This window comes from Klebsiella sp. KPN54798 (assembly GCF_021184225.1).
Lineage (GTDB): Bacteria > Pseudomonadota > Gammaproteobacteria > Enterobacterales > Enterobacteriaceae > Klebsiella > Klebsiella pneumoniae.
Genome location: NZ_CP089234.1, coordinates 1,655,211 through 1,712,881, shown reverse-complemented (window position 1 = coordinate 1,712,881; position 57,671 = coordinate 1,655,211). Strand labels below are relative to the sequence as shown.

38 protein-coding genes, 6 pseudogenes and 1 riboswitch (1 of these 45 only partly in view) are annotated in these 57,671 nt (G+C 58.1%); of the genes and pseudogenes, 19 read left to right on the top strand and 25 right to left on the bottom strand.

Annotated elements, in window-relative coordinates; all coding sequences use genetic code 11:
* The 4 genes and pseudogenes from LPQ25_RS08320 to LPQ25_RS08305 form a co-directional block, all read right to left on the bottom strand.
* Positions 1–1,972: the 5' portion of a polysaccharide biosynthesis tyrosine autokinase gene (locus LPQ25_RS08320; protein ID WP_015875028.1), read on the bottom strand. Its footprint begins 182 nt before the window's first position; 1,972 of the gene's 2,154 nt are visible here — the first part of the coding sequence; it begins with the start codon at positions 1,970–1,972; its stop codon lies off the left edge, out of view.
* Positions 1,973–1,985: 13 nt separating this feature from the next.
* Positions 1,986–2,420, bottom strand: a complete 435-nt coding sequence (locus tag LPQ25_RS08315) for an arsenate reductase/protein-tyrosine-phosphatase family protein (RefSeq protein WP_015875029.1) — start codon at positions 2,418–2,420, stop codon at positions 1,986–1,988.
* Positions 2,421–2,424: 4 nt separating this feature from the next.
* A complete protein-coding gene (locus tag LPQ25_RS08310; RefSeq protein ID WP_014907221.1) occupies positions 2,425–3,558 on the bottom strand; it encodes a polysaccharide export protein in 1,134 nt (377 codons plus the stop codon).
* 142 nt (positions 3,559–3,700) lie between these two features.
* Positions 3,701–5,133: pseudogene (locus LPQ25_RS08305) on the bottom strand (capsule assembly Wzi family protein).
* Between the two features lie 287 nt (positions 5,134–5,420).
* Here LPQ25_RS08305 and LPQ25_RS27370 point away from each other — a divergent pair.
* A pseudogene (locus LPQ25_RS27370) lies at positions 5,421–5,548 on the top strand (hypothetical protein).
* Positions 5,549–6,092: 544 nt separating this feature from the next.
* On the opposite strand, the gene LPQ25_RS08300 reads toward LPQ25_RS27370, so the two are convergent.
* The gene (locus LPQ25_RS08300) at positions 6,093–6,722 is read right to left on the bottom strand and encodes a phosphatase PAP2 family protein (RefSeq protein ID WP_014907219.1); all 630 of its coding nucleotides are present in this window, start codon (positions 6,720–6,722) and stop codon (positions 6,093–6,095) included.
* Positions 6,723–7,037: 315 nt separating this feature from the next.
* Positions 7,038–8,011 (bottom strand): annotated as a pseudogene (gene galF, locus LPQ25_RS08295) (GalU regulator GalF).
* Between the two features lie 759 nt (positions 8,012–8,770).
* Between galF and LPQ25_RS08290 the strand changes: the two are divergent.
* Entirely contained in the window at positions 8,771–10,354 is a 1,584-nt protein-coding gene (locus tag LPQ25_RS08290) for a TerC family protein (protein WP_004151147.1), read from the top strand.
* A gap of 637 nt (positions 10,355–10,991) precedes the next feature.
* Here the strand turns inward: LPQ25_RS08290 and asmA are convergent.
* The 4 genes from asmA to alkA form a co-directional block, all read right to left on the bottom strand.
* Complete coding sequence (gene asmA, locus LPQ25_RS08285) at positions 10,992–12,839, bottom strand: outer membrane assembly protein AsmA (RefSeq protein ID WP_014907218.1); 1,848 nt, start codon at positions 12,837–12,839, stop codon at positions 10,992–10,994.
* A gap of 30 nt (positions 12,840–12,869) precedes the next feature.
* Positions 12,870–13,451, bottom strand: a complete 582-nt coding sequence (dcd, locus tag LPQ25_RS08280) for a dCTP deaminase (protein WP_004151145.1) — start codon at positions 13,449–13,451, stop codon at positions 12,870–12,872.
* 90 nt (positions 13,452–13,541) lie between these two features.
* Complete coding sequence (udk, locus tag LPQ25_RS08275) at positions 13,542–14,183, bottom strand: uridine kinase (protein WP_002912442.1); 642 nt, start codon at positions 14,181–14,183, stop codon at positions 13,542–13,544.
* Positions 14,184–14,297: 114 nt separating this feature from the next.
* Positions 14,298–15,146: a DNA-3-methyladenine glycosylase 2 gene (gene alkA, locus LPQ25_RS08270; RefSeq protein ID WP_004213673.1), complete on the bottom strand. Its 849-nt coding sequence runs from the start codon at positions 15,144–15,146 to the stop codon at positions 14,298–14,300.
* Between the two features lie 137 nt (positions 15,147–15,283).
* On the opposite strand from alkA, the gene yegD reads away from it, so the two are divergent.
* From yegD to LPQ25_RS08245, 5 genes are all read left to right on the top strand, one after another.
* The gene (gene yegD / locus LPQ25_RS08265) at positions 15,284–16,636 is read left to right on the top strand and encodes a molecular chaperone (protein ID WP_048336775.1); all 1,353 of its coding nucleotides are present in this window, start codon (positions 15,284–15,286) and stop codon (positions 16,634–16,636) included.
* Positions 16,637–16,925: 289 nt separating this feature from the next.
* Complete coding sequence (locus LPQ25_RS08260) at positions 16,926–18,782, top strand: sensor histidine kinase (RefSeq protein WP_014907216.1); 1,857 nt, start codon at positions 16,926–16,928, stop codon at positions 18,780–18,782.
* A gap of 14 nt (positions 18,783–18,796) precedes the next feature.
* The gene (locus LPQ25_RS08255) at positions 18,797–19,498 is read left to right on the top strand and encodes a response regulator transcription factor (protein WP_004198790.1); all 702 of its coding nucleotides are present in this window, start codon (positions 18,797–18,799) and stop codon (positions 19,496–19,498) included.
* A 237-nt stretch (positions 19,499–19,735) separates the two neighbouring features.
* Positions 19,736–19,876 carry a small membrane protein gene (locus tag LPQ25_RS08250; RefSeq protein ID WP_004146563.1) on the top strand — a complete coding sequence of 47 codons (141 nt, stop codon included), beginning with the start codon at positions 19,736–19,738 and terminating at the stop codon, positions 19,874–19,876.
* A gap of 115 nt (positions 19,877–19,991) precedes the next feature.
* Positions 19,992–20,603, top strand: coding sequence for a helix-turn-helix transcriptional regulator (locus LPQ25_RS08245; protein ID WP_014907215.1), 612 nt, complete (start codon positions 19,992–19,994; stop codon positions 20,601–20,603).
* A gap of 273 nt (positions 20,604–20,876) precedes the next feature.
* Here LPQ25_RS08245 and LPQ25_RS08240 read toward each other — a convergent pair whose 3' ends face one another.
* Positions 20,877–22,109 (bottom strand): dicarboxylate/amino acid:cation symporter, encoded by a 1,233-nt coding sequence (locus LPQ25_RS08240; RefSeq protein ID WP_004233249.1) that lies wholly within the window; start codon positions 22,107–22,109, stop codon positions 20,877–20,879.
* A gap of 342 nt (positions 22,110–22,451) precedes the next feature.
* On the opposite strand from LPQ25_RS08240, the gene LPQ25_RS08235 reads away from it, so the two are divergent.
* The 8 genes and pseudogenes from LPQ25_RS08235 to yegS all read left to right on the top strand — a co-directional run bounded on the left by LPQ25_RS08235 (position 22,452) and on the right by yegS (position 36,319).
* On the top strand, positions 22,452–23,690 hold the full coding sequence (locus LPQ25_RS08235; RefSeq protein WP_004890806.1) for an MdtA/MuxA family multidrug efflux RND transporter periplasmic adaptor subunit: 1,239 nt from the start codon (positions 22,452–22,454) through the stop codon (positions 23,688–23,690).
* Entirely contained in the window at positions 23,690–26,812 is a 3,123-nt protein-coding gene (locus LPQ25_RS08230) for an MdtB/MuxB family multidrug efflux RND transporter permease subunit (protein WP_014907214.1), read from the top strand. Before LPQ25_RS08235 ends, LPQ25_RS08230 begins: the two co-directional genes overlap by 1 nt.
* The gene (gene mdtC / locus LPQ25_RS08225) at positions 26,813–29,890 is read left to right on the top strand and encodes a multidrug efflux RND transporter permease subunit MdtC (protein ID WP_002912617.1); all 3,078 of its coding nucleotides are present in this window, start codon (positions 26,813–26,815) and stop codon (positions 29,888–29,890) included. It abuts the gene before it with no gap.
* A 1-nt stretch (position 29,891) separates the two neighbouring features.
* Positions 29,892–31,307 (top strand): MFS transporter, encoded by a 1,416-nt coding sequence (locus LPQ25_RS08220; protein ID WP_014907213.1) that lies wholly within the window; start codon positions 29,892–29,894, stop codon positions 31,305–31,307.
* The gene (baeS, locus tag LPQ25_RS08215) at positions 31,304–32,782 is read left to right on the top strand and encodes an envelope stress sensor histidine kinase BaeS (protein WP_004149058.1); all 1,479 of its coding nucleotides are present in this window, start codon (positions 31,304–31,306) and stop codon (positions 32,780–32,782) included. The genes LPQ25_RS08220 and baeS overlap by 4 nt, the downstream gene beginning before the upstream one ends.
* Positions 32,779–33,500: pseudogene (gene baeR / locus LPQ25_RS08210) on the top strand (two-component system response regulator BaeR). The gene baeS and the pseudogene baeR overlap by 4 nt, the downstream one beginning before the upstream one ends.
* A 318-nt stretch (positions 33,501–33,818) precedes the next feature.
* A complete protein-coding gene (gene trhP, locus LPQ25_RS08205) occupies positions 33,819–35,180 on the top strand; it encodes a prephenate-dependent tRNA uridine(34) hydroxylase TrhP (RefSeq protein ID WP_004144192.1) in 1,362 nt (453 codons plus the stop codon).
* 242 nt (positions 35,181–35,422) lie between these two features.
* Positions 35,423–36,319 (top strand): lipid kinase YegS, encoded by an 897-nt coding sequence (gene yegS / locus LPQ25_RS08200; RefSeq protein ID WP_004151134.1) that lies wholly within the window; start codon positions 35,423–35,425, stop codon positions 36,317–36,319.
* A gap of 240 nt (positions 36,320–36,559) precedes the next feature.
* Here yegS and LPQ25_RS08195 read toward each other — a convergent pair.
* The 10 genes and pseudogenes from LPQ25_RS08195 to dalD all read right to left on the bottom strand — a co-directional run bounded on the left by LPQ25_RS08195 (position 36,560) and on the right by dalD (position 48,205).
* Positions 36,560–37,332 (bottom strand): annotated as a pseudogene (locus LPQ25_RS08195) (ABC transporter ATP-binding protein).
* Positions 37,333–37,342: 10 nt separating this feature from the next.
* On the bottom strand, positions 37,343–38,206 hold the full coding sequence (locus LPQ25_RS08190) for an ABC transporter ATP-binding protein (protein ID WP_004180551.1): 864 nt from the start codon (positions 38,204–38,206) through the stop codon (positions 37,343–37,345).
* Positions 38,178–39,083, bottom strand: a complete 906-nt coding sequence (locus LPQ25_RS08185; RefSeq protein ID WP_004200464.1) for an ABC transporter permease — start codon at positions 39,081–39,083, stop codon at positions 38,178–38,180. The genes LPQ25_RS08190 and LPQ25_RS08185 overlap by 29 nt, the downstream gene beginning before the upstream one ends.
* Positions 39,080–40,117 (bottom strand): ABC transporter permease, encoded by a 1,038-nt coding sequence (locus tag LPQ25_RS08180; RefSeq protein WP_004149062.1) that lies wholly within the window; start codon positions 40,115–40,117, stop codon positions 39,080–39,082. The genes LPQ25_RS08185 and LPQ25_RS08180 overlap by 4 nt, the downstream gene beginning before the upstream one ends.
* Positions 40,114–41,736 (bottom strand): ABC transporter substrate-binding protein, encoded by a 1,623-nt coding sequence (locus LPQ25_RS08175; protein WP_014907212.1) that lies wholly within the window; start codon positions 41,734–41,736, stop codon positions 40,114–40,116. Before LPQ25_RS08175 ends, LPQ25_RS08180 begins: the two co-directional genes overlap by 4 nt.
* A 119-nt stretch (positions 41,737–41,855) precedes the next feature.
* Positions 41,856–43,008, bottom strand: a pseudogene (locus LPQ25_RS08170) (mandelate racemase family protein).
* A 297-nt stretch (positions 43,009–43,305) separates the two neighbouring features.
* A complete protein-coding gene (locus LPQ25_RS08165; protein ID WP_014907211.1) occupies positions 43,306–43,968 on the bottom strand; it encodes an HAD family hydrolase in 663 nt (220 codons plus the stop codon).
* A gap of 48 nt (positions 43,969–44,016) precedes the next feature.
* Positions 44,017–45,294, bottom strand: coding sequence for a D-arabinitol transporter (dalT, locus tag LPQ25_RS08160; RefSeq protein WP_002912654.1), 1,278 nt, complete (start codon positions 45,292–45,294; stop codon positions 44,017–44,019).
* Between the two features lie 70 nt (positions 45,295–45,364).
* The gene (gene xylB, locus LPQ25_RS08155; protein WP_015875039.1) at positions 45,365–46,828 is read right to left on the bottom strand and encodes a xylulokinase; all 1,464 of its coding nucleotides are present in this window, start codon (positions 46,826–46,828) and stop codon (positions 45,365–45,367) included.
* A gap of 9 nt (positions 46,829–46,837) precedes the next feature.
* Complete coding sequence (gene dalD, locus LPQ25_RS08150; RefSeq protein ID WP_009307433.1) at positions 46,838–48,205, bottom strand: D-arabinitol 4-dehydrogenase; 1,368 nt, start codon at positions 48,203–48,205, stop codon at positions 46,838–46,840.
* A gap of 206 nt (positions 48,206–48,411) precedes the next feature.
* Between dalD and LPQ25_RS08145 the strand changes: the two genes are divergently transcribed.
* Complete coding sequence (locus tag LPQ25_RS08145) at positions 48,412–49,353, top strand: sugar-binding transcriptional regulator (protein ID WP_004180588.1); 942 nt, start codon at positions 48,412–48,414, stop codon at positions 49,351–49,353.
* A gap of 22 nt (positions 49,354–49,375) precedes the next feature.
* Here the strand turns inward: LPQ25_RS08145 and LPQ25_RS08140 are convergent, their stop codons facing one another.
* Entirely contained in the window at positions 49,376–50,377 is a 1,002-nt protein-coding gene (locus LPQ25_RS08140) for a LacI family DNA-binding transcriptional regulator (RefSeq protein WP_004180590.1), read from the bottom strand.
* Between the two features lie 254 nt (positions 50,378–50,631).
* On the opposite strand from LPQ25_RS08140, the gene LPQ25_RS08135 reads away from it, so the two are divergent.
* The 3 genes from LPQ25_RS08135 (at position 50,632) to LPQ25_RS08125 (ending at position 54,380) form a co-directional block, all read left to right on the top strand.
* Positions 50,632–51,381 carry an SDR family oxidoreductase gene (locus LPQ25_RS08135; protein ID WP_004180592.1) on the top strand — a complete coding sequence of 250 codons (750 nt, stop codon included), beginning with the start codon at positions 50,632–50,634 and terminating at the stop codon, positions 51,379–51,381.
* Between the two features lie 26 nt (positions 51,382–51,407).
* Positions 51,408–53,015, top strand: a complete 1,608-nt coding sequence (locus tag LPQ25_RS08130; protein WP_014907209.1) for an FGGY-family carbohydrate kinase — start codon at positions 51,408–51,410, stop codon at positions 53,013–53,015.
* Between the two features lie 81 nt (positions 53,016–53,096).
* Positions 53,097–54,380: an RbtT/DalT/CsbX family MFS transporter gene (locus tag LPQ25_RS08125; protein ID WP_014907208.1), complete on the top strand. Its 1,284-nt coding sequence runs from the start codon at positions 53,097–53,099 to the stop codon at positions 54,378–54,380.
* Between the two features lie 58 nt (positions 54,381–54,438).
* On the opposite strand, the gene fbaB is transcribed toward LPQ25_RS08125, so the two are convergent.
* The 3 genes from fbaB to thiM all read right to left on the bottom strand — a co-directional run bounded on the left by fbaB (position 54,439) and on the right by thiM (position 57,209).
* On the bottom strand, positions 54,439–55,491 hold the full coding sequence (fbaB, locus tag LPQ25_RS08120) for a class I fructose-bisphosphate aldolase (protein ID WP_002912704.1): 1,053 nt from the start codon (positions 55,489–55,491) through the stop codon (positions 54,439–54,441).
* A gap of 147 nt (positions 55,492–55,638) precedes the next feature.
* Positions 55,639–56,439: a bifunctional hydroxymethylpyrimidine kinase/phosphomethylpyrimidine kinase gene (gene thiD, locus LPQ25_RS08115; RefSeq protein WP_002912707.1), complete on the bottom strand. Its 801-nt coding sequence runs from the start codon at positions 56,437–56,439 to the stop codon at positions 55,639–55,641.
* Positions 56,436–57,209 carry a hydroxyethylthiazole kinase gene (thiM, locus tag LPQ25_RS08110; protein ID WP_014907207.1) on the bottom strand — a complete coding sequence of 258 codons (774 nt, stop codon included), beginning with the start codon at positions 57,207–57,209 and terminating at the stop codon, positions 56,436–56,438. Before thiM ends, thiD begins: the two co-directional genes overlap by 4 nt.
* 34 nt (positions 57,210–57,243) lie before the next feature.
* A riboswitch (TPP riboswitch) is annotated at positions 57,244–57,341 on the bottom strand.
* Positions 57,342–57,671: the final 330 nt, after the last annotated feature.

Sequence of the window (57,671 nt, the reverse complement as noted above, 5' to 3'; positions counted from 1 at the left end):
TTCCTACATGGCGACCAATTATTGCAGCATCGGTCACTGCTAAAATTGGCGGAGTGTCTACTAATACAAGATCATACTTTCCACTTGCCCACTCAAGGAACTTTTCAATGCGACTCCCCATTAATAGCTCCGCTGGATTTGGTGGTATTTCACCACGACCAATGTAATCTAAGCCAGCTATATCAGTATGAACAACAGCCTTCTCGTAATCTACCCTACCTGTGAGTATCTCTGACAAGCCATTGTTGGGCAAACCGCCAAAGTAGTGATGCATATATCCTCGTCGCATATCTGCATCAATTAATAAAACTTTTTGTCCTGCCTGAGCAACTACCCCTGCAAGGTTAGTACTGACGAAGGTTTTGCCTATTTCAGGACTTGGACCTGATATCATTAAAATATTATTTTTCGCTTCTAACATTGCGAAATATAAACGCGTCCGTAACCCTCTAATAGCTTCAATAGCTAAATCTGCACCATTCTCCTTAATTAATACATCAAATTTTTTCTTATCCTTTTTCCTGCTGTTGTTTACATTTTTCAACTGCCAGTCAGATAAAGGGATACTCGCGTACACATTCAAACCATTTTCTTCAAGTTGTTCGGCACTTTGAACACCTTTATGGAACGCAACCTTAACTATGACATACATCAAGGACAGCATTGTTCCAAACACCGTTAGAACGACTATTACAAGCAGCTTTTTAGGTTTGATTGGATCGGGCTGTGTTACGGCATTATCAATTATTCGAACATTACCCACTGTACTTGCTTTAGTAATGCTCAATTCTTGTTCTTTGTTTAATAGTTGTAAATAGACATCTTGCCCAACCTGGACATCACGAGTTAAACGTAATACTTCTTGTTGTGTTTCTGGAAGATTATTAATCTTTTTCTTAAGATTATTTTTTTCTTCTTCCAGAGTTTTTCTTTTTTCTAAAAGAGCTCTATATGTTGGATGCTCTTTTGTATATAGTTTGGATACTTCGGCCTCAGAAAATGTTAGTTGATTAATCTGCGCATCTAATTGAACCATTGTATCCAGAAGAGATTTTGCCTCCATAGTTAAATCAACAGAACTATTTTGCTGTCTGTAATAATTTAGCTTATTTTCTGCAGCATTAAGCTCATTTTTTACATCAGGGATTTTTCGATCCAAAAAGTTTAAACTTTTTGCTGCCTCTTCCGATTTTCTCTCAATATTCTGTAACAAATAATTATCAGTAATACTTTGAAGTATCGTCTTTATTTTTTCAGGATCATTTCCTGTTAATGATAGCGACAATACACCTGTATCTTTTCCAGTATCTGCGACAGTGAATGCGTCATTAAGATCACTGAGTACTTGAAGAGTATCTTTGCGTTTTATACTAAATTCAGTACCTGGCGGAGACTCAATTTGCGTCAGCAATATTTCGAATCCATTTTTCGATACGGGCTCATTAACTTGACCTTTCAATTCGCCGGCATCATCAAGATTAATGGTATAGCTGTCTTTACCAGTTATTTTGATTGTAAACTTCGTGTCTAACGCATCATGAGGGACATTAAAATATTTTACATTTATTTTACTGCCGTCATCACCACGTATTTTCTTTAAAAACTGACCTATAATAGGCGTAGTTTTCTCTTCAATTACTACGCTCAGATTTAAATCATTGATAGTTTTACCAAGCACCATCCTAGATTTAATTAGTTCAATTTCAGCTGCTGATTGAGGCGGTGTTGTTGGAAGAACGTCAGAAAGGCTCGATAAAAAATTATTTCCTGCATTTTGTTCAACCTGCACTAATGAATCTGCTTCATATACGGGTGGAGCTAAAAATGCATATAAAAAACCTAGCCCCATAAAAAAGAAAGTTACAGAAATTATCAATCCTTTATGATCAATAACTTCACCAATTAAACGACCTAGATCGATCCCGTCACTTTCTTGGCTTCCTGTAGACATTGAATTAAGTTTATCAGTCATCTGATACCCTGCACTATTTAATTAAGACGTCTGCCCATTTTTGAGCTGATTCGTCGAGAAGTTTATATACAGATTCGAACGCTTCTTTACTTTTCATATATGGATCGGCTATTTCTCGTTGCCCTATCCAATGTCCGAATAACATAGTTTTGCCACGTAATTCCGGAGCTAGTTTACATATTAGGTCTATATGTTTTTTTTCCATAACAAGTATTAAATCATATTCTTTACAAATATCTTTAGTTACTTGTCTTGCAATGTGTTGATCAAGATCTAAATTGTTCTCAAAGGCGACCTTTTTTGCTGTAGCGTCCGCTGGATGGTTAACTAAAGCACCGAGTCCTGCAGAACCGATCTTGAAATCTTTCAGTCTTTTTTTCAGCAACATTTCGCCAGTTGGTGATCTGCAAACATTTCCAATACAAACAACTAAAACTGATTTAAACATATGGTTACCAGTTCCTTACATATCTCGCGGCTTCTGTCATATCATGTACCCCGGTAATAGTTGGAACCAATTGAGAGACTACACGGTTCCAACGTACTACTGGAGCAGCTGTAACGTAAACAATGTCGTAAGGTTGTAAAGCAAATTCGGTGCTTAGTACCATGGCAGATGCATCTTTCGCATTCAATTGGTAAACATTAGCGATTTTACCTTGCTTATCACCTTTGAGCTGTCTTATTACAAATACACCTGTCGCATCACTCAATGCTTGTGACATTCCTTCAGCATTACCTATAGCTTCAGCTAACGTCATCCCACTGCGATCCATTTTCATGGTGCTTTGTTTACCTACCTCGCCCATGACAAACACTTTCAGATCATCATTTCGTGGTACAAATAAAATATCACCCGGATAAAGCAAGTGATTTTGTGTGAGATCACCTTTTTGCATTAAGGCATATAAGGAGATCTTAGTATCTTTACCGTTATGCGTGAGAACGACATTTCTCCAATCAGCGTCAGGAGCCAAGCCACCCGCGGCATTAATAGCATCCATTACAGTCAACGGGATATTAGTGATTGGTTGTTGACCAGATTTAACAACTTCACCTGTAACATAGGTTTTTTGCGATCTAAAAGATGCTATGCTTACATCAACCTGAGGGCTTTCAATATAAGTCGTTAATCTGCTGGCGATATCCTGGCGTACCTGACTGAGGGTTTTTCCAGCTACTTGCACCTTACCGACATAGGGGTAGAAAATAGTTCCGTCAGAATTAACCCAGTTACCAGTATCGCTCGCGCTACGGTACTGGCCTGCCGGAGTAGTCAATTCCGGGTGATCCCATACGGTTACCATAAGTACATCGCCAACCCCAATACGATATTCATAGCTACGCAATAAATTATCCAATTGCGGGTTTGGTCGTGCTAACACAGATTCAGGACGAAGCTGATCAATTAACCCAGGTGTCATAGGATAGACATTGACCAATTTATCCAGATCGTAATCGCTATCCGGTAGCTCAACCACGTTCTTACGTAAACTATTCAATCCCTGACCCGGGATAATGGTACAGCCCGATAAAAAGCCGATTACCAACGCTAATGCCGAAATTTTAACAATTTTTTTCTTCATAATGTCACATCATTAGTAAACCAAGATTGCCAATTCCTGAGCAGCTGTCATCGCCGTTGCTTCCATGCCGGCTTATGGAGAGAAAAACTGACTGCGTCCTGCAGCGCTATCACACTCTCTCCCCTGTTTTCAGCATTCAGCCTTATAAACTAAACGGTATTTCTATCCCTGCGCTGGCGCCAACGTCATCGCTGTCGCTGTTGTTAGCGTTGGTGTACCACAAAGAAGTGTTTAGTCGAACCGATTGATAAACATCCCCACTCCAGCCTAGCTGTACTCCCTTTAGGGTATCAGATTGAGGGAATGCTTTATTAATCAATTGATTTTCTGGGTTAACTTTGGCGTATACCAGACGCGTGCTCCAGCGCTGGTTATCCTCCGTTATGATCTCAATTTTTCCGGCAAATAATTGGCCATCCCCACCCATGGCATCACCTAGTGAATAGCCCTGCTGATAATAACCATCCGTATAGATATGATGCCAATAACTATACCCTGTTCTGTTCATATTCGTACGAGTATCATGCGCTTCAATATACCAGTTCACCGCATCTTTACCCCAACCGTGGTGTCCTTCCACCCCTCCCAGGAACATATTCGCCGATGGTAAGTAGCCAGATTCATCCTCGCCAACCATCTGCCCATAGAAGCTAACTGGCCAACCCAAGGTCGGCTCCAGCTTGAATTTAAAATCAAAGCCTGCCAACTGGTTTCCCGGCTCATTCTCTGTCCCGGTATTATCTTTGCCAGTCAAACCATCCCAAAAGCTACTAAAAGATTCTGGTCGACCTTCCCCCCCCACTGCATAATGCGAGACGCACCTAATTCTAACGACTGGAATGGCGTGAAGGTGAAACGGCCGCCGATAATTTTAGTATGTGGCACAGCGGTGTACTGATTCATTTGGCTGGCGGAGATCTGGTACTGCCATGGCCCCACCCAGCGCAGCCACCAAGTCTCTGGTGCCGCCTGCTCGGCCCGCTGCATCAGGAAGCCAGTCATTGGCCGCATGGCATCCCCGCGGATCAGGCTCCCTTCATAGCCCGGTCCCCACCATTGGGGTACCTGACCGAAGGAGAGCCACTGGTTCCAGAACTTCACCGCACCGTAGGCGCCGTTAGCGTTGAAGCGTGATCCGTTGCTGATCCGCTCCCCCCCTTCGACGTTGCCCTGCAGGTGAACATCCCACCACTCGCCGCTGTTGTTGAACGCCAGGCCTAACGAGTTATCCGCTGGCTGTGTCTGACCAAACCCCTGCGGAGTGCCCGGTTGATCGGTTGAAGTGTAGCCGGTGACCCGGAAATCCGCTTTTAAGGCAGACAGTCGCTGGTTAATTCGGGCCAGTACCACTTGCTCAGATGAATAGGACGGCTTGGCCTTTTTAAGCGCCCGGGCGATCTCTTCCTGGCTTAGCGGCCATGTCGACAGGCTCAGATGGATGACCCCGCGATCGGAAAGCCAGGCCAGGTCGTTACGCAAGTCGTTGTCATTTACCACTAACCCGGCCGCGTAAGCCTGGGCTCCCAGTGAGGAAAGCAAACCCAACGTAACGGCAATGCGCGCAATTTTTATCATTGTACAAGATCCATTTTCAGCCCCGCTGTTGTTTCTCAATGAGAATGAGGGGAATACCAAGATAGAAAGCGCTCGCGGCACCAGCTGACTTCGCTGTGCAACACCGGCGAGGCAAGTACATTTACCCTAAGCTGCTTGTTAACCTTTATAACACCCACCCAGCTCACAATGTAGGCGAATTTTACCGTACAGGCTATCGATGAGACGGGAATGTTGGTGAACAGGCGATATCAGCAGCCGCTCCTGACCTCTTTATAGGGATACCTGATGAGCATGATAGATATCTTATGGCGTTAATCACCCAGATTGCATCGATTTTTATAGCCGTTCAGAGTTGGAATTTTGTACAGCAGAAGGTGATTTCAGCGACGCTACCGCCCCTGGCTTAACAGCTACCAGCGCACTGACTACCTGAACGGCGTATTTAATCGGCCTTTGGGTCATAAATTGGTCAGGCCTTTATTTTTTGCGGCGTTAAGTCTACGGGATTTCGGTCACAATTGGGAGTCTTACTGCCGAATATTTGCCAATTAATCCCACCCGCTGTTTATTAGCGAAAAATAAGCGTCTCGCCAATAAAGATTATTTATTGCTCTTATCCACCGAACCTCTGCCTGGCGAAGCTATGCCGGCTCAGACACGGATAACTCTCTGTAAAAAAAGACCTTTTTCATCACGCTTACGTCATTTCAAAATCAGATGATGACGCTACAGTCAACTACAAATTCTAATAGTTTCTCGATGCAGGATTATTCATCCAACGTGGAACAGGTGCTCTCTAAACGCATTTAAGAAACGTCTGATCACAGCTATATCCACGTAAACTGACACTAACAATGTAGTAGCACTTCATTATTTCATAAATATGAATTATCAATTACCGGATATATAGTAGATTATTTTCTTATTTGTCTAATTAACCGGCGAAAACTTAATTTCCCCTGTAAAACAAATGGCGACTACCAGACCTGCTTGTGCAGATCGGTACGCGTAAAGGGTTTATCCAGCGGCCCCACCGCGGTGGCAATTTGTCCCAGCAGGGACTGAGTCGGCGCTTTGCTGCCGCTATGTAACAGGATAAGAGGGACCATCACCAGGCATGCAACACCGCCCCATGAGATATTCACGCTTTCCGGAGCAGAGGTACGTTTTTGCAACACCAGGAACAAAGCGCTGCCAGCAGCGCCCAGCAGCAGGCCGGCAATCACTTCCGAGACGGAATGCGCATGGATGACCAGCCGTGAATACCCCACCACAGCGGCCAGAATATAGCCGGTGGCGACAGCTGCTTTTTGCAAACCCGCGGAAAAACGGGCGCTGAGCAGCCACAGGAAGATAGGCCAGAAGGCCGCGGAGAGCGCGGAGTGGCCACTGAAGCCGGTATAATCCAGCTCGCGAATGCCCAGCCCCCAGCCCATAAAGGCCAGTTTAGAGGCGCAGACGATAGCGCCGGTGATGCCGAACAGCAAACTCCACTGCCACGCCAGCAACCGCGACGTTTTACGCAGCATCAAGACAATAAACAGCGCCGCTGCGCTGGGCAGCAAGACGGTGCTATCGCCAAAAAATGAGATGAGTTGCCAGTTCATATACCTGTGATCCTTCGATGATGTCCACTGCCGTGCTCAGGGATTATCCGTAATGTCTGTACCAGCTCGCATGCCAATTCATTTCACATTTTTATGCATGCAAGTGAGATGTTTAAAGCGGAAACATGATCGCAGTCAAGTTTTATTTTTGGCTGTCGTTGACCGCTTTCCCTTCGCTTTAGGAATTGTCGCACTAAGTGACTATTCATAAAGCATTATTGCCGCTACTCCGACCATTGCACCACAGAGGCCAGAGACAAACTACCAGAAGTCTCCGAAGCCATACGTTTCTTTACAATCGTTATAACATTCGCGTTATGAATAATTTCTGCATAACGTTATGAGCGGCAGGACGAATGCTTCAGACTTGCCGCTCGGTTTCAGGCTGGCGCTCAGGCCAGCAGTTTTTTAATACTTTCGCGGAATTTGGCGCCTTCTTTCAGGTTACGCATCCCGTAGGTGACGAAGGCCTGCATGTAGCCCATTTTCTTCCCGCAGTCGTAGCTTTCGCCGGTCATCAGCATCGCGTCGACGGACTGCTTCTTCGCCAGTTCGGCAATGGCGTCGGTCAGCTGGATACGGCCCCATGCGCCCGGCTCGGTACGTTCCAGTTCGGCCCAGATATCCGCCGACAGCACGTAGCGCCCCACCGCCATCAGATCGGAGTCCAGGGTCTGCGGTTCGTCCGGTTTTTCAATAAACTCGACGATACGCGCCACCTGGCCTTCAGCCACCATCGGCTCTTTGGTCTGGATGACGGAGTATTCGGAGAGATCGCCCGGCATGCGTTTCGCCAGCACCTGGCTGCGGCCGGTCTCGTTAAAGCGGGCGATCATAGCGGCGAGGTTATAGCGCAGCGGGTCAGCGGTGCCGCCGTCAAGGATGATATCCGGCAGGACCACCACAAACGGGTTGTCGCCGACTACCGGGCGGGCGCAGAGGATAGAGTGGCCCAGGCCCAGCGGCTGCGCCTGACGCACGTTCATGATGGTCACGCCCGGCGGGCAAATGGCCTGCACTTCCGCCAGTAGCTGGCGCTTCACGCGCTGTTCCAGCAGGGCTTCCAGCTCGTAGGAGGTGTCGAAGTGGTTTTCCACCGCGTTCTTCGAGGAGTGCGTCACCAGAACAATCTCTTTGATCCCGGCGGCGACGATTTCGTCAACGATGTACTGAATCATTGGCTTATCAACGATCGGCAGCATCTCCTTTGGAATTGCCTTTGTGGCCGGCAGCATATGCATGCCTAGTCCTGCGACCGGAATAACCGCTTTCAAATTCGCCATATTCATCTTCACCTGTTTGGTTGCAAAACACGCGGTTTTGCAAAATTGTACATGTCACAAATCCATTGGAACTGATAATACACGGATACTGCCCGGGCATCTGCCCGCCAAATTCTTAAATTCACTGTCACGTAAAAGAATACACACAACTCCCTTTTACCAACAGTTAGAAGTGAGAATAATCTTATTTTCGTTCAGGTTATTCAGCGGCTCGTTCCTTTGCGCCGCGCGATGTGGCTGAGAGGCCCGTCTATCGGGGTCTGTTGGCCGCCGGCCCCGCCGCACCGCGCGTATGCCCGGAAAGAATAGATAGAGATAATAAATTTCGCCAGGCAATATATTTCAGCATAAACAGCCGGATATGACGACATATTAGCCTGAATCCGCGGCGGTGAACTGCGATTCGCCCTATTCTGCACTCACTTCATAATATGAATTATGCTGGTTTTGTGAGCGGGCTTCGCGCTTCGCTTCTGCTCTGCGCATCCGCGCTCGCCGTGACGAACCGCGGGAGGAAGCCCTTTTGCCGCCCTCGCTGAAACGCAGCGGAAAAAGTTCTGATATCGGCAAGCTTATTCCATGGTCGCCGCCATGGTGTTATTTTTTCACTGTTCTTTTCCGGAACAAAATTCTTATCGGTTCGCTTAATCCGCTGGAAATATATCCATCCACGGCAGGGCGATATCCGCGTCGTTATTGCATTTTAGACTCATCTTATCCATGATCGTGGTAACACATACCGCAGTCGTACAGGTTTTAATACATATGGAATGGATTGCCGATCCGTCAATCTGGGCAGGTCTCGTCACGCTGGTGGTTATCGAACTGGTGTTGGGTATCGATAACCTGGTCTTTATCGCTATCCTCGCCGAGAAGCTCCCTCCCGCCCAGCGCGACCGCGCGCGGATCACTGGCCTGATGCTGGCGATGGTCATGCGTCTTCTGCTGCTGGCCTCTATCTCCTGGCTGGTCACCCTGACCAAACCGCTGATTGTTTTTCACGACTTCAGCTTTAGCGCCCGCGATTTAATTATGCTGTTTGGCGGCCTGTTTCTGCTGTTTAAAGCGACCGTCGAGCTTAATGAGCGGCTGGAGGGGAAAGACAGCGATAACCCCACCCAGCGCAAAGGGGCGAAATTCTGGGCCGTCGTGGCGCAGATCGTGGTGCTCGACGCCATCTTCTCGCTCGACTCGGTGATCACCGCCGTCGGCATGGTTGATCACCTGGCGGTGATGATGGCCGCGGTGGTTATCGCCATCAGCCTGATGCTGATGGCCAGCAAGGCGCTGACGCGCTTCGTTAACAGCCACCCGACCATCGTGATCCTCTGTCTGAGCTTCCTGCTGATGATCGGCTTCAGTCTGATTGCTGAAGGCTTCAGCTTTATTATTCCGAAAGGCTATCTATATGCGGCCATTGGCTTCTCGGTCATGATTGAAGCCCTTAACCAGCTGGCGCAGTTTAACCGCCGTCGCTTCCTCTCCGCCAATATGACGCTGCGTCAGCGCACTACCGAAGCGGTGATGAATCTGCTGAGCGGGCAGAAAGAAAAAGCTGAACTGGATGCTGACACGGCGTCGCTGGTCGCCGATCAGGATCAACATCCTCTGTTTAATCCGCAGGAACGACTGATGATTGAGCGGGTGCTGAACCTTAATCAGCGCAGCGTCAGCAGTATTATGACGTCGCGCCATGATATCGAGCGCATCAACCTCAGCGCGCCGGAGGAAGAGATCCGCAGCCTGGTGGAGAAAAATCAGCATACCCGTCTGGTGGTCACCGGCGGGAAAGATAATGAAGATCTGCTGGGGGTGGTGCATGTTATTGACCTGCTCCAGCAGTCCCTGCGTCAGGAGCCGCTGGATCTGCAGGCGCTGGTGCGTCAACCGCTGGTCTTTCCGGAGGGGCTGCCGCTCCTCTCGGCGCTCGAGCAGTTCCGCCAGGCCCGCACCCATTTTGCCTTTGTGGTCGATGAGTTTGGTTCCGTCGAGGGGATTGTGACCCTCAGCGACGTGATGGAGACCATCGCCGGTAATCTGCCCAATGAGGTGGAGGAGATCGATGCCCGGCACGATATTCAGCATCATCAGGACGGCTCATGGACGGTTAACGGCCATATGCCGCTGGAGGATCTGGTGCAGTACGTTCCGCTGCCGCTGGATGATAAACGGGAGTACCACACCGTCGCCGGTCTGCTGATGGAGTATCTGCAGCATGTGCCGCAGGTGGGGGAAACCATTGAGATTGACGGCTATACCCTGCGCACGCTGCAGGTTGACAGCCATCGGGTGCAGAAGGTGCAGATCGTCCCGCCGGTAAAGCAGGATGAGCTGGATTATGAGGTGTAATCGTCAGGCATAAAACGGCCCGGGGTATCCCGGGCCGTAAAATTGATAGCCAGATATCCTGTTTAATGCCTGATGGCGCTTCGCTTATCAGGCCTACGGGATGGCGAACTAATCGGGGGATGACACCCACCGTATAATCCAGGCCGGGTCAGGCGTAGCCGCCACACTGCCGATGGCGCTTCGCTTATCAGGCCTACGGGATGGCGAACTAATCGGGGTATGACACCCACCGTATAATCCAGACCGGGTCAGGCGTAGCTGCCACACTGCCTGATGGCGCTTCGCTTATCAGGCCTACGGGATGGCGAACTAATCGGGGATGACACCCACCGTATAATCCAGGCCGGGTCAGACGCAGCCGCCACACTGCCTGATGGCGCTTCGCTTATCAGGCCTACGGGATGGCGAACTAATCGGGTATGTCACCCTCCGTATAATCCAGGCCGGGTCAGGCGTAGCTGCCACACTGCCTGATGGCGCTGCGCTTATCAGGCCTACGGGATGGCGAACTAATCGGGGTATGACACCCACCGTATAATCCAGACCGGGTCAGGCGCAGCCGCCACCCGGCATCATTGTGACATTACGCTTTGACGATAAACACAGCCCGGAAACTTCCGGGCCGCGGTGGTAGGAATTACAGCTTATCGAGCAGCTTTTTGGCATCGTTGCCGTCTTTGCTGCCTTTATTACGCTCAACCCAGTCGTTGAGGCGCTGCTTCGCTTCATCCTGCAGCTGTTTGCGCAGGATCTGATCGACCTGCAGACTGTAGCTCAGCGACTGCCACTCGCCGTAGATGCGCAGCGGGATAGCGGTCTGTTTCAGACGGTCGATAAGCTTGCCCTCCCCTTTCCAGCCGCCGAGCACACGCACGTTGAAGCGCATATCGCAGTTCTCTTTCTGCAGATCGAGCTGTCCTTCGCCGGTCATCGCCATCACGTCGGACTGCCCCTGCAGGCGGTTCAGCGTCACCAGCCCGTTATCCAGCGTCAGCCGGCTGCTCACGGAATCCAGGCGGGTGGCATTGTCGTAATTTTCCTGCGCCCGCACGTTGGTGCTGCGCTCCACGGCCTGCTGCACCAGCTGCTGGAAGTTCAGCCCTTCGGTGCGGGTATCGGCCATCTGGAGCTGAGCCTGTCCCTGCCAGTGGCGACGGAAATCATCGGCGTCAATGCGCGTTCCGGAAAATTCGCCGCTCAGCGACAGCTTGCCGGTCAGGTTTAAGGAATAGTTAAAGGCTTTGATCAGCGAACCGATCTCCACATTCTGCAGCGCCGGCTGGAACGTCGCCAGCGGCGTGTCGCCGCGGGCATCCAGGGTGCCAGGGAGAGAGAGCTGCCCGCCGTCAAGATTGCCCTGCATTTTGCTGACCGTCAGCAGCCCCTGCTGGTTGCTGATTTCGCTCTGCACCTGGGTGAAGTTCAGACCGCGCCACTGCAGCTGGTCGGCGCTCAGGGCCATTCGGCCGTTGAAGCCGCGCAGGCTCTGGTAATCTTCGCGCTCATCGCTGTCGGCGATCACCGGGCGCATCGGTCGCGTCTGACTCTGGCCCTGCTGACTGGCGCTACTGTCCGTCGCCGGCGACCTTTGCGCCAGCAGACTATCGAGATCGAGAGTGGTGGCGTGCAAATCCAGCGACCAGTCCGGGCGATCCCCCAGCACCACGCTGCCGCTGCCGGTAACGGTGCTGCGGTTAGCCATCAGATTCAGGTTGTCAAAACGCAGGGTCTTGTCATCTTCCTGCCAGCTGGCCTGCAGACTCCCCTGACCATTAATGCCGTCCGGTGGGAGCTCGGCGCCGCGCAGCTGCCAGCTAAGCTGGGTAAAGTCGGCTTTTAAGGAGTGCGGATAATCGCCGCCCTGCACGGTGGCGGAGAAGTTCAGCGCCAGGTCGCGCTGGTCGCGGTTCACCCGGCCGGAGAAATCCACGGTGGCCCGGTGATTCTCATCCTGCTCCATCTGCAGACGGATATCGCGCACGGTCACCTGCTCGCCGTTCTCGTGCTGGAAGAAGAGCACGCTGTCGGCCACCTGCAGCTGACGCACATCGTAGGACCATCCGCGATCCTCCGGGGCCAGCGGCAGGGTGTTGTCATGCGGCACCACCGGCGCTGAGCTGTCGCGAACCGCCTCGGTTTTCGGGGTCAGCTGGATCACCGCGCCCTTGAGCATCACCTCCTTCACCTGCAGCTGATGCGAGAGCAGCGGCAGCAGCGCCACGTCGAGGCGCATATTGTCGGCGCGGATCACCGGCTCTTCGGCGCCTCGGGCGGTCAGCGTCATCCGTCCGCTGAGAATGCTGAGCTGCGGCCAGACGTGCCAGCGCAGCGGGCCATCAAGGTCAAGCTGATAACCGCTGCGCTCTGCCACCTCATGCACCATATAGGCGCGAAAATCGTTGGGATTGACCAGCAATACCAACGAGGTAAGCCCGGCGACAATGACCGCCAGCAGGATCATCAGCGTTGTCAGTATTCGTCTCATGGCACCCTCAGCAACACCCCGTTGACGTTATCAATCCTTGTCGATTCGGCTCGCCACCGCGCCCTGCTGGTCGCGATATTTGGCGTCTTCACGGCGGTTATACGGCCGGGCCGCCGGGCCCGATAACGGTTCAAAGCTCAGCGCGCCGATGGGCATCCCCGGGCGCAGCGCCAGCGGCAGCTTACCGGAGTTGTAAAACTCAAGCACGATGCAGCCGGACCAGCCTGGATCGATACGGTGCGCGGTAACGTGCACCATCAGCCCCAGGCGCGCCAGCGAGGAGCGTCCGTCCAGCCAGCCTACCAGGTCGGCAGGCAGGGTGACAGACTCGTAGGTCACCGCCAGCGCCAGTTCGCCCGGATGCAGGAAAAAGGCTTCCCCTTCCGGCAGGACGATCTCTTCGCTCATCACCCGGTCCAGCGCGGCGCTGACCTCGGCCTTCGGGCCGCTTAAATCGATAAACGGCGCCGTGTGGCCACGGAAGGTGCGAAATTTATTACCCAGCCGTACATCAACCGTCGCGCCATTAATACGCTCAACGGGCGGACGCGGATTGATGGCGAGTCGCCCTTCATCCAACCAGGCTTCGATATCTCGGTCACACAGACGCATGGGCTTTCTCCTTATAAGGCTGCTTCCCGCACGCTTCGCGGCGGAGAGGGCAACAGGGCTACTCTTTGCACGTTACACAATTCGGCCAGGTTATTCAAAGAACTGACTGATTTTGGCCTTCAGAATATCAATAGCGATGCGGTTTTTGCCGCCGCGCGGCACGATGATGTCGGCATACTGCTTCGACGGTTCAATAAACTGCAGGAACATCGGGCGCACGGTTTTCTGATACTGGGCCATCACCGAGTCCATGGAGCGGCCGCGCTCGTTAACGTCGCGCTTAATACGGCGCATCAGGCAAATATCGAGAGGGGTGTCGACGAAAATAGAGAAGTTGAGCTCGTTACGCAGGCGCGCATCGGTCAGCAGCAGGATCCCTTCAAGGATAATCACCTTCTTCGGCTCGACGTGAATGGTGTTCGGCGTGCGGGTATGCTCGACGTAGCTATAGACCGGCAGTTCAATCGGCTGGCCGCTTTTCAGCATCTGCAAATGCTGGAACAACAGACTGTGGTCCATTGAGCTCGGGTGGTCATAGTTGGTTTTGACGCGCTCTTCCATCGACAGATGGCTTTGATCTTTGTAATAGCTGTCTTCCGGAATGACGCCAATATGTTCGTCGCCAACTTGTTCACGCAATTCGCGATAGAGAGTACTGGCGATAAGACTTTTGCCAGAAGCCGATGCGCCGGCGATGCCTACAATGACGCACTGATGGGACATATCAGTCATAAATTTTTGCGACCTGATTAACCTGGATAGAGATGGAGGGTGGCGGCGGACCGCCAAACGCGGCAATTATAGGGATTTCAGCGTCCCGATACCAGTGGTATGCGCCCCGGGCGGCTATTCCGCCGCCGGCGCCCAGTCATCGGTATACCAGATATGCAACAGCGCGTAGGATCGCATCGGCTGCCAGCGGCGGGCATAGCGGGCGATGGCGGCCGGGGTCATTCCCGGAAAGCGCTGTTTAATCAGGTAATCATCTGGCAAAAAGATATCTTTCGCCTGCCAGCCGCGCAGGGCAAAGTAGTTTGCCGTCCAGCGGCCAATCCCAGGCAGGGTCTGCAGTTGACGCAGCCCGGCGTCAATATCCGCCGGCGCCGTCAGGGGCAGCTCGCCGCTGAGCGCCGCCCGGGCGAGGTGGATCAGCGCCTCCGCGCGTCGCAGCGGCATCCCCAGCGCCTTCAGCGCCTGCGGATCGGCCCGGGACAGCGCCTCTGGCGTCGGGAACAAGACATATCCAGGCGCCTCCGCCAGCGGTTCGCCCCAGCCAGCCGCCACTTTGGCGGTGAGCCGGGCGGCCATCGCCACGCTCACCAGCTGGCCCAGCACCGCGCGCACCGCCTGCTCGAAGGCATCCAGCGCCCCCGGCAGGCGCAGCCCCGGCCGCGCCTGCGCCAGGTCGCCCAGCGTGCGAGCGACCTGCCGCGGGTCGCAGGCTAAATCAAACAGCTGGCCAATTCGCGCATAGCAGATCTCCGCCACCGGCTGCAGTCCCGGGGAAAGGGTCACCCGCAGGCCCTGCGCCTCTTCGTCCGGCGCCAGATGAATCAGCCCGCGGTGGCCTTCCACGCCAAAGCTGCGGCTGTAGCCCCCATCGTGAAAACGCTCGACGCCGGCAACCGCGCGCGCCTGCAGAAAACCAACCATCCACGCCCAGTCATAGGGCGGGGTCCAGGGTAACAGCACCATAAGCTCTCCTTTATATAGCGTTTCAATGATAGTCGCCCTTGACCATCAGCGCCTTGCTTTTAAATTCCGGTTGTCGGCATGGCGACGATCCGCTAAAGTCGCCCCCCTTCTTCACCGGCATGGGGATTTTGCAGACGATGTTTATTGGTTTTGACTACGGCACCGCCAACTGTTCGGTGGCCGTGATGCGGGAAAATACCCCCCAGCTGTTAACGCTGGAAAACGGCAGCGCCCTGTTGCCCTCCATGCTCTGCGCGCCGACGCGCGAAGCGGTCAGCGAGTGGCTCTATCGCCATCATGATGTCCCCACCCACAGCGACGAAAACCAGGCGCTGCTGCGTCGGGCCATTGCAGCCAACCGCGACGAAGACATCGAGGTGCTGCGCAACAGCGTGCAGTTCGGTCTCGCCTCGCTGCAGCAGTATGTTGAAGATCCGGAAGAGGTCTACTTCGTTAAATCGCCCAAATCCTTCCTCGGCGCCAGCGGGCTGAAGCCGCAGCAGGTGGCCCTGTTTGAAGACCTGGTCTGCGCCATGATGCTGCATATCAAGCTGCAGGCCGAAAGCCAGCTGCCCGAGCAGATCGACCAGGCGGTGATTGGCCGACCGATTAACTTCCAGGGCCTCGGCGGCGATGAGGCGAACGCCCAGGCGCAGGGGATCCTTGAGCGGGCCGCCCACCGCGCCGGTTTCCGCGATGTGGTCTTTCAGTTTGAACCGGTGGCCGCCGGGCTCGATTTCGAAGCGACCCTCAGTGAAGAAAAGCGGGTGCTGGTCGTCGATATCGGCGGCGGGACCACCGACTGCTCCCTGCTGCTGATGGGCCCGCAGTGGCGGGAGCGCGCCGACCGACAGCAGAGCCTGCTCGGCCACAGCGGCTGCCGCATCGGCGGTAACGATCTCGACATTGCCCTGGCCTTCAAATGCCTGATGCCCCTCCTCGGCATGGGCGGCGAAACGGAAAAAGGCACCGCGCTGCCGATCCTCCCGTGGTGGAACGCGGTGGCGATCAACGACGTGCCGGCGCAGAGCGATTTCTACAGCACCGCCAACGGCCGCCTGCTGAACGATCTGCTGCGCAGCGCCCGGGATGCCGACAAGGTGGCTCTGCTGCTGAAGGTCTGGCGCCAGCGTCTCAGCTATCGTCTGGTGCGCAGCGCCGAAGAGAGCAAAATCGCCCTCTCCAGAGCCGCCAGCGTCGAAACCGCGCTGCCGTTTATTCAGGACGATCTGGCCACCGCCATCGCCCAGCAGGGTCTGGAAGCCGCGCTGGATCAGCCCCTGACCCGCATTATGGAACAGGTGCAGCTCGCGCTCGACAGCAGCCAGACCACCCCGGATGTGATCTATCTTACCGGCGGCAGCGCCCGTTCGCCGCTGATCAAAAAGGCGCTGGCCGCTCAGCTGCCGGGTATTCCGCTGGCCGGCGGCGATGATTTTGGCTCGGTGACCGCCGGGCTGGCCCGCTGGGCGCAGGTGGTTTTCCGCTAGCCCTCGCCCGGCGCTGCCGCGCAGCAGGTCTGTCCTGATCCTGGCGCTGCAGATTACGCTGGAATATTCCTGGTCTCCCACGCAAAATGGCCTGTTCGTCCGGACAGGCCTGTCCACTCTCCCCCGCTTCCGGGGGCGTATTATCCATACCGTAGCCAGACGTCTGCGGTCAGTAATCTTTGCATGCCGCAAGGGGGCGTGATTGAAAAGGGTGTCTGCGATCTTCGCGGCGGTCCGGCGTTGCCGGCCGCGGCTCCTGGCAGGCTGGCTGCTCAGCTGTGGATTACTCTTGCTGCTGGTCGCCCCGCAGGCGCAGGCGGCGACGCGCCAGGTGGGGATTGATATTCCGGTCCAGTGGTACGCCGACGACAGCGGCCAGATGACCCTCGATCGCTTTGCCGCCCTGCCCGCAGACCAGCTCGCCACCACCCGGCAGATCCCCTCCTTTGGTTATTCGCGAAAAACCTGGTGGCTGCGCAGCGAGCTGCCGGGCACGTGGTTTGCCGGGGAGCCGCGTTGGCTGCAGCTGGGCCCCACTTTCGTCGACCATCTGACCATTTACTACCGGCCACTGGGCAGCGATGGCCCGTGGACGCAGCGCATCTTTGGCGATCGCGACGGCGCCCGCGGAAGCGATCTGCATTATCGGGAAAGGGTGCTGATACTGCCCCCTCCGCCAACCGACGCCGGCTATGAGCTGGTCTTTCGCCTGCAGAGCACCAGCACCCTGATCCTGCTGGCCTCGCTCTCCTCTGCGCAGGCGTTTGTGCAGCGGGCCACCGCTGACACCGCTTTCTGGAGCTTCTACTTCGGCCTGGCCGCTGTGGCCAGCGGTGTGGCGCTTTGGCTGGCGCTGGCCCTGCGCCGGCGTCTGCTATGGGGGATCTGTCTTTTCTCGCTCAATTATCCGCTGGTGGCCGCTCTGCACGGCTTCCCGGAGTGGTTCTTCGGCCACGCCGCGCTGCCCTTCCAGGATTTTATGATCAGTAGCCTCTCGCTGTTCAGCTATGCCACCGCCCTCTGGCTGCACAGCGAGATTTTTGATCTGAAGAAGAATATGCCGCGACTTCATCAGCTGCTGATTGCCGCCGTGATACTCAACCTGGTGCTGCAGGTCAGTATTCCGCTCGGGTTTTACGGCTTCGCGATGCAGATTGAAGGGGTAGTATTCATCATTATCACCCCGGTGCTGCTGTTCACCTCCTGGTGGCTGTGGCGCAAAAAAGCTATCGACCGTACCACCCTGCTGCTGGGTCTGCTGCCGCCGTTCTATGTCGCCGCCGCGGTGCTGGTGCAGTTGTCGATCCATGGGATTATCCCGTTCCATATGGCGATCTATTCCCTCTGGCAGTACGCGCTGATCGTCCACATCATTACGGTGCTGATCATTGCCATTCTGCGGGTGCGTGCTGAAAACCGCCAGCTGGAGCAGAAGCAGCGCCTGGCGCGCGAACTGCAGATTGAGCGTGAAGCCAGCTTCCACCAGCGGCAGTTTATGGGCATGGTGGCGCACGAATTCCGCACCCCGCTGGCGGTGATCCAGGCGGCGCTGGAGAATCTTCGCCTCTCGGCGGCCTCGACCAGCCAGGAGGCGCGCTTCGATCGCATTGGCCGCGCCGCCACCCGCCTGGTGCAGCTCACCGATAACTGCCTTGCCGACGCCCGGCTCGCCTCCCACGATCTGCACGTCGAGCGCCAGCAGACCGCCCTGCTGACGGTGATCAACATGGCCGCCTCGGTGGTGGCCATCTCCCATGATCACTACCTAAACATCCGCCAGCACGGCGCGGTGGAAAGCCCGCAGCTGCAGGCCGATGCCGGCCTGCTGTGCATCGCCATCGCTAATCTGCTGGATAACGCCGTCAAGTATTCGCCCCCCGGTGAAATCGCCATCGATATTCATTCCGATGCCGGGCAAACGGAGCTACGCATTCGCGACCACGGCCCGGGACTCCCTGCCGGACAGGCGGAACTGATCTTTGAGCGCTACCGCCGCGGCGAGCACACATCGCCGGTGCCAGGCGGCACTGGTCTCGGACTGTATGTTGCGCGTCAGATAGTGCAGGCTCATGATGGCAAACTGTGGCTGGCCGAGCATGGCCCGGACGGCTGCACCTTTATTCTCACCCTCCCCACTGTTACTTAAGAGGAGAACGACGTATGGCTTTACGGCTGGCGATAATTGAAGATAACGCCGATCTGCTGGATGAACTGCTGGCCTGGCTGGGCTATCGCGGCTTCGAGGTGTGGGGGACGCGTAGCGCCGAAGCCTTCTGGCGGCAACTGCACAGCCATCCGGTGGATATCGTGCTGGTTGATATCGGCCTGCCCGGCGAGGATGGCTTCAGCGTACTGAACTATCTGCATGAGCTGGGGCACTACGGTCTGGTGGTGGTCAGCGCCCGCGGTCAGCAACAGGATAAACTGCAGGCGCTGAGCCTTGGGGCCGATGCCTATCTGATCAAACCGGTAAACTTCGCCCATCTTGCCGAGACCCTCACCGCCCTCGGCGCGCGCCTGCGCCAGGACCGTCCGGCGGCTCCGCCTGCGGAGGCGATCGGCACGCCGCCGGCCGTCTCCCCCGGCAGCTGGCGTCTGCACGAGGATAAACTGATTTCACCCGACGCCCGGACGCTGGAGTTAACCCAGCAGGAATATCGCCTGGTGGAGCTCCTGATGCGCAATCGCAACGAAGTGTGCAGCAAACTGGATCTCCATGCCTGCCTGTTTTCCCATGAAAGCGAGCCTGACCTGCACCGGATCGACGTGGTGGTTAGCCGCCTGCGTCACAAGGCACGCCAGCAGGGGATCCACCTGCCCGTTCGCGCAATCTTTGGTAAGGGACTGGCCTTTATTTCCTGAACGACGGGGCGCGTCGGCGGCCGCGCGGGATATAAAAAACTCGTAAGTGTTAATTTTTCTCATTTTCTGAGAGAAATGAGAGGAATGAGACTGACGATGACCTTAAGAACTTTCTTATAGTGCTAGCACATCAGGATGATGGCGTAAGATTTTCACGGGACAGAAAAGCATATAACAAAACGTATTAGCCGTTCGCGGCAAATTCTGACACCATGCAACACAATCAGGGTAAAAACGATGGCCATGCAAACGTGGTTAGTTTTATTGCTATGCATTTTTTTCTTCAGCATCTCTGTATACAGTTTTATTTCCTATCTGAAAGACAGGAGGCGGCAGAAATTTACTTTTAACGATAAGCGTTCGATGCGTCGTAAATAATTCACTTTAAAATAATAAAAAATTATTGTAGGTACTTTTATATCTTCAACACACCGCATACGCCCGGAGGATTTGTCACAGCATGGCGTTATGTTTTGCGTAAGGAAATAACGCCATGAGAAACATTAATGTCACCATCAACACCCGCAACGCCTTTGTCCGTGAATCGCTGGTGGCCATGGTCAATGACCTCACGCAGGGCGAAATACGGGCGCGTTTTTCCTGGCGTAACACCGATCTGTCAGCTGAAGATATCATTATCTGCGAAGTGATCCCCGGGGAAATATACCTGTGTAATACCCTGATTAAGAACAGAAAAAGAGGAAGCTCGCTGATTATCCTCCATAGCTATGACCAGCTGCCGGAAGATGAGTTCATGATTAACTGCCTGAAAGGGGTCATTTTTGTTTCGCTAAAAACGGCCAGTATTCCGCAATTGCTGACGATCATTAAAAGCGAGCTCCAGCATTGTATGACCCCCACGGCTACCGACGCCGCAGGCCGGGAACTCAGCTGCGCCAGCTGTCCGCATCGCGTGTTATCGCGATCGCAGACCGCCGTAGCGCACGGTATTCTCGAAGGGCTGGATATGAGTAAAATCGCCGCGCTGCAGCGTGTGAGTCCCCGCACCGCCGCCTATCATAAGAATAAGATCATGGAAAAATACAGCCTGAATAATAATCATGAATTTTTCCAGTTTATGAATCTTTTACGTGAGCGCTGGTAGGCAAACAGCAGCACAAAAAAAATAAGATATTGACCTGGCTATATTGTCGTAAATCCGAAAATAGTCGCAGGATGCTAAAAAATATCCAGCGCTGGCGGACATAACGTTAAACTCTGCGCTTCCTCGGTATAAAGACGTTACCGCCCGTCTTTATATAATAAAAAACACGCTACACGAGGAAAACTGATACTTCGTCACATTGCCCCTGACGTGCCTGTCAGGGGTCTTTTTTTCCGTGTGGAATAGCGCCCTCAGTGAAAGGGCGCGGCAGGATCAGGCTTCCGCTTTCTCCACTTCCCAGTCCGGCTGCGCTTCCTCGTCGGTCAGCAACCCTTCATTTTTCGACAGCATCGCGGTGGCGATGCCATTACCCAGCACGTTGATGGCAGAGCGCCCCATGTCGAGGAAATGGTCGATACCCATCAGCAGAAGGATCCCGGCGACCGGTATATTGAAGCTGGGGATCGTCGCCGCCAGCACCACCAGCGCAGAACGCGGCACCCCGGCGATACCTTTCGAGGCCAGCATCAGGGTCAGCATCATGACCGTAATCTCGCTAAAGCTCAGCGGCACGTTATAGGCCTGGGCGATAAACATCGCGGCGAAGGAGCAGTAGACCATCGAGCCAACGAGGTTGAACGAGTAGCCAATCGGCAGGACGAACGAGACGATATTGCGCGAGCAGCCAAACTTCACCAGTCGCTCAAGGGTCTTCGGATAGGCCGCTTCCGAGCTGCTGGTGGTAAAGGCCACCAGCACCGGATCTTTCAGCATGTTCAGCAGGCGGAAAACCTCTTTTTTCAGCACCATATAGCCGACGGCAATCAGCACCGCGCTGGTCAACAGCACCGCCAGGTAGTAGCCGCCGATGAACGAAGCATAGTTGAGCAGGATCCCCAGCCCCTGGGAGGCAATCACCGACGAGATGGCGGCGAAGATGGCCAGCGGCGCAACGTACATCACATAGCCCGTCACCTTCAGCATAATGTGCGACACCACGTTAAGGGCCGCCACCAGCGGAGCATTAAACTTCTCCCCCAGCGACGCGCCGGCGATGCCGAAGAACATCGAGAACACCACGATCTGCAGGATCTCGTTGTTGGCCATCGCCTCGGTGATGCTGGTGGGGATGGTGTGCGACAGGAACCCTTTCAGGCTCATGCCGCTGACCGCCAGGCCGGTATCCACCGCCTCTTTCGGCACCGCCAGGTTTAACCCGGCGCCCGGGTGCTGGAAGGTGACGATCACCAGCCCGACGAGAATGGATAATACCGAGGAGGTGATGAACCAGACCATCGCCTTGCCGCCTACCCGGCCGATGGTCGCCGTCTCGCCGAGGCGCATAATGCCGACCGTCAGGGTGCTGAACACCAACGGCGCGATGACCATTTTGATCAACCGCAGAAACAGATCGGTGAGCAGCGTAATATTGTCCGCCCAGGCGGAAACGGTGGTTGGCGTCGCGTAGGCATGGATAGCCGCGCCGGAGAGGATCCCCATCAGCATAAAAACGACGATGAAGAGCGTGAGTTTGTTTGCGTTTGCCACAGCAATGACCCCTGATTATTTAACATGTTGATTTTTAAGTGCATATTTTATTATTATGGGAATGCACTGATTTATTCACCGCATAAATCTAATTAAAGCCCCCGCGGATACAACTATTTTTTGCTTTTTTAAACTAAAAGTTGATATCACCCCGGATATCGGCCGCGGGAGCGCCCGGCGTCGCGGCGGTTATCCAGACATTTCTCAACCTTCTTTTCATAATTCCTCCATTTTTACGGCCCCTTCCCTCACTAAACTAGTATCATTCAGCGAAACGCTTCAGGATGAGACCGTAAACTAATGAAAGGCAGTAACATACGTCGTTGGGGCGCCGCGCTGGCGGTAGTGATTATCGCCGGGGCCGCCTACTGGTTCTGGCACGATCGCGGGACGAGCGGCAGCGGGGCTCCCGCCGCCGGGCAGGGCCCGCAGGGGCCGGGCGGCGCACGCCATGGCCGCTTTGGCGCCGCGCTGGCGCCGGTGCAGGCGGCCACCGCCACCGAAGAAGCGGTCCCGCGCTATCTCACCGGGCTGGGTACGGTGACGGCGGCCAATACCGTCACCGTCCGCAGCCGGGTCGACGGCCAACTGCTGAGCCTTCACTTCCAGGAGGGTCAGCAGGTCAAAGCCGGCGACCTGCTGGCGCAGATCGACCCCAGCCAGTTTAAAGTCGCCCTCGCCCAGGCGCAGGGTCAGCTGGCGAAAGATCAGGCCACCCTCGCCAACGCCCGCCGCGATCTCGCTCGTTACCAGCAGCTGGTGAAGACCAACCTCGTCTCCCGCCAGGAGCTCGACACTCAGCAGTCGCTGGTGGTGGAATCCGCCGGCACGGTGAAAGCTGATGAAGCGGCCGTCGCCAGCGCCCAGCTGCAGCTCGACTGGACCCGCATTACCGCGCCAATTGACGGCCGCGTCGGCTTAAAGCAGGTCGATATCGGCAACCAGATCTCCAGCGGGGATACCACCGGGATCGTGGTCCTTACCCAGACGCACCCGATCGACGTGGTCTTTACCCTGCCGGAAAGCAGCATCGCCACGGTGGTGCAGGCGCAGAAAGCGGGCAAAACGCTCAGCGTCGAAGCCTGGGATCGCACCAATAAGCAGAAAGTCAGCGTCGGCGAGCTGCTGAGCCTCGATAACCAGATCGATGCGACCACCGGGACCATCAAGCTGAAGGCGCGCTTTAGCAATCTGGACGACGCGCTGTTCCCCAATCAGTTCGTTAACGCCCGCCTGCTGGTGGACACCCAGCAGAACGCGGTGGTGATCCCTGCCGCCGCGCTGCAGATGGGCAACGAAGGACATTTCGTATGGGTGCTGAACGATGAGAATAAGGTCAGCAAACACAGCGTGACGCCCGGCATCCAGGACAGCCAGAAAGTAGTCATCAGCGCCGGGCTTTCCGCCGGAGATCGCGTGGTCACCGACGGGATTGACCGCCTGACCGAGGGAGCGAAGGTAGAAGTTGTCACCGCCAGCAGCGGCGAGCAGGCGCAGCCCGCCCCGCGCCAGAGCGGTAAACACGGAGCGCGTTCCTGATGCAGGTGTTACCTCCAGGCCGCACCGGCGGCCCGTCCCGGCTGTTTATTATGCGTCCGGTGGCCACCACTCTGCTGATGGTGGCTATCCTGCTGGCCGGGATCATCGGCTACCGCTTTCTGCCGGTCTCCGCCCTGCCGGAGGTCGATTACCCGACCATTCAGGTAGTCACCCTCTATCCGGGCGCCAGCCCGGACGTGGTGACCTCCGCCATCACCGCCCCGCTGGAGCGCCAGTTCGGCCAGATGTCCGGCCTTAAGCAGATGTCGTCGCAAAGCTCCGGCGGCGCCTCGGTAGTCACGCTGCAGTTCCAGCTGACCCTGCCGCTGGACGTCGCCGAGCAGGAAGTGCAGGCGGCCATTAACGCCGCCACCAATCTGCTGCCGAGCGATCTGCCCAACCCGCCGGTCTACAGCAAGGTGAACCCGGCGGATCCGCCGATCATGACCCTCGCCGTCACCTCCTCCGCCATCCCGATGACCCAGGTTGAGGATATGGTGGAGACCCGGGTGGCGCAGAAGATCTCCCAGGTTTCCGGCGTCGGTCTGGTGACCCTCGCCGGCGGCCAGCGCCCGGCGGTGCGGGTGAAGCTTAACGCCCAGGCCATCGCCGCCCTCGGCCTGACCAGCGAAACCGTGCGCACCGCTATCACCAGCGCCAACGTTAACTCCGCGAAAGGCAGCCTCGACGGCCCGGCCCGCGCGGTGACGCTTTCCGCTAACGATCAGATGCAGTCCGCTGAGGATTATCGCCGGCTGATTATCGCTTATCAGAACGGGGCGCCGATCCGGCTCGGCGATGTCGCCAGCGTCGAACAAGGGGCCGAAAACAGCTGGCTCGGGGCATGGGCCAACCAGCAGCGGGCCATCGTGATGAACGTCCAGCGCCAGCCGGGGGCCAACATCATCGACACCGCCGACAGCATTCGCCAGATGCTGCCGCAGCTCACCGAGAGCCTGCCGAAATCGGTGAAGGTGCAGGTCCTCTCCGACCGGACCACCAACATCCGCGCCTCGGTGCGCGACACCCAGTTTGAGCTGATGCTGGCCATCGCCCTGGTGGTGATGATCATCTATCTGTTCCTGCGCAACGTGCCGGCGACCATTATTCCCGGCGTCGCGGTGCCGCTGTCGCTGGTGGGCACTTTCGCGGTGATGGTGTTCCTCGACTTTTCGATCAATAACCTGACGCTGATGGCCCTGACCATCGCCACCGGCTTCGTGGTGGATGATGCCATCGTGGTGATCGAGAACATCTCGCGCTATATCGAAAAAGGCGAGAAGCCGCTGGCCGCCGCGCTGAAGGGCGCGGGGGAGATCGGCTTCACCATCATCTCCCTCACCTTCTCGCTGATCGCGGTGCTGATCCCGCTGCTGTTTATGGGCGATATCGTCGGCCGCCTGTTCCGCGAATTCGCCGTCACCCTTGCCGTCGCTATTCTTATCTCGGCGGTGGTCTCCCTGACCCTGACGCCGATGATGTGCGCTCGTATGCTAAGCCACGAATCGCTGCGCAAGCAGAACCGATTCTCGCGGGCCAGCGAGCGTTTCTTCGAACGGGTGATCGCCGTCTATGGCCGCTGGCTGAGCCGGGTGCTGAACCATCCGTGGCTGACGCTCGGCGTCGCCCTGAGCACCCTGGCGCTGTCGATTATCCTGTGGGTCTTTATCCCGAAAGGCTTTTTCCCGATCCAGGATAACGGCATTATCCAGGGTACCCTCCAGGCGCCGCAGTCGGTCTCCTTCGCCAGCATGGCCGAGCGCCAGCGGCAGGTGGCCAGCATTATCCTTAAGGATCCGGCGGTGGAGAGTCTGACCTCCTTCGTCGGCGTCGACGGCACCAACCCGGCGCTGAACAGCGCCCGTCTGCAGATCAACCTCAAGCCGCTGGATGAACGCGATGACCGCGTCCAGACGGTGATTAGCCGTCTGCAGCAGGCGGTGGACGGCGTCCCCGGCGTGGCGCTCTACCTGCAGCCGACCCAGGACCTGACCATCGACACCACGGTGAGCCGCACCCAGTATCAATTCACCCTGCAGGCAAACTCCCTCGAGGCGCTGAGCACCTGGGTGCCGCCGCTGCTCAGCCGCCTGCAGGCCCAGCCGCAGCTGGCCGACGTCAGCAGCGACTGGCAGGACAAAGGCCTGGCCGCCTATATCAAGGTGGATCGCGACAGCGCCAGCCGCCTCGGCATCTCAATGGCCGATGTCGATAACGCGCTGTACAACGCCTTCGGCCAGCGGCTGATCTCCACTATTTACACTCAGGCGAATCAGTATCGCGTGGTGCTCGAGCAGGATACCGAGGCGACGCCGGGCCTGGCGGCGCTGGAGAATATCCGCCTCACCAGCAGCGACGGCGGCATCGTGCCGTTGACCGCCATCGCCACGGTGGAGCAGCGCTTTACCCCGCTGTCAGTGAACCACCTCGATCAGTTCCCGGTGACCACCATCTCGTTTAACGTCCCGAACAACTACTCGCTGGGCGAAGCGGTGGAGGCGATCCTCGCCGCCGAACAGTCGCTGGATTTCCCGACCGATATTCGCACCCAGTTCCAGGGCAGCTCGCTGGCCTTCCAGTCGGCGCTCGGCAGCACCGTCTGGCTGGTGGTCGCCGCGGTGGTGGCGATGTATATCGTGCTGGGGGTGCTGTACGAGAGCTTTATCCATCCGATTACGATTCTCTCCACCCTGCCCACCGCCGGGGTCGGGGCGCTGCTGGCGCTGTGGCTGGCGGGCAGCGAGCTGGACGTGATCGCCATCATCGGCATCATTCTGCTGATCGGCATCGTGAAGAAGAACGCCATCATGATGATCGACTTCGCGCTGGCCGCTGAGCGCGAGCAGGGCATGCCGCCGCGGGAAGCGATCTACCAGGCCTGTCTGCTGCGTTTTCGGCCGATCCTGATGACCACCCTCGCCGCCCTGCTCGGCGCCCTGCCGCTGATGCTGAGCACCGGCGTTGGCGCCGAGCTGCGGCGTCCGCTGGGGATCGGCATGGTCGGCGGTCTGATGCTCAGCCAGGTGCTGACCCTGTTCACCACCCCGGTGATCTATCTGCTGTTCGACCGCCTGTCGCTGCACCTGAAGCGCCGCTTCCCGCGTCAGGAAGAGGAGGCGTAAGTGAAGTTTTTCGCCCTCTTCATTTACCGCCCGGTGGCGACGATCCTCATCTCGCTGGCCATCACCCTGTGCGGCATTCTCGGCTTCCGGCTGCTGCCGGTAGCCCCGCTGCCGCAGGTGGACTTCCCGGTGATCATGGTTAGCGCCTCGCTGCCGGGAGCCTCGCCGGAGACCATGGCCTCGTCGGTGGCCACCCCGCTGGAGCGCTCCCTGGGGCGGATTGCCGGGGTCAATGAGATGACCTCCTCCAGCTCGCTGGGCAGTACGCGCATCATTCTTGAGTTTAACTTCGACCGCGATATCAACGGCGCGGCGCGCGACGTTCAGGCGGCGATCAACGCCGCGCAAAGCCTGCTGCCGAGCGGAATGCCCAGCCGGCCGACCTATCGCAAAGCCAATCCGTCGGATGCGCCGATCATGATCCTGACGCTGACCTCGGACACCTACTCCCAGGGTGAGCTGTATGATTTCGCCTCCACCCAGCTGGCGCAGACCATCGCGCAGATCGACGGCGTGGGCGATGTCGACGTCGGCGGCAGTTCCCTGCCGGCGGTGCGCGTCGACCTCAACCCGCAGGCGCTGTTCAACCAGGGCGTGTCGCTGGACGCGGTGCGCACCGCCATCAGCGACGCCAACGTGCGCAAACCGCAGGGGGCGCTGGAGGACAGCGCGCACCGCTGGCAGGTGCAGACCAACGATGAGCTGAAGACCGCCGCCGACTATCAGCCGCTGATCGTCCACTACCAGAATGGCGCCGCGGTGCGGCTGGGAGATGTCGCCACCGTCTCGGATTCGGTGCAGGACGTACGCAACGCCGGGATGACCAACGCCAAACCGGCGATCCTGCTGATGATCCGCAAACTGCCGGAAGCCAATATTATCCAGACGGTGGACAGCATCCGCGCCCGCCTGCCGGAGCTGCAGCAGACCATTCCGGCGGCTATCGACCTGCAGATCGCCCAGGACCGCTCGCCGACCATCCGCGCCTCGCTGGAGGAGGTGGAGCAGACGCTGGTGATTTCGGTGGCGCTGGTGATCCTCGTGGTGTTCCTGTTCCTGCGCTCGGGGCGCGCCACGCTGATCCCGGCCGTCGCCGTCCCGGTATCCTTAATCGGCACCTTCGCCGCGATGTATTTGTGCGGCTTCAGCCTCAATAACCTGTCGCTGATGGCCCTGACCATCGCCACCGGCTTCGTGGTGGATGACGCTATCGTGGTGCTGGAGAATATCTCCCGCCATCTGGAGGCGGGGATGAAACCGCTGCAGGCGGCGCTGCAGGGGAGCCGCGAGGTGGGCTTTACCGTGCTGTCGATGAGCCTGTCGCTGGTGGCGGTGTTCCTGCCGCTGCTGCTGATGGGCGGCCTGCCCGGCCGCCTGCTGCGCGAGTTCGCCGTCACCCTGTCGGTGGCGATCGGCATCTCGCTGGCGGTCTCCCTCACCCTGACGCCGATGATGTGCGGCTGGCTGCTGAAAAGCGGCAAGCCCCACCAGCCGACGCGCAACCGCGGCTTTGGCCGCCTGCTGGTGGCCGTGCAGGGCGGCTATGGTAAATCGTTAAAATGGGTGCTGAAGCATAGCCGGCTGACCGGCCTGGTGGTGCTCGGCACCATCGCCCTCAGCGTCTGGCTCTACATTTCGATCCCGAAAACCTTCTTCCCGGAGCAGGACACCGGGGTGCTGATGGGCGGCATTCAGGCCGACCAGAGCATCTCCTTCCAGGCGATGCGCGGCAAGCTGCAGGACTTTATGAAGATCATTCGCGAAGATCCGGCGGTGGATAACGTCACCGGCTTTACCGGCGGCTCGCGGGTCAACAGCGGGATGATGTTTATCACCCTCAAGCCGCGCGACCAGCGCCACGAGACGGCGCAGCAGGTGATCGACCGGCTGCGCAAAAAGCTGGCCAACGAGCCCGGGGCCAACCTGTTCCTGATGGCGGTGCAGGATATCCGCGTCGGCGGCCGGCAGTCGAACGCCAGCTATCAGTACACCCTGCTGTCCGACGACCTGTCGGCGCTGCGCGAGTGGGAGCCGAAGATCCGCAAAGCGCTGGCGGCGCTGCCGGAGCTGGCGGACGTCAACTCGGATCAGCAGGACAATGGCGCCGAAATGGACCTGGTCTATGACCGGGATACCATGTCGCGCCTCGGCATCAGCGTCCAGGACGCCAACAACCTGCTGAACAACGCCTTTGGCCAGCGGCAGATCTCTACCATCTACCAGCCGCTCAACCAGTATAAGGTGGTGATGGAGGTGGATCCGGCCTACACCCAGGACGTCAGCGCCCTGGATAAGATGTTCGTCATTAACAGCGACGGCAAGCCGATCCCGCTGGCCTACTTCGCCAAATGGCAGCCGGCCAATGCCCCGCTGTCGGTGAACCACCAGGGGCTGTCGGCGGCATCCACTATCTCCTTTAACCTGCCCACCGGCCGCTCGCTGTCGGAAGCCAGCGAGGCCATTGACCGCGCGATGACCCAGCTCGGGGTGCCGTCGAGCGTGCGCGGCTCCTTTGCCGGTACCGCTCAGGTGTTCCAGCAGACCATGAACGCGCAGGTAATCCTGATCCTCGCGGCTATCGCCACGGTCTATATCGTGCTGGGGGTGCTATATGAGAGCTATGTGCATCCGTTGACCATCCTCTCGACGCTGCCCTCCGCCGGGGTGGGCGCTCTGCTGGCGCTGGAGATCTTCGATGCCCCGTTCAGCCTAATCGCCCTGATTGGGATTATGTTATTAATTGGCATCGTTAAGAAAAACGCCATCATGATGGTTGATTTTGCCCTGGAGGCGCAGCGTAACGGCAACCTGACGCCGGAAGAGGCGATTTTCCAGGCCTGCCTGCTGCGTTTCCGGCCGATTATGATGACCACCCTCGCCGCGCTGTTCGGCGCCCTGCCGCTGGTGCTCTCCGGGGGCGATGGCTCTGAGCTGCGCCAGCCGCTGGGGATCACCATCGTCGGCGGTCTGGTGATGAGCCAGCTGTTAACGCTCTACACCACGCCGGTGGTCTATCTTTTCTTTGACCGTCTGCGGCTGCGTTTTTCGCGTCACTCCTCTCAACCGGTAAGCGAATAACATGACAGACCTCCCGGCCAGCGTGCGCTGGCAGCTATGGATAGTGGCGTTCGGCTTCTTTATGCAGTCGCTGGACACCACCATCGTTAACACCGCCCTCCCCTCGATGGCCAAAAGCCTCGGGGAGAGTCCGCTGCATATGCATATGATTATCGTCTCCTATGTGTTAACGGTGGCGGTGATGCTGCCGGCCAGCGGCTGGCTGGCCGACCGGGTCGGGGTGCGCAATATCTTCTTCACCGCCATCGTGCTGTTTACCGCCGGATCGCTGTTTTGCGCCCAGGCCAGCACCCTCGACCAGCTGGTGATGGCGCGGGTGCTGCAGGGGGTCGGCGGCGCGATGATGGTGCCGGTCGGCCGCCTGACGGTGATGAAGATCGTCCCGCGCGATCAGTATATGGCGGCGATGACCTTCGTTACCCTGCCGGGCCAGGTCGGCCCGCTGCTCGGCCCGGCGCTGGGCGGGGTGCTGGTGGAGTACGCCTCATGGCACTGGATCTTCCTCATCAACATCCCGGTGGGGATCGTCGGCGCGATCGCCACCCTCTGTCTGATGCCCAACTACACCATGCAGACCCGGCGCTTCGATCTCTCCGGCTTTCTGCTGCTGGCCGCCGGAATGGCGACCCTGACCCTGGCGCTCGACGGCCAGAAAGGGCTCGGCATTTCCCCTGCCTGGCTGGCGGGGCTGGTGGCCGTCGGCCTCTGCGCCCTGCTGCTCTACCTGTGGCACGCCCGCGGCAACGCCCGGGCGCTGTTTAGCCTTAACCTGTTTCGCAACCGCACCTTCTCTCTCGGCCTCGGCGGCAGCTTCGCGGGACGCATCGGCAGCGGCATGCTGCCGTTTATGACCCCGGTGTTTCTGCAGATCGGCCTCGGCTTCTCCCCCTTTCACGCCGGGCTGATGATGATCCCGATGGTGCTCGGCAGCATGGGCATGAAGCGGATCGTGGTCCAGGTGGTCAACCGCTTTGGCTACCGTCGGGTGCTGGTCGCCAGCACCCTGGGCCTGGCGGCGGTCAGCCTGCTGTTTATGTTTAGCGCCCTGGCCGGGTGGTATTACGTGCTGCCGCTGGTCCTGTTTCTGCAGGGGATGATCAACGCCAGCCGCTTCTCCTCAATGAATACCCTGACGCTGAAAGATCTCCCGGACGATCTGGCCAGCAGCGGCAACAGCCTGCTGTCGATGGTGATGCAGCTGTCGATGAGTATCGGCGTGACCATCGCCGGGCTGCTGCTGGGGCTGTATGGCCAGCAGCATATGAGTCTCGACGCCGCCAGCACCCATCAGGTCTTTCTCTACACCTATCTGAGCATGGCGGCGATCATCGCCCTGCCGGCGCTCATCTTTTCCAGGGTACCGGATGACGTCGGCAGCAATATCGTCCTCCGTCGACGCAACAGGAGTGGATCGTGAAATTTTGGCGCCCGGGTATTACCGGCAAGCTGTTCCTCGCTATATTCGCCACCTGCATCGTGCTGCTGATCAGCATGCACTGGGCGGTGCGCATTAGTTTTGAACGCGGGTTTATCGACTATATCAAGCGCGGCAATGAGCAACGCTTAACCATGCTCAGCGACGCGCTGAGCGAGCAGTATGCCCAGCATGGCAGCTGGGCGTTTCTGCGCAATAATGACCGCTTTATCTTTCAGCTGCTGCGCACCTTCGAACGGGATAACGACGACCGCTCGCCGCCGGGGCACGCCATGAAGCCGGACGCCGCCCCGGACGGGCCGCCGCCGGATGGCCCCCCTGACGGCCCGCGCCCGAGGCCGGAAATGCCGCCCCACGGCTGGCGCACCATGTTCTGGGTGGTGGATCAGTCGGGGCGCGTGCTGGTGGGGCCGCGAGAGCGCGTCCCGGAGGATGGTACCCAGCGCAGCATCGTGGTCAACGGCGCGGAGGTGGGCAAAGTGATCGCCTCGCCGGTAGAGCGGCTGACGCGCAATACCGACATTAACTTCGACCGGCAGCAAAAGCGCACCAGCTGGCTGATTGTCGCCCTTGCCACCCTGCTTGCCGCGCTGGCCACTTTCCCGTTGGCCCGCGGTCTGCTGGCGCCGGTGAAGCGGCTGGTGGAAGGCACCCATAAGCTGGCGGCGGGCGACTTTTCCACCCGCGTGACGGTGACCGGCGGCGATGAGCTCGGCCGCCTGGCGCAGGATTTTAACCAGCTCGCCAGCACCCTGGAGCGCAACCAGCAGATGCGTCGCGATCTGATGGCCGATATCTCCCATGAGCTGCGTACCCCGCTGGCGGTGCTGCGCGGCGAGCTGGAGGCGATTCAGGACGGGGTCCGGCGCTTTACCCCCGAGTCGATTCCTTCTCTGCAGGCCGAGGTGGCTACCCTCACCAAGCTGGTGGACGACCTCCATCAGCTGTCGATGTCCGACGAGGGGGCGCTGGCCTACCAGAAAACCTCACTGGATATCATCACCCTGCTGGAAGTGGCGGCGGGCGCTTTTCGCGAGCGCTTCGCCAGCCGGCAGCTAAGCATTCAGGTGTCGCTCCCGGAGCAGGCGATGATCTTCGGCGACCGCGACCGCCTGATGCAGCTCTTCAACAATCTGCTGGAGAACAGCCTGCGCTATACCGACAGCGGCGGCAGCCTGCACATCACCGCCCGCCGCAGCGGTCGCATGCTGGTGATTGACTTCGCCGACAGCGCCCCCGGCGTCAGCGATGAGCAGCTGGCCCGCCTGTGCGAACGCTTTTACCGGGCGGAAGGATCGCGCAACCGCGCCAGCGGCGGCTCCGGCCTCGGACTGGCGATTTGCCTCAATATCGTAGCGGCCCACGGCGGCACCCTGCGTGCCGACCATTCGCCTTTTGGCGGGGTTAGCATTAAAGTTGAGTTACCTCTGGAACATGATTTACCGAGAGACGTATGACTGAATTGCCTGTAGATGAAAACACCCCACGCATCCTTATCGTGGAAGATGAACCGAAGCTCGGCCAACTGCTGATTGATTATCTGCAGGCCGCCGGCTATGCGCCTGCGTTGATTAACCACGGCGACAAGGTCCTGCCCTACGTCCGCCAGACGCCGCCGCACCTGATCCTGCTGGATCTGATGCTGCCCGGTACCGACGGTCTGACGCTGTGCCGGGAAATTCGCCGCTTCTCCGATGTTCCGGTGGTGATGGTGACGGCGAAAATCGAAGAGATCGACCGTTTGCTGGGCTGGAAATAGGCGCCGACGACTATATCTGCAAGCCCTACAGCCCCCGGGAAGTGGTCGCCCGGGTAAAAACCATCCTCCGCCGCTGCAAGCCGCAGCGCGATCTGCAGGCGCTGGACGCCCAGAGCCCGCTGATTGTCGACGAAGGTCGTTTTCAGGCCTCCTGGCGCGACAAGCTGCTGGACCTCACTCCCGCCGAGTTCCGGCTGCTGAAAACCCTCTCCCAGGAGCCGGGCAAAGTGTTCTCCCGCGAACAGCTACTCAACCATCTGTATGACGATTATCGGGTAGTCACCGATCGCACCATCGACAGCCACATCAAGAACCTGCGGCGCAAGCTGGAGGCGCTGGACGCCGAGCAGTCGTTTATCCGCGCGGTGTATGGCGTTGGCTACCGCTGGGAAGCGGACGCCTGCCGGCTGGCGTAGTTAGCCTTTTCCCGGCTCGCGCTGCGCTTCGCCGGGCTACACGTTCACCGCCATCTGCAATCCGTAGCCCGGGTAAGGCGTTTACGCCGCAACCCGGGGAACTCCCTAGAGCCTATCCCACCAGGCGTTATTAACGCTGTCAGTGTGAGCACTGCCCAGGTTCAAAATGGCAAACAAATTAGCCATACTGAAAGATACCTATCTGATATTTACTCCCCTTCGCCGCGGCGCTACAATGCCCGCCCTTAATGTGGGGACACTCCCCAACTCGCCGCACCAGGTGCGGCGAATCTGACCTGTCATCAGAACGAGAACACCATGTTTAAACCAGAACTCCTCTCCCCGGCGGGAACGCTGAAGAATATGCGTTACGCTTTCGCCTATGGCGCCGATGCCGTTTATGCCGGCCAGCCGCGCTACTCGCTGCGCGTGCGTAACAACGAATTCAATCACGAAAATCTGCAGCTCGGCATCAATGAAGCCCACGCGCTGGGTAAAAAATTCTATGTGGTGGTCAACATCGCCCCGCATAACGCCAAGCTGAAAACGTTTATTCGCGATCTGAAGCCGGTGGTGGAGATGGGTCCGGACGCGCTGATCATGTCCGATCCGGGTTTAATCATGCTGGTGCGGGAACACTTCCCGGAGATGCCGATCCATCTTTCAGTGCAGGCCAACGCCGTCAACTGGGCGACGGTCAAATTCTGGCAGCAGATGGGGCTGACCCGCGTGATCCTGTCGCGTGAACTGTCGCTGGATGAAATCGAAGAGATTCGCCGCCAGGTGCCGGAGATGGAGATTGAGATTTTCGTCCACGGCGCGCTATGCATGGCCTACTCCGGCCGCTGCCTGCTCTCCGGGTATATCAACAAGCGCGACCCGAACCAGGGGACCTGCACCAACGCCTGCCGCTGGGAATACAACGTGGCGGAAGGCAAAGAGGACGACGTCGGCAACATCGTCCACAAATATGAGCCGATCCCGGTGCAGACCGTGGAGCCTACCCTCGGCATCGGCGCGCCGACCGATAAAGTCTTTATGATTGAGGAAGCCAAACGTCCGGGCGAATACATGACCGCCTTTGAGGACGAACACGGCACCTACATCATGAACTCGAAAGATCTGCGGGCTATCGCCCACGTTGAGCGTCTGACCCAGATGGGCGTTCACTCGCTGAAGATCGAAGGCCGCACCAAATCCTTCTACTACTGCGCGCGCACCGCTCAGGTTTACCGCAAGGCGATCGACGATGCCGCCGCCGGCAAACCGTTCGATACCAGCCTGCTGGAGACCCTGGAAGGGCTGGCCCACCGCGGGTACACCGAAGGCTTCCTGCGCCGCCATACCCATGACGATTATCAGAACTACGAGTACGGCTACTCCGTCTCCGAGCGCCAGCAGTTTGTCGGCGAATTCACCGGAGAGCGTAACGGCCCGCTGGCGGCCGTGGCGGTCAAAAATAAGTTCAGCGTCGGCGACAGCCTTGAGCTGATGACCCCGCAGGGGAACGTCAACTTCACCCTTGAGCATATGGAGAATGGCAAAGGCGAAACCATGCCGGTGGCCCCGGGCGATGGCTATACCGTCTGGTTACCTGTGCCGGACGACCTGCCCCTGCAGTATGCCCTGCTGATGCGCAACTTTACTGGTCAAACAACCAGAAATCCGCACGGTAACTAGTTAATTTGCGTTATTTTTTCACGATGTAAGGATATTAGAATCGGATCACATACCGTTTCGATCGAAACAGGTATCATCCATTTCGCTGAAAAACATAACCCATAAATGCTAGTTGTACCAGGAACCACCTCCTTAGCCTGCGTAATCTCCCTTACGCGGGCTTATTTTTTTGCCTCTCCTCCGGTCTTCGCTTTCGTCATGCGGTACACTTTATGCAACATTGAGCAATAAAGGTTCCCTTGATGATGTCTACGTTTCCTGCCAGCTTACTGATCCTTAACGGCAAAGGTGCCAATGAACCGCAGCTACGCGAAGCGGTTAACCTGTTACGCGATGAAGGGATTGATATTCACGTCCGCGTGACCTGGGAAAAGGGCGATGCCGCTCGGTTTATCGATGAAGCCCTGCAGCTGAACGTTGAAACGGTGATCGCCGGCGGTGGCGATGGCACCATTAATGAAGTGGCGACCGCGCTGGTGGAGCGCGGCGGCAAGATGGCGCTGGGGATTTTACCGCTGGGCACGGCTAACGACTTTGCCACCAGCGTCGGTATTCCGCAGGACCTGGCCAGCGCCCTCAAGCTGGCGATCGTCGGCCGCGATGTGCCGATAGATATCGCCCGGGTGAATGATAAAACCGGCTTTATTAATATGGCGACCGGCGGGTTCGGCACCCGGATCACCACCGAAACGCCGGAAAAACTCAAGGCCGCGCTCGGCGGTGTCTCTTATTTAATCCACGGTCTGATGCGCATGGATACCCTGAAGCCGGACCGCTGCGAGATCCGCGGGGAGAACTTTCACTGGCAGGGCGATGCGCTGGTCATCGGCATCGGCAACGGCCGCCAGGCCGGCGGCGGCCAGCAGCTGTGCCCGGAGGCGTTGATTAACGATGGTCTGCTGCATCTGCGCATTTTCACCGGCGAAGAGCTGATCCCTGCCCTGTTCAGCACCCTGGCGAATCCGGAAAACTCGCCGAATATTGTTGACGGTGTCTCCTCGTGGTTTGAAATAACCGCGCCCCATGAGATGACCTTTAACCTCGACGGCGAGCCGCTCAGCGGAAAAACCTTCCGTATGGAGCTGTTACCGGCGGCCCTGCGCTGCCGGCTGCCGCCCGACTGCCCGCTGCTACGCTGATCAGGCTTCGCAAAGCAAAGACGGCGCCCGGCTGGTATACAGCAGCCGGGTTCGTTGATTGAGCCTCTGAATGTTAAGGTAAAACGGCACCTGCGGCTGCAGGAAAAACCTGGGCAGGATATCGTTCCAAACAACGCGCTTACATTAATAGACGATACCCACAACCACAAAAAACCTATAACATCAAATAGTTACCTATTAAAATGGGCGCATCTGCCGTGAGACAATGCGCCATAAAGCTTAGTATTCCGCCACCTCGCGCGCCATTTCGCGCGTATATTGCCGACTGGCGTTAACCAGCATCTGCGTATAGGCCGTCTGCGCCTGGCCGCTGACCAGCGCATCGACCGTCAGGGTTTCGAGGATCTTCCCGTACTGCATCACCGCCACTTTCTGGCATAAGTGGGCAATAACCCCAAGATCGTGGGTGACCATCAGGTAAGTGAGCTTAGCCTCCCGCTGCAGTTCCGCCAGCAGGTTAAGGATCTCAGCCTGCACCGACACATCCAGCGCCGACGTCGGCTCATCCAGCAGCAGCACCTGAGGCTCAAGAATCAGCGCTCTGGCTATCGCCACGCGCTGCCGCTGCCCGCCGGAGAGCTGATGCGGATAGCGCTCGCGAAAGGCGCGGTTGAGGCCAACTTTATCCAGTAGCACATTGATCCGCCGGTCGCGGTCGTTGATACGATGGATCTGCAGCGGCTCTTCGAGGATATCGCCAATGGTGTGACGGGGATGCAGCGATCCGTAGGGGTCCTGAAATACCATCTGCACCTGACGGCAGCGCTCGCGGCTAATTTCATGCCCTAAGGGCTGAGCATCGATGGTCAGTTCCCCCTGCCAGTGGGTAAACAGCCCCGCCAGGCACTTGAGCACCGTCGTTTTACCGGAACCGGACTCTCCTACCAGACCGTAGATCTCGCCGGGCTTAACGTGGAAACTGACGTCATACAGCACCTGGTTACGCTTCTCCCCTCGCCAAACGCGAGGTTGAGATGTTGAACTTCAATCATTATCCGCTCCTTAATCCGTTAACCAGCTGGCCTGACGCTGCAGCACCGGCAGTATCGGGCGACGATGCTGCATATCCGGCAGCGAGTTAATCAATCCCTGAGTGTAGGGGTGACGGGCGTTATCGAGATCTTTAGCGGCGATGGACTCCACTACCCGTCCGGCGTACATCACCAGCACCCGGTCGCAGAAGCTGCGCACCAGGTTGATATCGTGGCTGATAAAAATCAGCCCCAGCCCGCGCGACTGAACCAGGTCATCCAGCAGGCCCAGCACCTGCAGTCGCACCGACACGTCCAGCGCGGAGGTGGGCTCATCGGCAATGATCAGCTCCGGGTCGGTAATCAGCATCATGGCGATCATGATGCGCTGCCCCTGTCCGCCGGATATTTCATGCGGATAAAGCTGATAAACGCGCTCCGGTTGGCGAATACGCACCACCTCCAGCATCTCCAGCGCCCTGGCTTTCGCCTCATCTTTGCGCCCGGGATGATGAGTAAGCCAGGCCTCGGCGATTTGCTTACCCACGCAGACCACCGGATTCAGCGAATATTTCGGATCCTGCATAATCATCGAGATACGTTTGCCGCGTACGCCGCGCATCTGCGCTTCGCTAAGATGCTGCAGATCGAGGTCGGCAAACTGCATCCGGCTGGCGCTGACGCGGGCCTTTTTCGGATGCAGCTGCAGCAGCGCGCGCCCAACGGTGGACTTACCCGAACCGGATTCGCCGACAATGGCCAGCTTCTCATGCCCCAGCTGGAAGGAGACGCCGCGCACGGCGTGGGTCACCGCGCTACCGTTAACAAAGTCGACGCACAAATCGCGCACGTCGAGCAGCGGTGCATTATTCACTACGGGGATCGAGGATGTCACGTAGGCCATCTCCTAAGAAGTTGAACGCTAAGCTATTGATCAAAATCGCCAGCCCCGGAATGGTTACGACCCACCAGCACTCCATCATATAAGTGCGCCCGCTGGAGATCATCGCTCCCCACTCCGGCTCTGGCGGCTGCGCGCCGAGGCCGAGAAAGCCTAGGCCGGCCGCGGTCAGAATGATCCCGGCCATATTCATGGTGATACGGATAATGACCGAGGGCAGACACAGCGGCACGATATGGCGCCAGAGGACGCGGGCCGATGAAGCGCCCTGCAGACGCACGGCGGAGATAAAATCAGCCTGGCGCAGAGAGAGCGTTTCGGCGCGCGCCAGACGGGCAATCGGCGGCCAGGCGGTCAGCGTGATGGCGATAACCACGTGCTCCAGCCCCGGTCCTAAAGCGGCGACAAACGCTAGCGCCAGGACCAGACTCGGGAAGGAGATGAAAATATCGGTGACGCGCATCAGCACCATATCGACTTTACCGCCGAAATAGCCGGCGCTGACGCCCAGCAGCAGTCCGAGCGGACCGACGGTCACTGAGACCAGCAGCACGATATAGAGCGTGATGCGGGAGCCGTACACCAGGCGACTAAAGATATCCCGGCCAAACTCATCGGTGCCGAACCAGTGCTGCGCATTCGGCGCGACCAGCGCACTATTCAGGTCCTGTACCAGCGGGTTATAAGGCGCAATCAGCGGCGCGAAAATCGCCACCACCAGCAGCATAAAGATAATTCCTCCGCCGATGGCCGTGAGCGGATTGCGCGCCATTTTGCCGATAAACCCGACGGCCCGCGCCGCCGCGCGTTGCAGCCGCTGACGGCCTTCGCCCGCACCACCCGAAAGCGGCGAATCCAGAGAAACGGTCATGATTTTGTCCTCGGGTCAAAGAATTGATACAGCATGTCGGAGAGCAGGTTGAGCATCACGAAGATCACCCCCACCAGCAGCACGCAGCCCATCACCGCATTCATATCGCCCAGCAGCAAGCTTCCGGTAAGGTAGGAGCCAAACCCCGGCCATGAGAAGACGGTTTCAATCAGCACCGCGCCTTCCAGCAGCGCGCCGTAGGCCAGCGCCACCACCGTCAGCAGTTGCACGAGGATGTTACGAAACGCATGGTTCCAGATAACCTGGCGCTCGGTCAGCCCTTTCACCCGGGCGGTAATAATGAACTCCTGCGACAGCTGGGCCAGCATAAAGCTGCGGGTCATACGGCTGATATAAGCCAGCGAGTGAAAACCCAGCAGCGAGGCGGGAAGAATCAGATGATTAATGGCGTTCCAGAACACCTGGCCGTTGCCGGCCAGCAGCGCATCAACGGTCATCAGCCCGGTGCGGCGCGGCACCACACCATCCAGCCCGAGATCTACCCTCCCGGCGCCGCCTACCCAGCCAAGCCAGGCATAGAACACCAGCAGCCCCATCATCCCGACCCAAAAGATCGGCGTCGAGTAGCCCGCCAGGCTGATAATGCGTACCACATAATCGGAGACGCTATTGCGCCGCGCCGCCGCCAACACGCCCAGCGGAATACCAAGACCCGCGCCGACAATAATTGCCATCGTTGCCAGCTCCATGGTGGCCGGGAAGACGCGGATAATATCGTCCACCACCGGTTTCCCGGTCAGCAGCGCGTTGCCCAGATCGCCGTGCAAAAGGTTGACGAAATAGATGCCAAACTGGGTGGTCAGCGATTTATCAAACCCCAGCTGCTGGTAAACCTGCTGATAGGTACTCTGGTCAGCATCCGGGCCGACAATCGCCAGCACCGGGTCGATGGGCATGACGCGGCCAATGGTAAAGGTCAGCAGCAGCAGGCCGAACAGTGTAATCACCACCTGCAGTAGCCGTTTTGATAAGCGCCGGCCGCGTGAGCCGGGCGCAAGGATTGCGGTACTCATCCTTTCTCTCCTTCGCGGACTTTATAGACGTCACGCAGAAAAGTGGTGGCGGAGGGGTGCGGCTGATACTCCCGTACCTCGTTGCGCACGACGACCGAATCAACCATCTGTGAAAGCGGAATTAAAGCCGGAACCAGCTGGTCGTAGCGTGTCTGGATGGCCTGGTAGTCAGCCACCTGTTTTTGCGGATCGCGTTCCAGCAGGGCCTGGTCAATCATCGTATTCAGTTGCGGGTCGTAAAAACCGGTACGCCAGCCCTGGAAGTTGGTCAGGCGCGCCTTATCGCTGTTATCCGGGTTATAGACCAGCGCGCGCAGGCTGGAGTGCGGATGCGGCTCCATCCCGCTGCCGCCGCGACCTACCAGCAGGTCAAATTTACGCTCGCGCATTGCGCCGTAGATCTGGTTACCAGTGCCGGTGATGATTTTGGCGTTAATCCCCGCCTGCATCAGCGTCGACTGCACGGCGATAGCGATGTTAAGAAATGGCTGATCGGAGAGTACCCGCAGCGTGGTATCAAAGCCGTTGGGATATCCCGCTTCCGCCAGCAGCTTTTTCGCCCGCGCCACATCCAGCCTGTAGCCGGGATCGGGTAGCGTGGACGGCATTCCCGCTTTGATAGGCCGCTGGTGCAGCACGCCATAGCCCGGCATCAGCGCTTTATTGATACCCTGGTAATCAATCAGAAAGCGCACCGCCTCGCGCACTTTCGGATTGGCGAAGTGCGCCTCTTTCATGCTCATCGCCACGTAGTACATGGTGCCGCGCTGCACCGCATCGACGGTCAGCTGCGGATCGCTGCGCAGGGCGTTGATATCGGAAACCGCCATATTGTTGGCAATATCAAGGTCGCCTTTTTCGATCATCAGGCGCAGAGTTTGCGACTCCTGGAAATGACGCAGTACCACGCGGCTCATTTTCGCCTCGCCGCGCCAGTAGTCAGGGTTACGCTTCATGCGCAGCACATCTTTCGCCTGCCAGGTTTCGAGGATAAACGGCCCGGAACCGGCTTCATGGGTGGTTAGCCAGCGGTTACCCCAGTCGTTATCCTGCTGGTGGCTTTGCACCGTTTTACTGTCCAGCACTCCGAGGTTGCCCAGCGCCGCCAGCGAGTAAATCACCAGCTGCGGATCGTTATCTTTGGGTAATACGATTTGCACCGTGAAGCGGCCCGGCGCACTGACCTGGCTGTCGATATTTTTCTTACTGAAGCCATAGGATTTCCATACTGAGGCCTGGGCCAGGTTGAGGTGCAGGATGCGCCGCATTGACCACACGACGTCGGCGGAGGTCAGCGGGTTGCCGGAGTGAAACTTAACGTCATCGCGCAGATGAAAGGTCAGGGTTTTGCCGTCGGGGCTGATATCCCAGGATTTCGCCAGCGCGGGCCTGACGGTGGTGAGCTGCTCAGGGTCAAGCTCCACCAGCGAGTCGTAGAGGTTGACCACGATCCCCACCACTTCGTTACCGGTCATCGCCGCCGGGTCAAGGGTGAGCAGGTTATTCATATTCATGCCGATGATCAGCTGGTCGGGCGGCGTTTTCGCCACCGCCTCCCCGCTCCCCATCGACATGGCGAGCGCGAGAATACACGCTCCCAGTAAGGAGGTTTTTTTCATATCTCTGTTTGCCTGTACTGTAGGGTACATGTTGCCGGATGGCGGCATTTTCGGCTTATCCGGTCTACCGGGCCGCAGGCTCGATAAGCGCAGCGCCATCGGGTATTTATTTTTTTAAATCAGTCGTGGCTAACGGTATTGGCTTCGATATACGCAAAATTAATGTCTTCACCGAGACCCGGACGTTGTGACAAATGCACAAATCCCTGGTCATCCATCGGGTCGACAATGCTGTTGAGATAGGCCGCCGGTTCATCGTAGTCGAGGAACGGATGCAGCAGGCCGCGCTCGTACCAGCGGCAGTTGCGGATCGCGCCCACCACCGCCAGGCTTGCCGCTCCGTTGCCGTGGACTTCGCAATCCATGCCGAAAGATTCCGCCAGCGCCGCCACCTTCATGGTCGGGGTAATCCCCCCCACGCCGTTAGCGCCGGCGCGCAGAATGTCGCAGGCCCCGGCTTTCACCCATTCGGCGCGCATGTGGTGCTTGCCGCCGAAGCTCTCCGGCCCGACGATGGGAATCGACAGGTTCTCCGCCAGCCACGCATAGGAGGACATCGAATCCTCCTCCATCGGCTCTTCAAACCAGGCGAAATTGAGTTTTTCCAGCTCTTTGCCGATCCACAGCGCCTCGGCGCGGCTGTACCAGTGATAGCCATCAATCATCAGGTCAATATCCGGCCCTACCGCTTCGCGCACCGCCGCGCAGGCTTTAATATCCATTTTGGGATTGGGCGCAAAAGAGATTGGCGGCATCCAGGTGTGCAGTTTGATGGCCTTGTAGCCGCGGGCGACCAGCTTTTCGGCAAAGGCGGCATACTCTTCCGGGGTCGACAGGCCGCCCGGTAGATCGTCGCCGCACATGGTGCTACCGTAAGCCGGGACGGTGTCGCGATAGCCGCCAAGCAGCTTGTAGACCGGCATCCTGAGGCTGCGGCCAATCAGGTCCCACAGCGCTTGTTCAACAAACGACAGCGCGCGCTCCGTTAGCTGATGTGCGCTGCCGCGCTGCCAGTGGTTAAGATCCTGCCAGATACGCTCACGGTTAAACGGGTCCTGCCCACCAGCACTTTGCGAAAAAAAGTATTCACCACGAACGGGCGCACGACTTCCGGAGGCGCAAACGAAAAACCCTGCGCCCCATCATCAGCGGTGATGGTCAGCATCGCCATTTTGGCCATGCTTTCAGCCCCGGATGGGAGTGCCCGGCGCTGTCGGAAACCCGACGAGTGGGATACTGGAAAACGGTGACATTCACAGATTCAATTTTCATGCTCAATCCTTATCACGGCCAAATCCGATCGACAGAGGCAAATCGGCAAAGCGGTTTCACATTATTGAAAATACGTTTCAATATATAATCTAAGCACAATTACGTAGCAGTGCCTCGGACAAATACCGCTAAGCAAGGCCATAAATTTGGGCATTGGCACAACAAGACGTGACTGTTTTCACAAAAGATGAGCGAAATGTGAGGCAGATCGACCAGGAGAAAAAAGGGCGTGAGCGCAGAAAAGAGATTAACCGACCAGCTACATCCCGGGAATGTCTGCGCCCACAAATGGCTGACTTAAACCGCCGCCGCTGGCTCCGCGCTAAGCGCTTCCAGCAGTTCAGGTAAGGTTTGATAGCGGCCAGCGGCGGCCTGAAAACGCGCCTGCTGGCTATCTTCTGCAATCACTATCGTGGCAATCCCCGCCGACTGGGCCGCGCAAAAGCCGGTAAAGCTATCCTCAATCACCAGACACTGGCTGGCGTTGAGATTGAGCTTCCGCAGCGTCGTGAGGTACACCGCCGGGTGCGGTTTGCCGCGTGGTTCATCATCCGCGCTGGAGATCGCGTCAAAAAAGTGCCAGAGCGAAAGCTTGTTCAGCACAGCGGCAATAACCTGACGAGATGATGACGTGGCGAGCGCAATCTTATAACCCGCTTCGCGAAAATAGCGTAACGCCTCCTGCACCCCGCGCATCGGTTCGCCTTTCGCGGCAATCAGGCGGGTGATGCGCTGCAGGATGGCGTCTTCAAGCCGCTGCGGAGCGAGATCAAGCTGAAAATAGCGGCACCAGGTGCCGGCAATGTCGTCGAGGCGCTTGCCCTTGGTCAGGGTTTCACATTCAGCAACGCTCGCCGTTGCCCCCCACTGCGCGAGGGCGTCAATCTGCGCCTGACGCCACAGCGCCTCGGAATCAATAATCACGCCATCCATGTCAAAAATAACCGCCTGCATACCCATTCGTTCACCTCATTAAGGCTGGCATGAGGCGCATGCCAGCCGCAGTACCTATGAGAATTCAACCTGCTCGCGGGCGGTTGCTTCCTTGTGGGAGAACCCCGGCTGCTCCACGCGGATAAAGGCGCAGAGGAAAAAGGCCACCACGTACAATGCGGTATAGGCGATCACCACCCCGATGGTGCTGAAGAACGGCAGCAGCACCACGGCAATCGCCGGCGCGAGAAAGTTCGACATCCCCGCCGACAGGTTATAGACCGAAATGGCCGCGCCTTTATGCTTCGGCTCCAGCGCCGGGAACACGGCCGCCAGCGGCACGAAGGCGGCGACAAAGATCCCGAGGGCGATGGCGGGGATCAGCGCCATCGCAAAGCTATGGCCAAAGTGCTGAGGGATGTAGTAAAACGCCAGGCTGGAGAGCGCCATCCCGATGCAGCCGAACCAGCGCACCACCTTCATCCAGCCCAGTTTTTCCCCGAGGATCCCCCACAGCACGTTAGAGAAAATGGTGGTGAAGAAGAAGACTGCCCATACCTGGAGCCATTCTGAAGTGCTGAAGCCCAGCTCATCGACAAACATCATCGGCATAATCACCGCAAAGCCGAACAGCGAGAGGGTATTGATAATCCTCACCATGCTCGACAGCAGAATATTGCGGTTGGTATAGAGCAGCGTCGCGGCGCGTCCCAGCTCGGAAAACTTCTCACGGGTGGTGAGATTCTGCATATGCTGCGGCGTTTGAATATGGCGCAGGGAAACCAGGGCAATCACGCCCCCGGTAAGGCAGAAGGCCAGCGCCAGCCACAGGGTGCCCATTTCGCCAATGTGCGGAATGGTAAAGCTCGGAATATAGCTGCCGAAGACCCCGATGCCGATGGAATACACCGCCCAGAACCAGCCGATGGCCGAGCTGGCGTTGTCGCTTTTGACGTTATGGACAATCGCCACGATAAACGAGTAGAGGAACAGCGGATAGGCGAAGCCGCGGATGCCGTAGAAAAGCAGGATCAGCGCATAGTTGGCGTGACCGAGGCCGAAAACGAGGAACAGCACGTGGAATACGCACCACAGCACGAAGCCAATCATCATCGTTTTCAGCGGGGTGATAATTTCCGCCACCACCCCGGAAATCCACGCCGACAGCGCAGCGGCCAGGCCGTAGAGGGTAAAGGCAAAGGAGGCCTCCGCCGGAGAGAAGCCGAGCGCTTTGATATAGTGCGACAGAAAGGCTAATTCAAAACCGTCGCCGGTCATAAATACGGCAATGGCGATGTATCCCCAGAGCAGGTTCAGGGGTAAACCGAGCCACTGTTTATTATTGATAGACATAATGACCTCGTTTTCAGGGTACAGGGTGGCCGCTCCGCGACGTGCAACGAAGCGGCGGTTATGATGAAAATCAGTGCTGCCGATATTTAAGATCGTTTAAATACAGGGTCTTAAACTGCGCGTAGCGTTGCATCAGGGTGTGGTGGCGAATGGGATCCGCACGCCAGGTCTGCCAGACTTCCGGTTTTTCACACACCGCGGCAATGGGTTTGCCCGCCGCCAGGCAGGCCAGCCGCGCCGCGCCCAGCGCGCCGCCGGTCTCTCCGCCTTTGTGGGTCACCACCGGCATAGCGAGAATATCGGCCAGCAGCTGGGCCCAGAACGGACTGCGGGCGCCCCCGCCCACCAGCGAGCACTGCACGATCGGCGTCCCGCTCTCTTTCAATGCCTGCAGGCCGTCGTTGATCCCAAAGCTCACCCCCTCCAGCACCGCGTAGCCGAGCTGCGCGCGCAGGCTGGCGTGGGTCATGCCCCAGAAGATGCCGCGCGCGTCAGGATCGTTATGCGGGGTTCGTTCCCCGGAGAGATAGGGCAGGAAGAACGGGGCGTGGGCTTTATCCTCCTCGCTTAGCTCGGCAATCTCCGCCAGCAGCGCCACCTCCGTGGTGCCGGTCAGGCGGCAGAACCACTGCAAACAGCTGGCGGCGCTCAGCATGACGCTCATCTGGTGCCACAGGTTCGGCAGCACGTGACAAAACGCATGTACCGCCGACTGCGGCGCCGGACGATAGGCGTCGGTCACCACAAACAGCACCCCGGAGGTGCCGAGCGAAATAAACGCATCTCCCGGCGAGACCGCGCCGACGCCAATGGCGCTGACCGCGTTATCCCCCCCGCCCCCGGCCACCATCACCGAGGCGTTCAGCCCCCAGCGCGCAGCCACCTGCGGGTCAAGGGTGGCGGAAACCTCGCAGCCTTCGACCAGCGTCGGCATTTGGCTGCGTGACAAGCCGCACTTGTCCAGCAGAGCGTCGGACCAGTCGCGCTTCGCCACGTCCAGCCACAGCGTCCCGGCGGCGTCCGACATATCGGAGACTTTCTTCCCGGTCATCCGGTAGCGCAGATAATCCTTGGGCAACAGCACCGTGGCGGTGCGCTGAAAGTGCTGCGGCTCATGACGGCGCACCCACAACAGCTTTGGCGCGGTAAAGCCCGGCATCGCCAGGTTGCCCGCCACCTGATGCAGCTCCGGCGCCATCGCCTCCAGCTCGGCGCACTCTGCGGCGCAGCGGGTGTCGTTCCACAGAATGGCCGGACGGATCGCCTCCCCCTCTGCATCCAGCAACACCGCGCCGTGCATCTGCCCGGAGAGGCCAATCGCCTTAATGGCCGGCCAATGCTGGGCGCATTTTTCCCGTAGCGTGGCCATCAGGTACTCCGTCGCCTCCCACCATAGCTCCGGCGCTTGTTCTGACCAGTGCGGATGAGGCCGCTGAATACTCAGCGGCGCGCTATGGCTGGCGATAACCTCATGGTTCTCATCAATGACCAGCGCTTTGACTTCCGATGTGCCGAGATCGATACCCAGATACATAGCCACCTCTTAGTTAATCAGCGTGTAAACGGCGGCGACTTTCTCGCGCATCAGCGCCAGGAAATCCGCGTTGTTGGCGAGATCACCAAACAGGGCTTTATCGCGCGCGTAGACAGCCACCGGATCCTGAGCCTCGAACATCTCATGCACCGCCTGCGCATCCAGGATGCCGTCCTGGTACTGATACGGCAGAGTTCCCTTGTGCCACTGCTCCATAAAGACGAAGAACAGCGCCGGCAGCATGGCGGTCGCTTCCGGGCGGACGCCGCGCTGGTAGCACTCCTGCAAGGTTGGCGCGATCATCGCCGGAATTTTCGAGAAACCGTCGGCGGCGACGCGCTGGTTGGTGTCCTGGATATAGGGGTTGGTAAAGCGCTTAAGCACCACATCCCGGTAGGTCGGCAGATCAATACCGTTGTCGCCGAGACACGGAATAACGTCCTCCGTAACGTAGCGGTCGGCAATGGCGTAGATAACATCGGTCAGCGTGCTTTCATGAATATACTGCTGGCCGATTAAGGTTCCCGCCCAGGCAATGCAGCTGTGCGACGAGTTCAAAATACGGATTTTCGCCTCTTCATACGGGATGACCGACTCCACCATCTCCACGCCGACCGCCTCCAGATTCGGGCGGGCATCGCGGAAGTTGTTCTCCACTACCCACTGGATAAAGGTCTCCCCCATCACCGGCGCTTTGTCATCAATTCCGGTTTGCGCTTTGATGCGGGCCGGCAGATCGGCCGCCGGACGCGGGGTGATGCGGTCCACCATGGTGTTCGGACAGGTGGTATTGGCCGCCATCCAGTCAATCACCGCCTGTTTGCCGGTGAGCTGCAGGAACTCGACCATACCGTCGTGGAAACGCTCGCCGTTATGGCGCACGTTATCGCAGTTGAGCAGGGTCAGCGGCCCGGCGTTGTCGGCCATGCGCTTTTCCAGGATCCGCGCGAGGGTGCCGTAAATGGTTTTGCACTCGCCTTGCAGGTCGGCCTGCAGATCGGGGTTGCTGGTTTCCAGCCGATGGCGAGTGTTCAGGTAGTACCCCCCTTCCGTCACGGTAAAGGCGATAACTTTGGTCTGCGGGTTTGCCCCTTCGTTAATCAGCGGCTGTAGCCCGGCCTGCCACGGTAGCAGTTTCTGGATTGAGGTGATCTCTTCATATTCGCGCTCCCCTTCCGGGCTGACGGTCTCGAGGACGTAACGTCCTCCCTGCGCCGCCAGCGCCTGGACCACCTGCTCGGCGTCGTTGCGAATATTCCCCGCCGCGATGCGCCAGCGATTATCCCCGGAAGCAATCAGACGATGCAGATACCACGCCTGATGCGCACGATGAAAAGAACCCAGACCGATATGAAGCCATGTGAATTGATTGTTCATGTTCTGCTCTCCTTGAGTTGATGGCGCCACTGTAATTGATCATTTGACCAAAATAAGAGCCATGGATCACAAAAGAGCAATTACCCAATTAAATTACAAATGACCAGTAAAGAGCAAAAGCTTGCCAGTTATGCCAACCACGGCGAGAATGCGGGTATTCGCCGGGCCAATTGCGTGCCCTGGCCAGCAACTTAGGGCGGGAAACCATGAGTAAAGAAGACGATATCCGGTTGGATCAGAAGGTGCGTGCCGCATGGATGTACTACATCGCCGGCCAGAATCAGAGTGAGATTGCCAGCCTACTGGGCACCTCCAGACCGGTGGTGCAACGGCTGATCGCCGCCGCGAAAGAAGAAGGGATTGTGTCGATTAATCTGCACCATCCGGTAGCGAACTGCCTCGATTATGCGCAGTTGCTGCAGGAAAAATACCGCTTGATCGAGTGCAATGTGGTCCCCGCCTTTAGCGAAGAAAGCACGCTCGACAGTGTGTCATTTGGCTGCTATCAGCTGATGGCTCGCTATCTGCAGGATGATAAAGAGAAAATTATCGGTCTGGGCTCGGGCCTGACCCTGAAAAAAGCGCTGCAGCGCATCGATTTTGACAGCCTGAATACCCGCTGCGTGGCGCTGATCAGCGCCATGAACGCCGACGGGCAGTGCAATTATTACGATGACGTGCCCCTGCTGCTGACCCGCAAAATTAAGGCCAAGTACTATCAGTGGCCGGCGCCGCGCTACGCCCAAAGCGCGGATGAGTATGAAATGTGGTGCACCAATCGCTTATTCCGCAGCGTCTCCGGCGTCGCCCGCGAGGCGGACGTGATTTTTGTCGGCATTGGTCCGCTGGGCACGCAAAGTCCGATCTTTAAAGACGGCTTTATCAATCAGGCGCAGATGGATGAGCTGACCGCCCGCGGCGGCATCGGGGAGATCCTCGGGCGGTTTATTGATGCGCAAGGCGACGTGGTAGACAGCGAGATCAACCGCATGATCACCAGCTATGATATCCGCCAGAGCCACTGCCCGCGGATTGCCGCTGCCTGTGGAGAACATAAACGACCGGCGATCCTGGCCGCCCTTAAAGGCGGCTGGATCAATGGCCTGGTGACCGATGAGCATACCGCCCGCTGGCTGCTGACGCGGTAACGTTTAACAGCCAGACAGCGACTCAGCTGCTGCTCATCAGTCGCGGGGGAATTTCAATCCGCTGCTGGCTGGCTTCGCCGGCGTCAATAATCGAAAAAACAGCGTCCAGCATCGCCGGCACGTCCTGCTGCACCATGTCGATATCGTGCCCCAGCAGGTAGACAAAAGGATCCCAGTCGAAGCAGCCCATCGGCGGCTGCTCGCTGCCGGTCAGACCCACCTGCGACAGCCAGCGCACAACCCCTTCCAGGGATATCGTCGAGTTAACAAATATCCCCTGCAACAACGTCTTCGCGCTGCCAAACCGCTCCTGCAGGCAGTCCTCAACGTGTCCTTTCGAATAGCCGGGAGCCAGAATATTCGCCTGCGGCACGCTAAGCCCCAGCTCGCGATGCGCATCGTGGAAGCCGCGTAAACGCTCGCTGGTGTTATGGTCGCTGCTGCGCCCGCCGATAAAGGTCAGCGGCGCCAGCTCTCCGCGGCGGCGGGCGCTATTAGCCAGGATCTTATGAGTCAACGCTTTCGCGCCGCCGTAGTTATCCGAAATCACCGACGGCGAGAGAGAGCCCGGCAGGTCGAGATTGACCGTTGGCACGCCCGCCTGCTGGCATAGCGCGGAAATTTTATCCGGATTGGTCGCCCCGGTCGCGACCACCCAGTCAACCTGCCAGGAGAGCATCGCCTTTACCGCTTCGATCTCCAGTTCCGGACGCCGGCGCGTACAGGTGATAATCGGCAGCAGGCCGCGCTCGCGGGCCATCTCCTCAAAGCGTTCGGCGATGGAACCGAAGTAGCGGTTATCATATTTGGGGATAATCATACCGATGACGTGTGATTTTTTACTGCGCAGCATGCTGGCCTGACGGTTAATCGCATAGCCCTGCTCCTCGGCAATCCGCGTCACCTTTTCCGCAAGCTTGGCGCTGATGCGGCGCTTTTTCCAGTTACCGTTGAGGATAGCGCTCACCGCGCTCGCCGAAACGCCGGAAAGTTCCGCCAGGTCGTAAATCGTTATCTTCTTCATTTTTCCAACTTGCGTCACAAAATCATGTCGCTGTTAATTTCCCCACTTGCTCAATCGATGAAGCGAGAGCAACATAGCTTCATCGATTGAGCATCCTTTTCACGCCAGGAAGTACGCACGCATACCGCCTCAACATGCCAGCAAGCCTGAATTAAGATGCTGATATTCAATATGTTACCAGGTTTAGTCTATCACCTCGAACGTGATGCCCTCGCGTTCGATAGTTTTAACCAGACACGGCAAAGGATTATAAAATGAACCACTCTGTCTCCTCTATGAATACTTCCCTCAGCGGTAAAGTCGCCGCGATCACCGGCGCGGCGTCCGGTATCGGCCTCGAGTGCGCGAGGACCCTGCTGGGGGCTGGCGCAAAAGTGGTACTGATCGACCGCGAAGGCGAAAAGCTCAACAAACTGGTCGCCGAACTTGGCGAAAACGCCTTCGCCCTGCAGGTCGACCTGATGCAGGCGGACCAGGTCGATAACCTACTGCAGGGCATTTTGCAGCTTACCGGGCGTCTCGATATCTTCCACGCCAACGCCGGCGCCTATATCGGCGGGCCGGTGGCCGAGGGCGACCCGGACGTCTGGGACCGCGTGCTGCACCTTAATATCAACGCCGCCTTCCGCTGCGTGCGCAGCGTCCTGCCGCATCTGATCGCGCAAAAATCCGGGGATATTATCTTCACCAGCTCGATCGCGGGCGTGGTGCCGGTGATCTGGGAGCCTGTCTATACCGCGTCGAAATTCGCGGTGCAGGCATTTGTACACACCACTCGTCGCCAGGTGGCGCAGTATGGCGTGCGCGTCGGCGCCGTACTGCCGGGCCCGGTGGTTACCGCTCTGCTGGACGACTGGCCAAAAGCCAAAATGGACGAAGCGCTGGCCAACGGCAGCCTGATGCAGCCGATTGAAGTGGCGGAGTCGGTGCTGTTTATGGTGACGCGTTCGAAAAACGTCACCGTGCGCGACATTGTGATCCTGCCGAACAGCGTGGATCTCTGACCCTGGCCAGCCTGTGAGAGGATGTGATGCAAAACGATACGCAAAACATTATTGGCGTGGATGTCGGTTCAGGCAGCGTGCGCGCCGGGGTATTCAATCTGCGGGGCGAGCTCCTCGCCCACGCGACCCGGGAAATAACCCTGTTTCGCAGCGCCGGAAACAAGGTCGAGCAGTCGAGCCGTGAGATCTGGCAGGCGGTGTGCTACTGCATTAAAACGGCGGTGGCCAGCGCCGGCGTTTCGCCGTCGTCGATAGCCGGGATCGGCTTCGATGCCACCTGCTCGCTGGTGGTGATTGGCGATAACGATGCGCCGCTGGCGGTCGGGCCTTCGGACGATGCGGACCGCAACATTATTGTCTGGATGGATCATCGCGCCACCGGGCAGGCGGAAAAGATCAATGCCACGGGCCACCCGGTACTGCGGTACGTTGGCGGCAAAATCTCGCCGGAGATGCAAACGCCGAAAATTTTGTGGCTGAAGGAGAATCGCCCGCACATCTATCAGCAGGCGCGCCACTTCTTCGACCTCGCCGATTACCTCACCTGGCGCTCAACCGGCGATGAAGCCCGCTCGGTCTGCACGGTGACCTGTAAATGGACCTATCTGGCGCATGAACAACGCTGGGATGCCGGTTACTTCCGCCAGATTGGCCTCGAAGAGCTGGCGGATGAAGATTTTGTCCGCATCGGCCAGCGGATTGTCGATCCAGGCACCCCCTGCGGCGAGGGCCTTTGCGCCACGGCGGCAGAGGAGATGGACCTGCCGATCGGCACGCCGGTGGCGGTGGGGATGATTGACGCCCACGCGGGCGGCATCGGTACCGTCGGCGTGCTTAACGGCGCGGTCAACAATATGGCCTATGTCTTCGGCACTTCTTCCTGCACCATGACCACCACTCAGGAAGCGGTATTCGTCCCGGGCGTCTGGGGCCCTTACTATTCGGCGATGGTGCCGGGCTACTGGCTAAGTGAAGGCGGGCAAAGCGCCGCCGGCGCGGCTATCGACCAGCTGCTGAGCTTCCATCCGGCGGCGGCGGAAGCGCGCGAGCAAGCGAAAGCCGCAGGCGTCCCTCTGCCGGTCTGGCTGGCGGATCGCGTTCTGACGCAAGTTGCTTCCCCTTCTGAAGCGGTAACGCTGGCCGCCGGTCTGCACGTCGTTCCGGAGTTTCTCGGTAATCGCGCGCCGCTTGCCGATCCCCACGCGAAAGCGCTGATTGCCGGGCTGGGGATGGAGCGGGACCTGGATAACCTGACCGCGCTGTACGTTGCCGGCTTATGCGGGATTGGCTATGGTCTGCGACAGATCATTGACGCCCAGCGCGCCTGCGGAATTGAGAGTGAAAATATCGTCATCAGCGGCGGAGCCGGGCAGCATCCGCTGGTGCGTCAGCTGTTGGCCGACGCCTGCGGCGTTAGCGTCGTGAGCACCGCCAGCCGCGAGCCGGTGCTGTTAGGTTCCGCCATCCTCGGCGCGGTGGCGGGCAGAGTCGCGGCTTCGCTGCCGGAGGCCATGAAGCAGTTTACTCAGGTGGATGCCACCTATCACAGCGAGACGGCGTTTAGCCCGTTTCATCAGCGCAGGTATGCGGCCTATAAGGCGCTACAACAGGCCGGCAGGCTGATTCGCGAATAACATACCTCCTTATTTTATAACAATAATGCTCCGCTGCTGTGCAGCGGAGACACTCATCTGCACTCTGAAATCGAGGTCAACATGTCCGTTAATAACAAACAGTGGTACGGTCTACCGCTCAACCTCATCTGGGGATATGTCGCCATCGCCGTGTTTATGACCGGCGACGGGTTTGAGCTGGCTTTTCTGTCGCACTACATCAAAGCACTCGGATTCACCCCGGCGCAGGCTTCCTTTGCCTTTACTCTCTACGGTCTGGCTGCCGCCCTGTCGGCGTGGGTCTCCGGCGTGGTGGCGGAAATCATTACCCCACGCAAGGCCATGCTGATTGGCTTCGTGCTGTGGTGTGTGTTCCACGTACTGTTCCTCGTCTTCGGCCTCGGTCGCGCCAACTATGCGCTGATCCTGCTGTTTTATGGCATCCGCGGCCTGGCCTACCCGCTGTTCCTCTACTCCTTTATCGTCGCCATTATCCACAACGTCCGCAGCGACAGTTCCAGCTCCGCGCTGGGCTGGTTCTGGGCGGTCTACTCGGTGGGTATCGGCGTGTTCGGCAGCTATATTCCGAGCTTTACCATTCCCCACATTGGCGAAATGGGCACCCTGTGGCTGGCGCTGCTCTTTTGCGCCACCGGCGGCATTATTGCGCTGGTGTCGATGCGTCATACCGAAACGCCGCGCCATATGCAGAACCTGACCACTCGTGAAAAATTCGCCGAACTGGGGCGCGCGGCGACGCTACTCTATACCAACCGCAGCATTCTGTTCTCGAGCATTGTGCGCATTATCAACACCCTGTCGCTGTTTGGTTTTGCGGTGATCATGCCGATGATGTTTGTTGATGAGCTGGGATTTACCACCTCGGAATGGCTGCAGGTATGGGCGGCATTCTTCTTCACTACTATCTTTTCGAACGTTTTCTGGGGGATTGTGGCGGAGAAAATGGGCTGGATGAAGGTTATCCGCTGGTTCGGCTGCATCGGGATGGCGCTTTCCAGCCTGGCGTTCTATTACCTGCCCCAGCACTTCGGCCAAAATTTTGCCATGGCGCTGGTACCGGCTATTGCCCTGGGGATTTTTGTCGCCGCGTTTGTGCCGATGGCGGCGGTGTTCCCGGCGCTGGAGCCGAACCATAAAGGCGCGGCGATTTCGGTCTATAACCTGTCAGCCGGGCTGTCGAACTTTCTGGCGCCGGCGATTGCCGTGGTACTGCTGCCCTATTTCAGCACTATCGGCGTGGTAATAGCCTATACCGCCTTATATATTCTGGCCTTCTTCCTGTGCCCGTTAATCCGCGTTGAACAGCCTGGCTTTACCAGCGATCAGCATGCGAAACCGTTTACCGCCAACGCGGCAGAGTCTTAATACACCGCATCTGGTACAAACAATGCGCAATCCGGGCGGTGCCGCCCGGATTTTTGCCTTATGCGATAGTCACTTTGCCATCCAGATAAACATCCTGCACGGCATTGATCAGCTTCACGCCGTCGGCCATCGATTTCTTAAACGCTTTGCGGCCCAGGATCAGCCCCATGCCGCCGGCGCGTTTATTGATCACCGCCGTGCGCACCGCGTCGGCAAGGTCGGTCTCCCCGCCCGCCGCGCCGCCGGAGTTGATCAGCCCGGCGCGGCCCATATAGCAGTTGGCCAGCTGGTAGCGCACCAGATCGATGGGGTTATCGCTGGTCAGTTTGCTGTACACCCGGTCGTCGGTATAGCCGAAGTTAACCGCTTTGTAGCCGCCGTTATTCTCCGCCATCTTTTGCTTAACGATATCGGCGCCGATGGTGGCCGCCAGGTGGTTGGCCTGACCGGTCAGGTCAGCGGAAACATGATAGTCGACGCCGTCTTTCTTGAACGCCGAATTGCGCAGATAGGCCCACAGCACGGTGACCAGGCCCAGCTCATGGGCCCGCTCAAAGGCGGCGGAAATCTCTTCTATCTGACGACGCGATTGTTCCGAGCCGAAATAGATCGTCGCTCCCACGGCCACCGCCCCCATATTGAACGCCTGCTCAACGCTGGCGTAGAGGGTCTGGTCGTATTCGGTGGGGTAGCTCAGCGTTTCGTTATGGTTAAGCTTCACCAGGAAAGGGATGCGATGCGCGTAGCGGCGCGACACCGAGGCCAGCACGCCGTAGGTCGACGCCACGCAGTTACAGCCGGCTTCAATCGCCAGCTCGACGATATTTTTCGGATCAAAGTACAGCGGGTTGGCGGCAAAGGAGGCGCCCGCCGAGTGCTCCACGCCCTGGTCAACCGGCAGAATGGAAAGGTAGCCGGTTCCCCCCAGGCGTCCGGTATTGTACAGGGTCTGCATATTGCGTAGCACCGCCGGTGGTCGGTTGTTATCCACCATCACCCGATCAACATAATCTGCGCCAGGCAGATACAGCTGGTCGGACGGAATGGTTATACAACGGTGCTGCAACAGGCTCTCGGCATCTTTGCCCAGCAACTGCGTAATATCAGTCATAGCAATCTCCCGTAAGGCCGGCCGAAGCCGGCATGCATTATCCCAACCCAATTTTTTTGGGCAGGTTAAGCCTGGTACCGACTTAGCCTATTTTCCAGCCGGGGGGCCATTTTTTCAGGAGATTCTGCTGTCCCGTTGCGCTGCCATTTACCACCAGGCGTGGAAATGGTGCACCGGCCCGATACCGTGGCCTACCTCCAGAGAGTCGGCCTGCGCCAGAGCCGCCGACAGCCAGGCCTTCGCCTCGATAACGGTGGCCGCCCAGTCCGCGTGACGCGGGCGCAGCGCCGCCAGCGCGGCGGAGAGCGTACAGCCGGTGCCGTGGGTATTTTTGGTCTGCACTCGCGGCGCGGTGAACCGCTGTTCCCCTTCGCGGGTGAAGAGCCAGTCCGGGCTTTCGGCATCGTCGAGATGGCCGCCCTTCATCAATACCGCGCCGCAGCCCAGCGCCAGCAGCGCCCGCCCCTGCTCCAGCATTTCCCGTTCGTTACGCGCATGGGGGGCATCGAGTAGCGCGGCCGCTTCCGGCAGGTTCGGGGTGATCAATGACACCTGCGGCAACAATCGTTGACGCAGGGTCTCCACCGCCGAGGCCGACAGCAGCGGATCGCCGCTTTTCGCCAGCATGACGGTATCCAGCACCACGTTGGCCACCCGGTAGCGCGCCAGCCGCTCGGCCACGGCTTCCACAATATCGGTCTCCGCCAGCATGCCGATTTTGGTGGTATCGATACGCACATCGCTGAACACCGAGTCGAGCTGCGCGGCCACAAAATCCGGTTCGATGCGATAGACCGACTGTACGCCGCGGGTATTCTGCGCCACCAGGGCGGTGATCGCCGAGCAGCCATAGGCCCCCAGCGCGGAGAAGGTTTTCAGATCGGCCTGGATACCGGCCCCGCCGCTGGGATCGGTGCCGGCGATGGTCAGGGCGTTGATGCGTTTCATCCCTGCACCTCCTGATACAGCGCGTCGAGAAACGCCGGAATAAAGCTGCCTGGGCCTCCCTGACGGGCGGCGATCGCCCCGGCCTGCTTCATCAGCCCGCAGGCGGCGGCCACGTTTTCCAGCCGGTCTCCCGGCAGCGCCGCGCTCGCCGCCACCACCGCCGACAGCGCGCAGCCGGTGCCCACCACCCGGGTCATCAGCGGATTGCCCCCCGCCACGCTGAGCACCCGCTCGCCGTCGGTGACGTAGTCCACCTCGCCAGTGACCGCCACCACGGTGGCCAGCCGACGAGCCAGCGCCTGGGCCGCCGGCAGCGCCGCGGCGGCCGTATCGGTGGTATCCACCCCGCGCCCGCCGGCGCTCATCCCGGCCAGCGCCAGAATTTCAGAGGCATTGCCGCGAATGGCCGCCGGCTGGAGGGCCAGCAGCTCGTGACAAAAGGCCGTGCGCACGGTCAGGGCGCCGACCGCCACCGGATCCAGCGTCCAGTGCTTGCCGGCCTGACGGGCGTGCTCCACCGCAGCGCGCATCGCCACGGCGCGATCTTCGGTCAGGGTACCGACGTTAATTAACAGCGCATCGGCGATAGCGGCAAACTGCGCCGCTTCGCGGGGATCGATCACCATCGCCGGCGAGGCGCCGACGGCCAGCAGAACATTGGCGGTAAAGGTCTGCACCACGTCATTAGTCATGCAGTGCACAAGGGGGGAATGGGCGCGCAGCAGATGGCGCAGGTGCGCGACAGGCGCGGGATTCAACAGCTCAGGCATAGTTTGCTCCCGCCAGACGAGGTAGAAGCAATGACCCTGCGGTCTCTGACTTCCCTACGCTGGCATTATCCAGATCAGGTGGTACGGGTATTTCTCAGCCTTCAACGAAGAAGGGCACCCCGAGTCATTTAGTAAGAATTAACTTACTTTTTGACAGCTTAGGGGAAGTTGCCCATTGAGGCAAGCCTGCCGTACAGGCTATAGGGTTCTTACAATGAAAGTGAACCTGATCATTGAGCAGTCGTCTTCGGTTAGGTATACGCCACAAATTTAGTCATGTAACAACTAATAGCAAGAGGATAATATCGACATGAAGGTTTTATCCACCTAGAAAATAGTCAGCATTTATGACTTATGGGAAGACAGGCTTGTGTAAAGGGACTGTACTATAAATTGGCGATTTATGATGTTATTCTCTGCTGCTGATATAAGAGGCATTCAATCCTAAGTGACTAAATTTGA

Coding starts and splice junctions, on each gene's coding strand:
- LPQ25_RS08315 (WP_015875029.1), bottom strand. CDS start 2,420: ATGTTTAAATCAGTTTTAGTTGTTTGTATTGGAAATGTTTGCAGATCA.
- LPQ25_RS08310 (WP_014907221.1), bottom strand. CDS start 3,558: ATGAAGAAAAAAATTGTTAAAATTTCGGCATTAGCGTTGGTAATCGGC.
- LPQ25_RS08300 (WP_014907219.1), bottom strand. CDS start 6,722: ATGAACTGGCAACTCATCTCATTTTTTGGCGATAGCACCGTCTTGCTG.
- LPQ25_RS08290 (WP_004151147.1), top strand. CDS start 8,771: ATGGAATGGATTGCCGATCCGTCAATCTGGGCAGGTCTCGTCACGCTG.
- asmA (WP_014907218.1), bottom strand. CDS start 12,839: ATGAGACGAATACTGACAACGCTGATGATCCTGCTGGCGGTCATTGTC.
- dcd (WP_004151145.1), bottom strand. CDS start 13,451: ATGCGTCTGTGTGACCGAGATATCGAAGCCTGGTTGGATGAAGGGCGA.
- udk (WP_002912442.1), bottom strand. CDS start 14,183: ATGACTGATATGTCCCATCAGTGCGTCATTGTAGGCATCGCCGGCGCA.
- alkA (WP_004213673.1), bottom strand. CDS start 15,146: ATGGTGCTGTTACCCTGGACCCCGCCCTATGACTGGGCGTGGATGGTT.
- yegD (WP_048336775.1), top strand. CDS start 15,284: ATGTTTATTGGTTTTGACTACGGCACCGCCAACTGTTCGGTGGCCGTG.
- LPQ25_RS08255 (WP_004198790.1), top strand. CDS start 18,797: ATGGCTTTACGGCTGGCGATAATTGAAGATAACGCCGATCTGCTGGAT.
- LPQ25_RS08250 (WP_004146563.1), top strand. CDS start 19,736: ATGGCCATGCAAACGTGGTTAGTTTTATTGCTATGCATTTTTTTCTTC.
- LPQ25_RS08245 (WP_014907215.1), top strand. CDS start 19,992: ATGAGAAACATTAATGTCACCATCAACACCCGCAACGCCTTTGTCCGT.
- LPQ25_RS08240 (WP_004233249.1), bottom strand. CDS start 22,109: ATGCTGATGGGGATCCTCTCCGGCGCGGCTATCCATGCCTACGCGACG.
- LPQ25_RS08235 (WP_004890806.1), top strand. CDS start 22,452: ATGAAAGGCAGTAACATACGTCGTTGGGGCGCCGCGCTGGCGGTAGTG.
- LPQ25_RS08230 (WP_014907214.1), top strand. CDS start 23,690: ATGCAGGTGTTACCTCCAGGCCGCACCGGCGGCCCGTCCCGGCTGTTT.
- LPQ25_RS08220 (WP_014907213.1), top strand. CDS start 29,892: ATGACAGACCTCCCGGCCAGCGTGCGCTGGCAGCTATGGATAGTGGCG.
- trhP (WP_004144192.1), top strand. CDS start 33,819: ATGTTTAAACCAGAACTCCTCTCCCCGGCGGGAACGCTGAAGAATATG.
- yegS (WP_004151134.1), top strand. CDS start 35,423: ATGATGTCTACGTTTCCTGCCAGCTTACTGATCCTTAACGGCAAAGGT.
- LPQ25_RS08185 (WP_004200464.1), bottom strand. CDS start 39,083: ATGACCGTTTCTCTGGATTCGCCGCTTTCGGGTGGTGCGGGCGAAGGC.
- LPQ25_RS08180 (WP_004149062.1), bottom strand. CDS start 40,117: ATGAGTACCGCAATCCTTGCGCCCGGCTCACGCGGCCGGCGCTTATCA.
- LPQ25_RS08175 (WP_014907212.1), bottom strand. CDS start 41,736: ATGAAAAAAACCTCCTTACTGGGAGCGTGTATTCTCGCGCTCGCCATG.
- LPQ25_RS08165 (WP_014907211.1), bottom strand. CDS start 43,968: ATGGGTATGCAGGCGGTTATTTTTGACATGGATGGCGTGATTATTGAT.
- dalT (WP_002912654.1), bottom strand. CDS start 45,294: ATGTCTATCAATAATAAACAGTGGCTCGGTTTACCCCTGAACCTGCTC.
- xylB (WP_015875039.1), bottom strand. CDS start 46,828: ATGTATCTGGGTATCGATCTCGGCACATCGGAAGTCAAAGCGCTGGTC.
- dalD (WP_009307433.1), bottom strand. CDS start 48,205: ATGAACAATCAATTCACATGGCTTCATATCGGTCTGGGTTCTTTTCAT.
- LPQ25_RS08145 (WP_004180588.1), top strand. CDS start 48,412: ATGAGTAAAGAAGACGATATCCGGTTGGATCAGAAGGTGCGTGCCGCA.
- LPQ25_RS08140 (WP_004180590.1), bottom strand. CDS start 50,377: ATGAAGAAGATAACGATTTACGACCTGGCGGAACTTTCCGGCGTTTCG.
- LPQ25_RS08135 (WP_004180592.1), top strand. CDS start 50,632: ATGAACCACTCTGTCTCCTCTATGAATACTTCCCTCAGCGGTAAAGTC.
- LPQ25_RS08130 (WP_014907209.1), top strand. CDS start 51,408: ATGCAAAACGATACGCAAAACATTATTGGCGTGGATGTCGGTTCAGGC.
- LPQ25_RS08125 (WP_014907208.1), top strand. CDS start 53,097: ATGTCCGTTAATAACAAACAGTGGTACGGTCTACCGCTCAACCTCATC.
- fbaB (WP_002912704.1), bottom strand. CDS start 55,491: ATGACTGATATTACGCAGTTGCTGGGCAAAGATGCCGAGAGCCTGTTG.
- thiD (WP_002912707.1), bottom strand. CDS start 56,439: ATGAAACGCATCAACGCCCTGACCATCGCCGGCACCGATCCCAGCGGC.
- thiM (WP_014907207.1), bottom strand. CDS start 57,209: ATGCCTGAGCTGTTGAATCCCGCGCCTGTCGCGCACCTGCGCCATCTG.